Raw genomic sequence first — 50,371 nt, 5'->3', positions numbered from 1 at the left:
ACTTGAGTTGACAATTTACATTTCTATAGAATATTTTGGAATTAAAGTTGCGATCCAACATTTAATCACGGATACGAATAATTCATTATCCTTTTCAAAAAATGAAAGTGGTTCTGACACCTCTTGAAATGAAACGGTGACCATTGTGTGCCTTGTGTCACAAATGAATGCCCAAACATCACTAGTATATTCACCGCTAATCATTCTGCCTGTTCGAACTTCTTCGGATAAAATATCGTTTGCTTCTTGAACCATAGTTTTCGAGTCGAAAAAGAAGTCGTTAAATTCATCAAGTAAAATGCTATCCTTGGTTTGATTTAATGGTGTCATTTGTTATCCGCCTTTCTCAAATCGGGAATTGTAACAAGATGTTTTACACTAGGTATATTACCTATTTCTTTTTTTATATCTTTAAGATCTTGATTGAAAAATGCAGAGACATTCCCCTCTCCAAACTGTTTTACAGCTAGACCAATCAAGTGAATATACGAATATAAATTATTTGATAGTCTTATTTTTTCACCTTGTTTTGTAGTCAATGGGAACTTTGTTTTAAATTCGGTTAATTGTTTATCAAAATCCTCGCTTAATTGAGATAGTGCATAGAAGTGAGATATGACGAATGGACATTTTTCGCAATCTTTAGAAGGGTAGGGGCATTTACTATAAATACACTGATAACCTTCTTTTTTTGCTGGTTGCTGTCCAAGTTTCAAAGTATTTGAAAGTAATTTTCTTTCTTCTACGGAATAACCTTGTAATACTTTTCTTACTGAGTTTTGATCTGCCGTTAACCTCTTTAGATAATTTGCTAGTTGCTCAATTTGATGGATATCTCCAAAAATTTCTTTAATCATCAATGATTGTTCAGTTTTCACTTCTCTTTCACTAGAAGAGTTATCTAAAAGAAGTTCCCCCAAAGCATCGTATGCATAACCGAAATTCCCCATACTAAACAGTTGTTTTGTAATGAAGTCCATTTGTTCTTGTGGAATATCAATGTAAATGTTGGTGGTTTCTATACTTGCGTGACTTCTAATGTATTTTGTAACCTCCAATGGATTCCGGTTTGTCGTCTTCTTTATCACGCTGTAAATGTAGCTGATAAGAGTTCTGTTCATTTGTTTTGATTTGAAATTGAAATCGGAGTTGAAATTTGAAAAGAAATTCTTTTTAATTACTTCTTTGAAATTTCTAGCTCTATTATCAAAATCAATTAACGTATTTGAAAGGGGGTTGGTTAAACGGCAACGCAATTCGCAAAGTATTACTGAATGAACAAATGCACTAATCAATTCCTCAGAACAAAAGAAGTATCGTCTTTTTTTTGTTTTGGAATGAATAAACTTAAGAGCACTAACTTGATTCATTATTTGATGTAATTCATTTTCATTTAAAACATTGTTACCCAACCAATCTAAAGCTAATTCTGGATCTAAATTATTAAACCTAGTTTGTTCTAGATTAATCCGGGGGAACATCGTTATATCGTGGTGCCTCCAAGCATTGTTTAAATGTAATAATACGTAAAGCCAAGAAGAATCATAGTGTTTATCATCTTGAGAATTACGGCAAAGATTGATACTTTCTATAGCTAATGATTTGTGCTTGTTAACATCCTTAATGTAATCAATTAAATTAATAAATTGATTAATCGGATAAATAGTCTTATCATCTGTTTTTTCACCTTTTCTTGCATAAAGATTGGGCAAAGAAGTTGCATTGAATTTTATTACCTCACTAAGAGTCATACGACTTTCTGCTACTACTTTTAAAAATTTATATACTTCAAGTTTTGTAGAAGAGGGTAAATTTGCATTGAAGATAGCGAGATTCAATTCATTCGTTGAGTGCATAAAAATTTCTTTTTGTACGGTTAACTGAATCAATAATTTTGAGGTGTTGAAATCCACCCTTGTTGACTTTCTTTTCGAATCATTCGAAGCTCTACTAGATAACGACTTCTTTTTTAGATACTTTTTCCAATACTCTTCGGTTACTTTGCCGTTAGAATTAAATTGTAAATCCAATTCTTTTAAAATAGTTAATACAGCGGAATAAGAATCAGTTTCCAATGTTGAAAGTAAATTATTGAAAACTTTATCGGGTTCATTTTTATTAATAAAGTCCAGAACGTCTTCTTTAAAGTAAATCTTTGTAAGTCCTTTCTTAAAAGAAATCCCGTTTTTAATAGTGCATATTAAGGGGGGGACGAAAATTGATTTTATATTTTCTCTGTACGGACTTTGAGCAAGTGTACTAGTGAGAACCCCTAAATTTTTACTAGCTTCTTCTTTTGTGAAATATGTATCTTGTATATTTTTCCAAAGCTTATCCTGTTCCTTTTTAAGAAACTCAACATCATCTTTTAAAAAGTACTTGCGCCCTTGACTTTCTCGGTCAAAACTAATGCTGTATTCTAATGCAACTTTTTCCAGACTATCTGTACTAATTTCTAATATATTTGCAGCTTTATACATTGAAACTTTATTCATTGCAATTTCATCAATTCTACTTTTATCTTGCGAAAAATCAATCCAATCTTTTCTAAACAAATATGAAAATTGAACATCATCTTTAAAAAATAGCACAATAGGCTTTTTATAATTCTTTAGCCGGTATTTTAAGCTTGAAATTGACAATCCAGCTTCAGCAGCAACTTTAGGAAAAGAAATGTAATTTTCTCTGAAATTAGCCAATTCTATTTTTGATACAAAATATTCATTATTATTGACTTTATGATTGAGTAAAATAACATTCATAAATCCTTTTTCCTTCATATATAAGAAACGGTCGATATGTGAATAAGGATGATTATTTTTTTTTTGATAACCTAAAATTTTTATTGCTTCAGGCAAGGTAAGATAATGTTCTTTAAATTGCTGGCTAAGATAGTTGTATTCAGCAATAGATTGAAGAGAATATAGAGTTTTGCTGCCCTCTAATTTTCTGACAATAATTCCTTCTTCAGCAATTCTTTTGAAATATTTGAACCCATAAAATTGAAATAGGTCCTTATGGTCTTTAGTTATAGCGGAAAGTGTTTTGAACTGACCTATATAATCAGTGTTTCCAAAAGTTTCCTGGCTAACCTCTGATACCGCTCGTTCTATTGAAATCTTAGTTAATTTCATCGATGTTTACCCCCTAGACCTAAAGTTTTCTAAAGTTGAGCTTTCGATTGTTGCTAGTTTATCTATATAAGCTGTCCTGATATTGTTTATAGCGTCCTTTGTTATATTAATGGCATTCGTTTCTTCAACGTAAGCCATAACCGAATTGATATTTTTATCCCCTCGCGCTATTGCTACCTCGGTAACGTTGGCATTAACTTGGAGTAGAAAGTTAGTAAATACACCGCGTCCTATATGAGTTGACCACCTTTTGTTTGTTAAAAATAAAAATTCTTGAGTACGTCCTTCTTCACTTAACTGTCTCAAGAATTCATCTTTGATTTTATGGAATTTCTCTTTATAAGATTTTCCTGAAATAGGTTCGCCGGTTCTCTTAGATACAAATAATGCATCGTTGTTTTTAAGAAGGCTACGATTATCCATTCTTACAAGCAACGCTTTGTGCTCTTTGTAAACTTTTGAAAGGTCAGGGTTTATTAATAAGGATTGATTTCTTGCAACTTTTACTTGTTCGTGTTGTAAATTTTGCTTTCCGGAAAATAAAATTTTGGTTCTATTTCTTATCTGTAATATGAACTTTTCTTCGCCAAGGTCATTATTGTTCCAGTAATACGGTGATTCTATTGCAGCTTTAGTTAAATTAACTACTTCACCCGCTCTCAACCCTCCAAAGAATTGAAAACAGATTCCCAATGCTATTTCTGGAGCAACATCCTGTGCAACAGCGATAAACTTTCGTACTAATTCATATCTATTTTCCCCAAAGTCTACAAGCTTATCTGATATTTTATCGTCCCTTCCTGGGTAGAAAGTTTCCAAGTCAAGTCTATTAAAAGGTGAACCTTCATTGAAAACAACCGACTCTGAAAGAATTGAGTTCTCTGATAACCACTGATAAAAGTTTATTAAATAACTTTCGACTCTATAAACATAATCGGCTGTGAGGTCCCCAGCTCGTGCTTTTAGGGAAAGACTTGTTATGTAACTAGATCCGTGCTTAAGTTTTAGAGAAAAAAGACCTCGTTCGCTTAAACTAATAAAATCCTCATTTTCATTTTCTATTTGTTTTCTTGAGTAGTTCAGAAATTTTATTAGCTCATACGCCGCATTTCTTTGTGAGCTTAAAGACTTTGTTTTCCTCTTGTATTTGCTCCTAATATAATTTGTTAAAGGGGAGGGGTATATGTTGTTTGATAATAAGTTTTTTATTCCAATACCTATTACTCTCTCCTCAATCAATTCTCCATTAAGAATATGAATAGCGTTATATTCTTTTACTACGAAAGTGTAATTGTTTTCAAACATATTTCTCCTCCTAAATAAATGAAAAATTTTAACTATTTGCTATGTATATAAATATAATACTATAAGAACAGATGTACGGGTCAGGTAATTTATGCCAAATATATTATAAATGGATAAAAAAATAAACCCTTCTTATGAAAGGGTTTAGAGAGAATATTTAGTCATAATTTTGGTTTTCATCCAGACAGCGTTATACAAGGATCTCATCCAAAAATAACAAGACTTTTCCTGTCATGCGCGATTCATTGACTACTTCTTCTATTTCTTTCTTTCCTGAACGAGTAGCATTAAGGGCAATGAACGGAAGATTGCTTGTACCAGCAATGGCGTAGGCGAGAGATGTCTTACCGATTCCTGGTTCGCCGTATAATAACATGGACGGAACATGTCCATTTAAAATCATTTTATATAAAGGAGTATTCACCCCAATAATGTCTTGTTGACCAGCGATTTCGTCCAATTTATGCGGTCTCATTCGATAAGCAAGTGGTTCGTTTTGCAATATGAGTACCTCCTATATTCGTACATTTGTTCTCCATTATACGTGTTCATATGTGAAAAGTCATTTCACAGTCGAATGGTAGGAAATGTGCTATACTATATGAAGAATTTAGAGGATTTATAGAGGTGGATAACGTGAAAATATCAACAAAAGGTCGTTATGGTTTAACGATTATGATTGCTTTAGCCAAACAATTTGGAGAAGGTCCCGTGCCACTCCGTCAAATAGCATCAGACAATGATTTATCAGAGGCCTATTTAGAACAATTGGTCTCTTCACTGCGTAATTCAGGACTAGTTAAAAGTGTCAGAGGAGCGCATGGGGGATATATGCTTTCAAAACCCCCTCATTTAATTTCTTCTGGAGATGTTATACGTGTCTTAGAAGGACCGATTCAACCTGTTGAAGGAATTGAAGATGAAGCGCCTCCTCAAAGAGAATTATGGATGCGTATTCGAGATGCAGTGAAGACCGTTTTAGATACAACAACAATTGAAGATTTAGCCAAATACAGTGAAACGTCTTCAGATGAAGGGTATATGTATTACATTTAAGTATGTGTTCAAAAAGGAGTACGACATGACTAGAATATATTTAGACCACGCAGCCACTTCGCCTGTACATCCACAAGTCATAGCAAAATTGGTTGAAACGATGGGACAAGTTTATGGCAATCCATCTAGTATCCATGCTGCTGGCCGTGAAGCGCGAAAACAACTAGACAAAGCTCGTGAGTATTTAGCGAAAAGTATTGGTGCAAAAGATCAAGAAATTATTTTGACAAGTGGTGGGACGGAAGCAGATAATTTAGCAATTTTCGGAACTGCTAACGCAAGGAAAAGTGAAGGGTCACATATTATCACTTCTCAAATAGAGCACCATGCTGTCTTAAGTGCATGTGAAAAGCTTGAAAAAGAAGGGTATGACGTATCGTATTTACCTGTAAATGAACAGGGACGTATAGCTGTAGAAGATGTCAAAGATGCACTTCGTGATGATACGATATTAGTAACGATAATGCTTGGTAATAATGAAGTCGGTACGATTCAACCAATTAAAGAAATTGGAGAATTGTTAAAAAATCACAAGGCAACATTCCATACAGATGCTGTTCAAGCATACGGATTGCTTCCTATTTCAGTTGCTGATTTAAATGTGGATCTTTTATCTGTATCATCACATAAAATCAATGGACCTAAAGGAATTGGCTTTTTGTATCAACGAAAAGGCACCAAATTAGCAGCTCAACTTTTTGGTGGACAACAAGAACGAAAACGCCGTGCTGGAACTGAAAATGTCCCGGGCATTTTAGCATTCGCTGAAGCAGTTTCTATCGTACAACAAACGATGGAAGAAAAGCGCGAACAATATAATCACTATAAAAATGATATGATTTCAATTTTTGAACAAGCTAACCTTGAATTCAAGATAAATGGTGATGAACAATCAATGCTTCCGCATATCCTGAATGTTAGCTTTGCTGGTACCGATGTTGAATCACTACTCGTTAATTTAGACATGGCGGGGTTGAGTGTTTCGAGTGGTTCAGCATGCACAGCAGGTTCAATAAATCCTTCTCACGTGCTAGTCGCTATGTACGGTGAAGAAGCAAGTGAACTACGTAATTCAATTCGCTTTAGTTATGGCTATGGGATTACGGATGAGGAAGTAAAAGAAGCAGCTATTTTAACAGTTAATATAGTTAAACGACTTGTAAAATAAATTAGAAAAGGTGAGAATCAATGCAACAACTAAAAGATCCTGCAAATACACGTGTCGTTGTTGGCATGTCAGGGGGCGTTGATTCGTCCGTTGCAGCTCATTTACTAAAACAACAAGGTTATGATGTAATCGGAATCTTTATGAAAAACTGGGACGACACTGATGAAAATGGTGTATGTACAGCTACTGAAGATTATGACGATGTTATTAAAGTATGTAACCAAATCGGTATTCCTTATTATTCGGTGAACTTCGAGAAACAGTACTGGGATAAAGTGTTTTCTTACTTTTTAGAAGAATACAAAGCAGGAAGAACACCAAACCCTGATGTGATGTGTAACAAAGAAATTAAGTTTAAAGCTTTCTTAGAACATGCCGTCAGTCTAGGTGCTGATTATTTAGCAACTGGTCATTACGCTCAAGTAAAAGAAGTGGACGGGGAAACTCAACTTCTACGTGGACTTGATAATAATAAAGATCAAACGTACTTTTTAAATCAATTATCTCAAGACCAATTATCAAAGGTTATATTCCCCATTGGCCATCTTGAGAAAAAATTGGTTCGTGAAATCGCAGCAGAAGCGGGACTTGCAACTGCAACTAAAAAAGATTCTACTGGTATCTGCTTTATCGGCGAACGTAATTTCAAGGAATTCTTAAGTCAATATTTGCCGGCTCAACCTGGTGAAATGGTGACAATGGATGGTGTGAAAATGGGCAGTCATGACGGATTAATGTATTACACAATTGGTCAACGTCAAGGTTTAGGCATTGGTGGAGCAGGTGATCCTTGGTTTGTTCTAGGGAAAAACCTTGCAAAAAACGAATTGCTTGTAGGACAAAACATACACCATGAAGCGTTATTTTCTGATCAATTAACGGCAGTAAAAATGAGTTTTACAACAACTGAACCTAAAAATAAGACATTCTCTTGTACGGCTAAATTTAGATACCGTCAAGAAGATGTTCAAGTAGAAGTTGAATTAACTCCTGCTAACGGCGCCATTATATCATTCGCGCAACCTGTTCGGGCTATTACACCTGGTCAAGCAGTTGTTTTATACAATGGGGATGTGTGCTTAGGCGGAGGAACGATCGATGAAGTTATGAAACACGGCAAAAAATTAACTTATGTTGGCTAATGGACTAGGAGTGAGAAAATGAATGAACTAGAACTTGGCATTGCGGCCATTCAGAATAAAGATTACGAACAAGCGGTTGTTCATTTTAATAACGCCATTGAAGAAGAACCAAATAATCCATTAGGTTACATCAATTTCGGCAATTTGTTAGCACGAATGAATGAAACAGATCGTGCAGAACGTTTCTTCCAAAAGGCGATTACGCTGGATGCACAAGCAGCTACTGCATTTTATGGGTTAGCCAATTTATATTACGAACAAGAACGCTTTGAAGAAGCAGTAAAGCTCTATGAAAAAGCAGTTCAATTTGGCATACAAGGTGCGGATGTCTTCTTTATGATGGGGAAATGTTTTGAACGGTTAGGGAACGAAAAACTGGCGCTTCCATATTTACAGCGTGCAGCTGAACTCGATCCAACGGATGTTCAAATTCGCTTATCTTATGGCATTGGATTAGCAGCTCTAGAAATGTTCAAAGAAGCAGAACCAGAATTCATGTATGTCATTCATGAAGACTTGAACAATGCTGATGCGCATTATAATTTAGGTGTGTTATACGCAGTGTCTACAGAGCGTATAGATGATGCCTTGTATCATTTAAAACAAGCATACACATTGCAACCGAAGTTTGATCAAGCGCGTTATGTATACGATATGATCTCATTAAGAAAATAACGATAGAAAAGGTGGCGACAGTTTTGTCAAGTCAAAATGAATTATTTGAACAGCAAGAAATGCATATTACAGGCAAACCTGTCGTCACTATTTTTCATAACTCCACAAATTTATTCTCCATTGTAAAACTTAAAATCAACGAAACGAATATACCTAATGATGATAAAGAAATTATTATTACTGGGTATTTCCCCCAACTAACGAATGAAGAAACGTATCGTTTTACTGGTCAAATTAAACAGCATCCAAAGTACGGAACGCAGTTTCAAGTGGAGACATTTGCAAAAGATGTTCCTGAAACTGAGCAAGGCATCATTCATTATTTATCGAGTGATTTGTTCCATGGAATTGGGCGGAAAACCGCTGAAACCATTGTGAAAAAGTTAGGGAAAGATGCGATTCGAATCATTTTAGATGATCCCGAAGCGTTAAACGTCATTCCGAGACTTGCGCAAGAAAAGAAAGACACGATTCGCTTAGGATTAGAGCAAAATCTTGGTTTAGAACGTGTAATGATTCAATTGAATGGATGGGGCTTCGGTCCTCAGCTTGCTATGCGGATTTACCAAACTTACCGTGAAGAAACCATTGAGATGTTAATGAAAAACCCGTTTCGTCTTATTGAAGATATAGAAGGAATTGGTTTTCATCGCGCGGACGAATTAGGTTCTAAACTTGGAATGACAGGAAAACATCCTGATCGAATTAAAGCGGCCGTTTTTCATTTGTTAAATGCTGCTTCTCTCAGTGAAGGACATGTTTACTTACATGCTGAACAAATATTACCCAATGTCAAGCAACTGTTGGAGTCTAGCCAGTTTGAAGAAGTACCTTTTGAGGCGATTTCAACTGCTTGTATGGAATTAGTCGAAGAAGGGAAACTCGCAGGTGAGATGTCCCGTTTTTACTTGCCTTCCCTTTATTATTCAGAAGTAGGCATCGCGTCGAAACTAGAAACTTTGTTAGCTGAACAACAAGAAAGAACGGGCTTTCCGACGTCTGAAATTCGTAAAGCTCTAGGCGATACGGAAGAACGATTAGATGTGACCTATGCACAGACCCAGATTGAGGCAATAGAACTTGGAATGAATGCATCTGTCATGTTGCTAACGGGTGGTCCTGGTACAGGAAAGACAACGGTAGTCAGAGGACTCGTTGAAGTATACGCAGAATTACATGGCCTAACGCTTGATCCTAAAGACTATGCAAAAAAGCAAGAACCCTTTCCAATTATTTTAGCAGCCCCTACTGGTCGTGCAGCTAAACGATTAAATGAATCAACAGGCCTTCCATCCATGACAATACATCGTTTGCTTGGCTTCACCGGGCAAGATAAAGATGAAGAAACAGAAAGAGATATTAAAGGTAGGCTAATCATAATTGATGAAATGTCAATGGTCGATACATGGTTAGCCCACCAACTATTAAAAGCCATTCCTGAAGGCGCACAGGTCATTTTTGTTGGTGACCAAGATCAATTACCACCTGTTGGACCAGGGCAAGTATTAAAGGATTTACTAGCATCTAAACGAATACCAACTGTAGAACTAACTGATATATATCGTCAATCTGCTGGCTCATCAATTATTCAACTAGCTCATCAAATGAAAAAAGGCCAATTGCCAACGAATATAACTGATAAAACATCTGATCGTTCTTTTATAAAAGCTGGACCGGATCAAATTTCGGAAGTTGTCGAAAAAGTCATCAAAAGTGCTTTGGCAAAAGGCCATACCATTAAAGAATTACAAGTGCTGGCCCCTATGTATAAAGGTCCTGCTGGCATTGATGCATTAAATAAAATGATACAACAAATGGTCAATCCAAATGATACCCAAAAACGCAAGGAACTAGTGTTTGGAGAAACAATCTATCGTATTGGCGATAAAGTGTTACAGCTCATCAATCAACCGGAAAGCCAAGTATATAACGGGGATATGGGCGAAGTAATAAGTATTTCAAAAGCCAATGAAAATATTGAAAAGCAAGACATGATGATCGTTTCATTTGAAGGAATTGAAGTAACCTATCAGCGCAATGATCTAGGTCAATTAACACTTGCCTATTGTTGTTCCATTCATAAATCCCAAGGTAGTGAGTTCCCAATTGTTATCATGCCAGTAGTACGTAGTTACATGAAAATGCTACGACGCAATTTATTATATACAGGGATTACTCGGGCAAAAAATTTCTTAATTCTTTGTGGCGATGTAGATGTCTTTAAATTTGGCATTCAACGCAATGACGATTTAGCAAGATTAACATCATTAAAGGGACGATTAAGTGAGGCAGTTCCAGCGGTAACAGAACCGGTTGTTGCCGAAAATAGTGTGAGTGAAGGTGACCATGACCATGAATTGTCGTTAACTGCGACTAATCATTTAACGATACACCCATTAGTCGGAATGAATGGAACAACACCTTTTGATTTTTTAGAAGAAGTGGCAGAATGACGAATAGATTAATAAAACCACAGGTATGCATACCTGTGGTTTTTCGTCCTTCTTTAACAAGTATATCCTGCTCCTAATAAGAATTCTTAGTCATGAATTTATGGGTATTTATGTTAAAATAATTGGGGTAATTGAACGATCAAGGGAGGTTATTTGAGAAAGTAGTTGTATAGAAGTGATACTTATGAAGCATATTTATGCTTTGAAACGAAAGAAGAATTAGAAGAATATGAAGAAATGAAAGAAAGATTTAAAAAGAGACTAAACGAATATCAAAAAGTGCTTAAAAAAGAGTTCGCATTGACAAGTTCACCAAAAGGAATAATTTGAACGACCGAAGTTTTGGCAACTACTGTTTTTTCTGGAATTCCAATACCGGCTTACATAAATGCGGATTTTATTTATACGTCACCTGATATTAATAATGGGAGAAAGATATGGAGTAAAACAGCGTAGGCTCAAGCGGGAATAGCGAAGTGTCGAAATCCACTCGAACGATTAGTTCGAGTTAGTTCGGCGCAAGACCGCGGAAAGCTAGCAGTTTTGCGGAATATCAACCCTCATGTTGAAGGGTGTTTTATACAAAATTTGACTATAATAGACTAAACTATCAAAAGAGGTGCGATATGATAAAAGCAGTGATTTTTGATTTTGACGGACTCATTATTGATACAGAAACAATTTGGTATGAAGCGTTTAAGGAAGCCTTAATACAGTTTGAGGTAGATTTGACAATTGAACAATTTGCATTAGTCATCGGTACGGATGATGCAGTATTGGATAAATATATTTTGGACAATATAAAAGAATCCTCAACTATTTCTGAAATCAAAGAGTTGGCATCGAAGCTATTTAACGAAATGATTGGTCAGCCAAAATTACGAGATGGTGTGGAAGAGTATTTGATTACTGCAAAAGAAGTGGGATTAAAAATTGGGTTGGCTTCAAGTTCAAAACGGGAATGGGTAGAAAAATATTTGACTCAGCTTCACATTCTTCATTATTTTGAAGTCATCAAAACAAGAAATGATGTAACTACTGTTAAGCCAGACCCCGAACTATACTTGCAAGCCATCAAAGCACTTGATGTGAAACCGGATGAAGCCATTGCTTTTGAAGATTCATTGAATGGCTTAAAAGCAGCGCGAGGAGCAGGCTTGAAATGTGTGATCTTCCCTAATCCGGTTACAACCAATTTAGCTTTTGAAGATCACAGTATGAGATTGTCTTCGATGGCTGAAAGACCTTTGACGTATATTCTTAAAGAATTAAATGGGAAATAGAGCTTACGTTTACGTGGAGAAACGAAAAATACCGGATTAATTCCTTGTACTTTACAAAAGAGAATTGACACACAGACAATTATTTTTTATACTTTTAAACAAATGATTGAAAACGTTGATGGAGAAAGTACATTTGTGAGGCTTGCATAAGAAAGAGGTTCCTTGGCTGAAAGAACCTTCAAGTTTTTAAGATGGAAAGCTACTCCTGAGTGCAGCTAATCCCTGTCGTAAGCCGCGTTAAGGCATAATCGAGAGACAGCAGAGAACTTCTGCTGTAACTAGGGTGGTACCGCGAATTAAAGCCTTCGTCCCTTTTTTAGGGACAAGGGCTTTTTCTATTTTAAGGAGGAATTATTCATGAAAACTGCTGCAGAAATTCGTCGCATGTATTTAGATTTTTTTATTGAAAAAGGGCATGCATTAGAACCTAGTGCACCGCTTGTTCCGATAAACGATAATTCACTATTGTGGATTAATAGTGGTGTCGCAACATTAAAAAAATATTTTGATGGACGTGTAATACCTGATAATCCGCGTATTACTAACGCACAAAAATCTATTCGTACAAATGACATTGAAAATGTTGGGAAAACAGCTCGTCATCATACCTTCTTCGAAATGTTGGGGAATTTCTCCATTGGTGAATACTTTAAAAAAGAAGCGATTCACTGGGCGTGGGAATTTTTAACGGATAAAAAATGGATAGGTTTTGATCCACAGTTATTATCAATTACAATTCACCCAGAGGATGAAGAAGCGTATGCAATATGGCGTGATGAAGTCGGGATCCCTGAAGAGCGTATTATTCGCTTAGAAGGTAACTTCTGGGATATTGGAGAAGGTCCAAGTGGTCCGAACTCAGAAATTTTCTACGATCGAGGAGAGAGTTATGGTCATGATATGACGGATCCAGAACTGTATCCTGGTGGAGAAAATGATCGCTATTTAGAAATTTGGAACTTGGTTTTCTCACAGTTTAACCATAACCCAGATCACACGTATACCCCTCTTCCAAAGCAAAATATTGATACGGGTATGGGTTTAGAGCGTATGGCATGTGTCGTACAAAATGTCCCGACAAACTTTGATACGGATCTATTCTTACCAATCATTCGTAAAACACAAGAACTTTCGGGTAAAACATATGGCGAGGATGGAAATTATGACCTTGCCTTTAAAATAATTGCTGATCACACTCGTACCGTTGCTTTTGCAATTGGAGACGGTGCACTGCCTTCAAATGAGGGAAGAGGGTATGTATTGCGTCGCTTATTACGTCGTGCTGTTCGTTTCGGTAAAAATTTAGGTATGGACCGTCCGTTTATGCACACATTAGTTCCAATTATTGGAGAAATTATGAATGATTTCTACCCTGAAGTCAAAGCAAAACAGGAATTTATCATGCGTGTAATAAAAAATGAAGAAGAACGTTTTCATGAGACACTACAAGATGGTCTTGGTATTTTAGCAACTGTTATTTCAACTCAACAAGATGCTGGTTTGAAGGTCATACCAGGTAGTGATGCATTCCGTTTATATGATACGTTTGGTTTCCCTGTTGAATTGACACAGGAATATGCTGAAGAAGATGGAATGACAGTCGATCTTGAAGGTTTTAAAGCTTCTCTAGAAGCTCAACGCACACGTGCTCGATCTGCACGAAAAGATGTTGATTCCATGCAAATACAATCTGAAGTTTTAGGGAATATTAAAGAGCAAAGTCATTTTATTGGCTACGATACAGTGATAGCTACGGCTAAAGTGATTGTTATGGTAAAAGATGGGGAACACGTTGAAATTGCTCAAGAAGGCGATGTAGTTAAAGTTATTTTGGACCAAACTCCTTTCTACGCTGAAAGTGGCGGACAAATAGCAGATCACGGAATCATTCAAAATGACCTGTTTAAAGCATTTGTAAAAGATGTCCAAAAAGCACCAAATGGCCAAAATCTTCATACGGTTGTTATTGAGTCTGGCGAACTAACAATAAATGACGATGTAACCGCAACAGTAGATCAATCTATGCGAAAATCAACAGTTAAAAACCATACCGCTACCCATTTATTACATCAAGCATTAAAAGACGTCTTAGGCACTCACGTAAACCAAGCAGGTTCTTATGTAGGTCCAGATCGATTACGTTTTGACTTCTCTCATTTTGGTCAAGTGACAAAGCAAGAGCTTGAATTGATTGAGCAACAAGTAAACGAGAAAATCTGGGATGATATTCAAGTAATTACGGGAAATCATAAAATTAGTGAAGCGAAACAAATGGGTGCTATGGCATTATTTGGTGAAAAATATGGGGACATTGTTCGTGTTGTATCAATAGGGCAGTATTCACTAGAACTTTGTGGTGGTTGTCACGTGAGTAATACTTCACAAATTGGTTTCTTTAAACTGTTAAGTGAAAGTGGTATTGGTGCTGGAACTCGCCGAATTGAGGCTGTTACCGGAAAAGGTACATATCAATTTGTTAAAGAGGAAGAAAGCATTTTAGAAGAAGTAGCTGCATCGTTGAAAACAAATCCAAAAGATGTGGTTGCACGCGTTCAAGGATTACAACAAGAACTTCGCCAAGTCCAACGTGAAAATGATTCATTATCTGCAAAAATGGCAAATAATCAAGCTTCTTCTATTTTAGAAAATGCGCAACAAATTGATGGAATTACGGTTTTATCTTCACGCGTACAAGTAAAAGACAATAACCAACTTCGACAAATGATGGATGATTTGAAAACGAAAATGAATCAAGCAGTTATTGTTTTAGGTGCCGCTGAAGGTGACAAAGTCATGTTAATTGCTGGTGTAACAAATGATTTAACTGGCGGAAAATATCATGCAGGTAATATTGTGAAACATGTTGCCGAACAATGTGATGGTAAAGGTGGCGGACGACCAGATATGGCAATGGCTGGAGCAAAAGATTCGTCGAAACTTGAAGAAGCTTTACAATCTGTGTATGATTATGTCAAATGCGTTTAATTAAAACTTGATATCGGTTATACTGAACAAGCAACTTAAATATGCTTGTAAAAGACAAATATATTTTACTCCGAAAGCGAGGTGCTGATCATGAGTTCATTTGACAAGACAATGAAGTTTAATTTTCCTGAAGAGTCTATGGAACAAGAAGTGAAGCAAGTAATGCTTCATGTCCATTCGGCGCTTGAGGAAAAAGGGTACAACCCAATCAACCAAATTGTCGGCTACTTACTTTCGGGTGATCCGGCATACATTCCTCGCCACCAGGAAGCACGAAACCTAATCCGTAAGCTTGAGCGTGATGAAATCTTAGAAGAGCTTGTAAAGTTCTACATCAAAAAGAATAACGAGGCATAAGTTATGAGAGTAATGGGGTTGGATGTAGGCTCGAAAACTATTGGTGTGGCGATTAGTGATGCCTTTGGTTGGACAGCTCAAGGAATTGAGACGATTAAAATTGATGAAGTGAATGAAAAATTCGGTATGGAGCGTATTGCTGAATTAATGAATTTGCATGAGGTATCTTCATTTGTGGTTGGGTACCCCAAAAACATGAACAACTCGATTGGACCACGTGCAATAGCATCGGAACGCTTTGCAGATTTGTTACGACAAACGTTTGAAAAACCAGTATTCTTATGGGATGAACGTTTGACGACAGCTGCGGCAGAAAAAATGCTAATTAGTGCAGATGTCAGTCGGAAAAAGAGAAAACAAGTCATTGATAAAATGGCGGCAATTTTTATTTTACAAGGCTATCTCGATAGTCAATCTATTAAGAGGTGATTATTCATGGAACACGGTCAACAAAACATTACAATTATAGATGATAACGGTACAGAACAATTATGCGAAGTACTTTTTACTTTTGAATCAGAAGAGTTTAACAAATCATATGTACTTTACTATCCAATAGCTGCAGAAGAAGATGAAAACGAAGAAATCGAAATTCATGCTTCTGCTTTCACTCCTTCAGAAGACGGTAAAGACGGCGACCTTCTACCTATCGAGTCTGATGAAGAATGGGACGTAATTGAAGAAATGCTAAACACTTTCTTAGATGAAGAAGAAGAAGAAGAAGAAGAAGAAGAAGAAGAAAACAAATAAAAATTGTCTTCTAAAAAAGGGCGGAATGATGAAAATCATTTTGCCTTTTTCTTTTGGTAAAAAATCTGTATAATAAATTTCAGATAGAGGGGGGTAACCCATGGGAAATGAAACAAAAAAAGACATTATGTTTAATCGTATGAAAGAAAAGAAAAAAGAAGTGAAAATTGTAAGACGCATTGTTCTTGCAATTGTTCTTCTTGTACTAATAGGTGGAGGAATTACTGCTTATAGTGGATACAAATATGTGAAAAGTGCGCTGTTACCAGTAGATGAAAACTCAGAAGAGACTATTGCTATTGATGTCAAAATTGGTTCTAACCTTGATTCGATTGCAACGCTACTTGAAAAAAACGGAATAATTCATGATGCGAAAATTTTTAAGTATTATGCGAAGTTTAATAATGAATCGGAATTCCAAGCAGGTAAATATTTATTAACCAAATCTATGACACTTGATGAGTTAATAGAAAGTTTGAAAACAGGAAAAGTATACCGCGAACCACTCTTTGCAATGACAATTCCTGAAGGGCGAACTCTTGAAGAAATTTCTGTACGAGTGGAAGATAAAACTTCATATAGTAAAAAAGAGTTTATGGATCTCGTAACGAACTCGGAATTTATTGATCAAATGATTGCGAAATATCCATCCTTACTAACTGATGAAATTAAAGGTCCGGATCTTAGACATTCTTTAGAAGGTTATCTATTCCCAGCAACTTATTCGTTTTATGAAGAAAAGCCTGCATTAGAATCTATTGTCGAGCAAATGTTGAGTGTATCTGAAAATAAAATGGCTGCCTATACAGAAAGTCTAGAAGAACAGGAGAGGTCTGTACATTGGTTGTTAACATTCGCTTCCTTGCTTGAAGAAGAAGCGACTGCAAAGAGCGATCGTGAAATGATAGCGAGTGTATTCCAAAACCGTTTAGATAAACCTATGCCATTGCAAACTGACCCAACCGTTCTCTATGCGCTTGGCGAGCATAAAGATCGTGTGTTGTATGATGACTTGAAAATAGATCATCCATATAATACATATGTAATCCCAGGATTGCCTCCTGGACCAATTTCAAATCCTGGAACCGAGTCTATCGAAGCGGTTTTAAACGCGCCTAAGTCTGATAATTTCTTTTTCTTAGCTGATAAGGAAGGTATCAATCATTTTTCCAAGAATTATGATGAACATTTAGCAAAAATTGAAAAGTATTTACGCTAATCGTGACAAGATTGTCAAAAAAAAAGGGAAAGCTGTCGCTTTCCTTCTTTTTTTGTGATAAAATGGGGTGAAATTTTTGTGCATCAAAGGAGTTAGTTTGAACATGAGGACTTCACAATCCTATATTACTTCACAAATCAAAACCAGGTCTAATTTCCTGTCGAATATGGAACAATTTGCAAAGGAAAAACATATTCCCATAATGGAATTAGTTTCAATTGAATCACTTTTACAGTTTCTGCGATTGCAACAACCGAAATCTATATTGGAAGTTGGTTCTGCAATTGGTTATTCAGCCATTCGTATGGCATACACTTTACCTGAAGCTATACTTACTACCATAGAAAAAGATAATGATCGTTTTCAATTAGCTTCGAACTATTTAAAACAAGCTGGACTGACTGACAGGATTCAACTATTGCATGGCGATGCACTTGAAATTGATATCAGTAGTTTCAAACAAAGCCACTATGATGCTGTATTTATAGATGCTGCAAAAGGTCAATATCAACGTTTTTTCGACAAGTACTCACCACTCGTTCCCAGCGGTGGTGTTATTTATTGTGATAACATGCTCATGCACGGTTTTACAGAAATAGATATCCAAGATGTTCCTAGAAGAAAACGAACAATGGTACGAAATTTGCAACAATTTACTAAATGGCTCATGATTCATGAAGAATATGAAACAACATTCCTGCCGATTGGTGATGGAATTACGATTAGTATAAAGAGGTGACTCGCATGAAAAAAACAGAATTACTTGTTACTCCACAATCTGTCGCTCATTTGGAACAATTAATTGAGGCTGGTGCAGATGCTTTTTTAGTTGGTGAACAACAATTTGGTCTGCGTTTAGCAGGTGAGTTTACAATTGATGATATTGAACTATCAGTTACACTTGCGCACGCTGCCAAAAAGAAAGTATATGTGGCCATGAACGCCCTCTATCATAATGATCGTGTAGATTTATTACGTCCTTACATGGAAAAACTCGCGGCTATCGGAGTAGACGGGATTACTTTTGGAGACCCTGCAGTGGTGATGGTTAAACGGGAAGCGGGTCTTGATATTCCACTTCATTGGAACACAGAAATGACTGCAACTAATTGGTTCACTGCTAACTATTGGGGGAAACGTGGTGCAAATCGCGCCGTATTAGCCCGAGAATTAAGCATGGATGAAATCATTGAGATAAAAGAGAATGCTGAAGTTGCCGTCGAAGTACAAGTGCATGGGATGACCTGTATGTTCCAATCAAAACGTTCGTTGCTTGGTAATTACTTTTTGTACCAAGATAAAGCGATGGAAATAGAGAACCGTGCAAACAATAAAAATATGTTCTTGCATGACAAGGAACGTCACAACACCTATCCGATATTTGAGGATTTAAATGGCACTCATATTTTCAGTCCAAACGATATGTGCATCATTGATGAGTTAAATGACTTGTTAGAAGCTGGTATTGACTCATTTAAAATCGATGGAGTCTTGCAAGAAACAACTTATGTAACGAAAGTGACAAAGCTATACCGTAGAGCGATTGATGCGTATATGCAATCACCTGAAGTTTATAACAATATGAAAAATGACTTATTAACGGAAATTGAAGAAATGCAACCGGATCTTCGTCCACTCGATACCGGCTTCTTCTTTAAAGAAACAGTGTATTAAGGAAGGAGAGAATTCAAGGTGGCAATGCTTCAACATGACCAGATTAGCAAAAATATTGATGGCAAACGTGTCATAGTTAAAAAGCCAGAACTTCTCGCTCCTGCGGGAGACTTAGAGAAATTGAAAATTGCCATTCATTATGGAGCAGATGCCGTATTTATTGGTGGTCGCGAATTCGGGTTACGTTCAAATGCCGGGAACTTTTCGATAGATGAAATGCGTGAAGCTGTTGTATTTGCCAATCTCTATAGTGCGAAAATATACGTTACAACAAATATCTTTGCGCACAATGAAAATATGGATGGTTTATCACAATATTTAATGGATATTGAATCAGCGGGTGTTAAAGGGATTATCGTAGCAGATCCATTGATTATCGAAACATGTCGCAGTGTAGCTCCTAATCTAGAAATTCATTTAAGTACACAACAATCATTGTCTAACTGGAAAGCTGTTCAGTACTGGAAAGATGAAGGATTGCAACGAGTTGTACTTGCTCGTGAAACGAGTGGAGACGAAATCCAAGAAATGAAAGAAAAAGTCGACATTGAAATTGAATCTTTTATTCATGGCGCTATGTGTATTGCCTATAGTGGTCGTTGTACGTTATCGAATCATATGACTGCTCGTGACTCAAACCGTGGAGGCTGTTGTCAGTCTTGTCGTTGGGACTACGATTTATATGAGGTGAATGATGGCGAACAAAAAGCTTTGTTCACTGAAGGAGACGCACCATTCGCAATGAGCCCTAAAGATTTGAAATTAATAGAATCAATCCCTCGTATGATTGAACTAGGTATTGACTCGTTGAAAATTGAAGGTAGAATGAAGTCGATTCACTATGTAGCAACAGTAGTAAGTGTTTACCGCAAAGTTATAGATGCATATTGTGCAGATCCAGAAAACTTTATCATTAAACGCGAATGGTTAGAAGAGTTGGAAAAATGCGCGAACCGAGATGCAAATACCGCTTTCTTTGAGGGAGAACCGACTTTCAAAGAACAAATGTTTGGTGTTCATGGGAGAAAAACAACTACTGACTTTATCGGTCTTGTCATGGATTATGATAAAGACACTAAAATGGTCACGCTTCAACAACGAAACTACTTTACATCAGGTCAAGAAGTAGAATTCTTCGGCCCTGATATAGAAAATTTTCGAATGACTATTTCAACCTTATGGGATGAAGATGGCAATGAACTGGATGTTGCACGTCATCCTTTGCAAATCGTGCGTTTTAAATCAGATAACCCAGTTAGTCCTCATAACATGATGAGAAAGGAGCTTGTACGATGACATTTAAGCGCCCCCTTGTTATAGGTATTGCTGGTGGTTCAGGTTCAGGGAAAACAAGCGTGACCAAAGCAATTTATGATGTTTATAAAGAAAAATCAGTTGTAGTAATTGAACAAGATTATTATTATAAGGATCAAAGTCATTTGAAATTTGAGGATCGTCTAGCAACAAACTATGATCACCCATTAGCGTTTGACACAGATTTATTAATTGAACATATTCACCAACTTCTAAATCGTCAATCTATTGAGAAGCCGATCTATGATTACACGCTTCATACCCGTGCTCCACAAAAAATCGTTATCGAGCCTCAAGATGTTATTATTTTAGAAGGAATTTTGGTGTTAGAAGATATGAGATTGCGTGAATTAATGGATATTAAATTATTTGTGGACACAGATTCAGATTTACGTATTATTCGACGCATATTACGAGACATCAATGAGCGAGACCGTTCAATTGAATCGGTAGTCGAACAATACTTATCTGTAGTCCGTCCTATGCATAATCAATTTATCGAACCGACTAAACGTTATGCAGATATCATTATTCCTGAAGGTGGACAAAATCAGGTCGCAATAGATTTAATGGTTACAAAAATTAAAACAATACTTGAATCTGATATCATTGTGTAACATGATTATGATAGACTGACATTATTATCTAAATACTATGACGCATAAATAAAATCATCGCAGCATAGAATTTTTATGAGATAGCAAGTAGTTGAAGGAGTGAAAGAAATTGTCAACAGAAAAGAAATTCCCTATGACAGTTGTAGGAAAAAAGAAATTAACAGACGAACTAGATTTCTTGAAAACGGTTAAACGTAAAGAAATAGTTGAACGTATCAAAGTTGCACGAAGCTTCGGAGACTTATCTGAGAACTCAGAGTATGATTCTGCTAAAGAAGATCAAGCTTTCATTGAAGGACGTATTATTACTTTAGAATCTATGATTCGCAATGCGGTCATTATTGAAGAAGATGCGCAAACTAGCTTAGTTTCTTTAGGGAAGACGGTTTCTTTTATTGAAGTACCTGATGGCGATGAAGAGACATACACAATCGTAGGTTCTGCTGAAGCAGATCCTGTGGAAGGTTTAATTTCAAATGATTCACCAATCGCTAAAAGTTTAATTGGGCGTTCAGTTGGAGATCAAGTAAAAGTACTAACTCCAGGTGGCGAAATGGACGTCAAGATTACGTCAATAAATTAATATGAAATCTCAATCCACTCCCTGTAAAATGGGTGTGGATTTTTTCGGAATTAAGTAAGTATAAGTTTATAATTAGCTACACCTTATAACGCTTTGCGCTTTTCTTAAAAGATAAGAAAGTATATAATTTTAGTTCCATTGTTTCAGGTATTTTGGACAAAAAATTTTTTCATTAATATTGTTGATTTCCGTTTCAACGCCCTTTCATGTTTCGAAGCTAGCGTAGCGATGCAGAAACAGGCGGACGCTTTGCAACGAGTAACCGCAGGAGCACATGTTTTTCCTGCCGCCTTCCACTACAATCCATGAAGTGTGTAGTAACCAACAAGAAAATATATCAATTGCTTATTGCTAAGACACGAATAAATGGTTCTAAGTTAAGCTAGAGATAGAACCAACCTATAATCTTAGTTGCCATCTATATTAGTTGATTGAAGCGCAGGTGGCGACTTCTGCGGGAATAGTAGATGTTTTCTGCACGGAAAGCGTCCACTGTAGAGGAAATCAACAGGGTACTATGATTACTCTTCTTAAAAGGACCGGGCATTTTTCTTATTGCAAAGGGGGATAACAATGACAATTGAAAAGAAACAATCCATCACGCAGTTTGGTCTAACGAACTTACAGGAAGAGTTAGATTATTTGAAATCGATAAAACGTAAAGAAGTGGTAGGGCGCATTAAAGCATCTCGTTGTTTTGGATTAATTGAAAACTCGGAATATGAAACAGCGCGTGAAGATCAAGCGTTCGTAGAAAGTCGCATCTTTGCTATTGAAACAATAATTCGCAATGCCGTGATTATTAATCCGTCTAAACATGACTCCGAGGTTGTCCAGATAGGTTCTACAGTGACTATTCAAGAAATTCCAGATGGGGAATTAGAGACGTACACTATTGTTGGTTCAGCAGAAGCCAACCCACTTGAAGGTCGCATTTCTAATGATTCACCGATTGCTCAAAAAGTTTTAGGAAAACAGGTCGGTGAAGAAGTAAATGTAAAAATACCGAGTGGGAATATAACTATTCAAATTGTATCAATTACTTAGGATGTAGTTGGATGGTTGCAGTGATATTTTGGAAAAGTTGCAACCAAATTCGATTTTAATGAATCCCTATCGTAATATCCCATTCTAATGAACAGATATCGTCTTTCATTGATATGAAACATTTCTTTAATACGTTCGTCTAATTTGTCATGAGCATTTATGGTATCATGCTTAATATAAGGGGGAATACGCAGATGGTAAACAACACGCAGCGTCGATTTACCTCAAGAAGTAATCGACCAAAAAAACCAAATCGCACAAACAAAATATTAAATGCACTTATAGGCCTTGTTGTCGTAATGATTGTCATTACTGCTGGAGTTATCTTCCTCGGTAATGATGATGCAGAAAAAGCTGATGGCAAAAACGATACGGAAGAAACGAAGTCTTCTAGTAATGAGACTGAAACAGCTGATGAGTCTGTTGCATCAAAAGAAGAACCTGAAGTTGGTTCCGAAGAAATTGTCTCAGACGAAGAGAGTGCTAAAGAAACTGAAGAAGAAGCGAAAGAAGAAGAAGCAACAGAAGAAGAAAAGACTCCTGAAGATCCTACAACGGGTGGTACTGTTACTTCAACTCCATCAAATGATCCACTTATTTCCGAAAAAATAGTTAACACTGCATGGAAGCCTGTGGGTACAACGCAAACTGGCGAACATACTTCTGTTTATAGTGAAGGCCATGTTGACTGGGATGAAAAAATAAAAGCTATAGAATATACTACAGGTTTATCTACGGACAACATGATCGTATGGCGTATTGCAAACGGTGGAAGTCCTCAAAAATCCGTTGGGGTTGTATCTTCAAAAAATAAAGAAGAAAAATACCGTGTAAGTTTACAATGGGTAGAAGGCGAAGGCTGGAAACCTGAAAAAATGGAAACTTTAAAAACATTAAACGGCGCCTATTGACTTTCGGCGCCGCTTTTATTATTTTTAGAGAAGTGTTTTTGCACGAATTAAGAAAGTACGAATTTTTCGGATATCAATATAATGAAAAAAAAGTTTGCACCTTTGCGGATGCAAACTGTTTATTTCTAAATAGAAAAGAGGAAGAATAAATGAAAGTAGCAGTAATTGGTGCCATGGAACAAGAAGTAGAAGCGTTGCGATTAGTCATTAATAGTCCACAAACGATTATTATTGCTAATAGTGAATATACAGAAGGTACATATGAAGGTCATGATGTTGTGTTACTGAAAAGTGGAATTGGGAAAGTAAATGCAGCAATGTCAACTGCTATTTTACTTCATCATTTTAAACCAGACGCAGTCATTAATACAGGTTCAGCGGGCGGTTTTGATACATCACTAGAAGTAGGTGCAATCGTTATTTCTGATGAAGTACGTCACCATGATGTAGATGTAACAGCATTCGGCTACGAAATGGGTCAAGTTCCTCAACTTCCAGCAGCTTTCATTTCTGATGGTAAACTACGCAAACTTGCAGAAGAGGCTGTAGAAGAGTTAGGTCAGCATCAATTCGCAACAGGTCTTATTGCTACAGGTGATTCGTTTATGAGCGATCCGGAGCGTGTTGAGAGTGTCCGAAGACATTTCCCTCACATGAAGGCTACTGAGATGGAAGCGGCTGCTGTTGCGCAAGTTTGCCATCAATTTGAAGTGCCATTTGTAGTGATTCGTGCTTTGTCAGATATCGCAGGAAAAGAATCATCAATTAGTTTTGAAGAATTCTTACCAACTGCTGCGAAACATTCGACAGAAATCGTTTTACAAGTAATCAGTAAACTATAATCACATTCCGTGTTAAAATAAAAAGTGAAGATTTTGCGGTATTTTAGTTATCCGGTGAATTGAGAGAGTTTTTTTCATGGGTAAACAATTGATACATCTTTACTAACGCACGCTTTTCAATTCGAGAGACATAGCTCCGAGAAATATTTAATTGCTTGGCGATCTGTTTTTGAGTCATGGGTTCAAATTGATTTAAGCCATAACGGCGTTCAATAATTTCAATTTCTCGTTTTTCTAGTTTGCCTAAAAGTCGATATAATCGTGCCTTTTGTTCTTTTTGTTCAAGAGTTTGTTGTGCGGTATCTTCATCAGTATGGAGTAAATCTGTGATTTGGAGAGAATGGCCATCTTTATCTGTACCAATTGGCTCGAAAAGAGAGACATCTTTTTGAACTTTTTTCTGAGAACGTAAATGCATAAGAATTTCGTTTTCAATGCAGCGAGCTGCGTATGTTGCGAGGCGTGTTTTTTTATCTGGAGTATAACTTGCAACGGCTTTCATTAATCCAATTGTACCAATTGATATGAAATCATCGAGTTGTTCATGTTTGGGATGAAATTTTTTGACAATATGTGCGACAAGTCGCATATTGCGTTCGATTAATTCATGTTTGGCTTCTTCTTCACCTGCTAAGCAACGTTTCACATATATGGCTTCATCTTCTTGGGAAAGAGGTTTTCGAAACGCCTGACCCTTCAAGTAACCGATAAAAACAGGAATTTCAATCCATAATTGAATGACAGCAGACAATAATCCACTCATGATGACGTGCACCTCCATGTCGTCTTTTGTCACTATATGATAGCGATGTTTAAAGCATGAAAAAAACGACCGCAATTTGCGGTCGTTACACTTTTCTTAATGTAAATGTGCTAATCATTAAAATTGCCAAGATTGGCATGAGAAACATATATAAAACAGGTGTGAATAGTGACAACCCAAAATAAGAAAGTGTCAGTAAGGTTCCTGCAGCGGTAATTGGGAGTCCTGTAAAGTAGCCAGTTGTTTCCATCGTATTAAAGCGTGCTAATCGAAAAGCTCCACTTGCGATATAAATGATGGCAAAGGCCATTCCAGCTGTTCCAAATTCAACTAAAACAATCATGTAAACGAGAATCGCAGGAGCAATGCCGAATGAGATGATATCACTCATGGAATCCAGTTGTTTCCCAAGTTCTGATTCTTGACTATATTTACGAGCAACTATTCCGTCGTAACGGTCTAGTAAAGCTGCGATAAATATAAACAAAACACTATAGCTATATGATTCGTTTAATGTAGTCATGATTGAAGCTCCACCAAAAGATAAGTTTCCAATGGTAATCATATTTGCTGCATTAGCTTTCATTTTCTTGATTGTGTGATCCACGCGTTGGAATAAAAACAATGGAAAACACTCCTTCGTGTATACAGTATTTTTTTATTATACTTCTTTTTGCTAAAAAAAGGTAGAGCATATTTAGAATAGGCGGGTTAACATGAAACACAAAGTGTACCAATCACTAATTGAATTAACGAACGGAAAATGGTCCTCATTAGCAATTCAACGCTTTGCAAAATCAAGCTGGAGTCGAAAAATTATTCCATCATATATTCGTACATATAGAATTGAAATGAAGGAAGTTTCCCAGTCTATTGATACATTTCCAACATTGCATGATTTTTTTATTCGGAAAATCCAATCGCAATATCACCCAATCGTAAATGGAGAAATGGTAGCAAGTAGTCCTGTAGATGGAAAAGTAGAGTCAGCAGGTTCTATTACTTCTAATGGTACATTTTTAGTGAAGGAAAAAGCGTATACAGTGACTAATCTTCTAGGTAATGTAGATCAAGCTTCTCTCTATGTAGACGGTACCTATATTGTGTTTTATTTAAGTCCTGCCGATTATCATCGCATTCATAGCCCGGTAAATGGCCATGTTAAAAAACAAGTGACTCTTGGTGAGAAATCATATCCAGTAAATCAAGCAGGTTTAACGTATGGAAAAACCCCGATTAGTGGAAATTATCGTCAAATCACAAATTTAATTTGCTCGAATCTAAAACATTGTGCTGTCATAAGTGTTGGTGCTATGTTCGTCAATTCAATTCAAATGACTAACACATCACGAGACTGGAAAAAAGGCGAAGAAATTGGTTATTTTACTTTTGGTTCTACAGTAGTTTTACTATTCGAAAAAAATGCGTTTCAACTTGATTCATCCATTACTCCTGGTTCTCGAGTACGAGTGGGTGAGAAAATAGGGAGTATGTTATAATCATTACAGAAAAAAGGTTGAACGGAGTGTGTCACGGTGTACAAAAAATTTTTACCAAGCGAATTTGTGAATAATGTATTTGACATTTCACCTGAACGATTACTTGAAAAAGGAATTCGCGGAATCATAACAGATTTAGATAACACACTTGTTGAATGGGATCGTCCTGAGGCAACTCCAAAACTTGTGAACTGGTTAAAAAGCATGAAAGACGCAGGGATTCAAGTGACAATTGTTTCTAATAATAGCGAGCTTCGAGTGAAATCTTTTGCAGATCCACTTGGTATTCCATTCATATATAAAGCACGTAAACCAATGGGCAAAGCGTTTCGTAAAGCACTTAACACGATGGATGTAAAAAAGGAAGAAGTTGTCGTTATTGGAGATCAACTTTTAACGGATGTTGTTGGTGGGAATCGCATTAATTTGCACACAATTTTAGTATTACCAGTAGCAAAATCAGACGGTTTTTTCACGAAATTTAATCGTTTGGTTGAACGACGAATATTTAAAGCTTTAAAAAGAAGAGGTTATGTAACTTGGGAGGAAGAAGTTTGACAACTATACCAACATGTATCGGATGCGGTACACAAATACAAACAAATGATACGAAAGCACCTGGCTTTGCGCCACAGTCTTCGCTAGAAAAAGAAATAATCATATGCCAACGTTGTTTTCGCTTGAAAAATTATAACGAATTACAACCTGTATCATTAACAGACGATGATTTTTTACGCATCTTAAATAGTCTTGGAAATGAGCAGGGGTTAATTGTGAAAATTGTCGATATCTTTGATTTCAATGGCAGTTGGTTACCAGGTTTACACCGCTTTGTAGGAAATAACCCAATATTACTAGTGGCGAACAAAGTAGATTTGCTACCTAAATCAGTCAAAAAACATCGTGTGATTAAATGGCTACAACAAGAAGCAAAAAAACTTGGCTTGAAACCAGTTGAAGTGATGTTAGTTAGTGCTCATAAAGGTACAGGAATGGTTGAAGCTATGGAAGCTATTGATCGCCTTCGAGATGGTAAAAATGCTTATGTGGTTGGTTGTACGAACGTTGGAAAGTCAACGTTCATTAATCGCATTATCAAGCAGGTTACAGGTGAAAAAGAAGTGATTACAACTTCTCACTTCCCAGGTACAACACTTGATTTAATTGAAATACCGTTAGACGATAATCAATCTCTTTATGATACGCCAGGGATTATCAATCATCATCAAATGGCTCATTATTTAGATTCATCTGAACTTAAATCAATTATGCCCAAAAATGAAATCAAGCCAAAAATATTCCAGTTAAATGCGGGACAAACGTTATTTTTAGGCGGTCTAGCTCGATTTGACTTTATTCAAGGCGAGCGCTCATCGTTTACAGTTCATATTTCTAATGAATTAAATATTCACCGAACGAAACTTGAAAATGCTGATACCTTATATGCTGAACATTTAGGCGAAATGCTAGCACCACCATCTACAAAATTTAAGGACAAGTTCCCATCACTTGTACGTCATGAATTTTCGATTAAAGCAGAGAAAACAGATATCGTGTTTTCAGGTTTAGGGTGGATAACTGTCAATCAACCAAACGTGGTCATAGCAGCATATGCTCCTAAAGGTGTAGAAATACAAATTCGTCCATCGCTAATATAGGGGGCTGCTAACTTGAAAAAATGGTACGCGGTTATCGGTGACCCGATCTCTCATTCAATGTCACCAAGCATGCATAGTAAGTGGTTTTCCGATTTAACAATCGACTCCACTTACATTCCTGTGCAAGTCAAAAAAGAAAAACTAGCCGATGCTGTTCACTCATTAAAATCTTTAGGAGCAAGTGGTTGGAATGTAACGATTCCACATAAAGAAGCCATTTTGCCATTTTTAGATCAAATAGATTCTTCAGCAGAACTAATGGGCGCTGTTAATACAGTTGTTGTAGAAGAAGATGGCACATTAACAGGTTACAATACCGATGGCATTGGGTTCGTTAATTCACTAGAAGAAGCAATGGGTTTAAATCTTAAAGAACTGCCTATTTTAATCATTGGTGCTGGTGGAGCAGCAAGAGGAATTGCTTTTGCATTAAAAGAGCAAGGCTATGTAAATCTCTCATGTGCAAACCGCAGTTTTTCAAATGCACAACGTTTAATCGCTGATTTGAAAAGTGGTCGTGCCCTATCGCTAGAGCAAGCAGAAGTTGAACTGGCAGACTTTAAAATCATCATACAAACAACGCCAGCGGGTATGATAACAACTAATGTAGACATGCCGTTGTCACTTAAAAATGTAACATCTTCAGCAATTGTTGCAGATATTGTGTATAATCCATTATTGACGCCATTTTTGGTTGAAGCAAAAGATCGAGGAGCACGTTGTTTAAATGGAGTGGGGATGTTTGTGCACCAAGGAGCATTGTCATTTCAAAAGTGGACAAATCGCAAACCAGATACGAAGCAAACTATAGAGCAAGTCCAACAAATACTAGGAGGTCCACATGTTAACAGGTAAACAAAAACGTTTTTTACGAAGCGAAGCTCATCATTTATCAGCTATTTTCCAAGTTGGAAAAGGCGGAGTAAATGAACATTTAATTAAACATATTGAAGAAGCGATCGAAACTCGTGAATTAATCAAAATCAGCATTTTGCAAAATTGTGAAGATGATAAACAAGAAGTAGCAGAACAATTAGCAAAAGGTACGAAATCAGAACTAGTTCAATTAATTGGTTTAACAATTGTGTTATACAAACCATCAGTAAACAATAGAAAAATTGTGTTACCAACAAGAGGCTAACGATGAAAGAAGTGTGCATTTTTGGAGGAACTTTTAATCCGCCACATATTGGACATTTAATTATGGCGAATGAAGTTTATCATGCATTTCATTTTGATGAGATCCGCTTTATGCCGAATGCAAAACCGCCCCATAAAGAAGCGACTCAGCTAGCCACAGGTGAACAACGACTTCGCATGATTGAACTAGCAGTTGAACCATTCTCATATTTTACTGTGGAAGCGCTTGAAATAAATCGCGGTGGGGTATCCTATACGATTGATACGATGAAGGAATTGCAAACGCGAGAACCACTTACGAAATTTAGTTTTCTAATTGGTGCGGATATGATTGCCTATTTGGATAAATGGTTTGAGATAGATGAGCTTGTAAAGGATGTTCGTTTGATTGGCGTACGTCGTCCAGGATATGACGAAAAATCGAAATATCCGGTCACATTAATCGATGCACCATTAATTGATTTATCATCAACGATGTTACGTAATCGTCTAAAAGAAGGTAAAGACGTTTCCCTACTTATCCCGGAAAGTGTAAAAACTTATATTCGTCAGGAGAAGTTGTATGAATAGAGATGATTTGTTAAATGCTATACGTACAAGAATGCCTGAAAAAAGATATGTGCATACTTTAGGAGTAATGGAAACTGCTATTGAATTAGCGAAAGTGTATGGTGAATCTGAAAAAGCTGCAGAACTTGCTGCTATTTTACATGATGTCGTGAAATTTGCAGATCGAGACTGGATGAAACAAACCATTATCAAACAACAAATGGATCCAACACTTTTAACATTTCACCATGAATTGTGGCATGCTCCTGTGGGGGCATTCGTAGCTCAGCAGGAATTTGGGGTAACCAATCAAGATGTCTTAAATGCAATTTGCTACCATACCACTGGTCGTAAATATATGTCCAAACTTGAGAAAATCATTTATTGTGCTGATATGATTGAACCAAATCGAAAATTTTCAGGTGTCGATGAATTAAGACAGCAAGCTGACCAAGGACTCGAATTATTAATGAAGGCTTGTGTAAAACATTCCATTCAATTTTTAATAAAAAAAAATCAACCGGTATATCCGGATTCCATTCATTGTTACAATGATTTGGTTACACGAAAGGAAAATGACTGAATGACAGTTCCAACATTATTAGAAATAGCGTATAAAGCAGCAGATGACAAACGTGCAGAAGATATCATCGTATTAAATATGCAAGGTGTATCATTAATTGCAGATTATTTTGTGATTTGTCATGCAAACTCTGACCGTCAAGTACAAGCAATAGCAAAAGAAATGGCAGATCAAGCAGGCGAAGCTGGATATGATGTAAAACGTCTAGAAGGCTATGACGCAGCTCGTTGGGTATTAGTCGATATGGGTGACGTTGTTGCTCATGTATTCCACAAAGACGAACGTCAATTTTATAACTTAGAACGTTTATGGGGAGATGCACCAATTATCTCTGTAAACTTAGAAGCGTAATGTCTAGTTACAAAGAGTTTGCGCACATTTATGATGCATTAATGACCGACATACCTTATGACAATTATGTTCATAAGGTTGTTTCGTGTATAGAAAATGTGAAAGGTAAATCTCTATTAGATATTGGTTGTGGAACCGGAGTCCTGTCTGCAAAATTTGCAGAACAGGGTTTTCTTGTTCAAGCTGTAGATTTATCTGAAGAGATGCTTGCAATGGCGTCTGAGCGTTTTCAAACAGAAGGCTATCATATTCCTTTATTTCATATGTCTATGACTGAATTAGAAGGTTTTCAAGATTTAGATGTGGCGATTCTTTCGATAGATTCGTTAAATTATCTGGAAGATGAAGATCAAGTTCTTCAAACATTACACAACATATATCAATTGTTGACTGAAGATGGTCAGCTATTTTTTGACGTTCATTCTATTTTTAAAATGGATGAATTGTTTTTAGATGGACCATTTACATATGAAGATGAAAATGTTGCCTATATTTGGCATACTGAAGAAGGCGAACATCCACATTCTATCTATCATGATTTAACATTTTTTATGAAAAACTCAAATGGCTCATATGATCGTTTTGAAGAAAGTCATTTTCAGCGCTCGTTTGATGTAAGTATGTATCTATCATTTTTACAAAAAGCTGGTTTTACTCGAATTGAAGTAACAGCAGACTGGTCAAATGAATCTCCCAAAAAAGACAGTGAACGTATTTTTTTTCATGCAATTAAATAAACTCTCCGTTTCTTTTACAATAACTTAAAAGAAAACTTTCCAATTTAGAGCAATTCGTTTATAGTATGTTTAACTCCATAAGAATTGCTCTCTGTAGGAAAGGATGACCCAGTCTGAATCCTTCATGGATAAAAAAACATACGAATAAATTAGTACTTGTATGTGCTGTAATAATTTTGGCTATTTTATTATTTCAACCCTTTTCCCACAAACCGGCCCCCCCTCTTGCCGGTACGCTTGAAACCATCCAAAACCCTATCCCAAGTACAATCCCAACTGAGAAACATCCTGAAACAAGTCCAGTCAGTATTAAAGAAAGTGAATCTGTTGTCGTTGATGTAAAAGGACAAGTCCATAATCCTGGTATGTATACATTACCAATGGGCAGTCGTGTGCTTGACGCACTCCAAATTGCAGGAGGGATACTTCCAACTGCAGAAGAAAAAGAGTTAAATTTTGCTGCGAAGTTAGTTGATGAGATGGTGATTTATGTGCCGTTCATTGGAGAAATTGATGTACCTACGACAGTTGTTACAAAGCCAGGTACGACGACAGAATCACAATCCACAATCATCAACATCAATACGGCGGATGAAACGACATTAACGACGCTCTCTGGTATTGGTCCGTCTAAGGCAAATGCTATTGTTACTTACCGTGATGAAAAGGGACTTTTTCAATCCATCGATGAACTAAAAAAAGTAACGGGTATTGGTGATTTAACATTTGAAAAATTAAAAGACTTTATTTCGGTTGAATAAATCATATTCAATTGACGTGTGAAACATATTCCCACTAAACTAGATAAGAGTTTACAATCAGGGGGCGTTTTTATGGAGCGAATAACATGGGATCAATTCTTCTTGGCACAAAGCCATTTACTAGCATTGAGAAGCACGTGTACAAGATTAGCGGTAGGTGCGACAATCGTTCGTGATAAACGAATCATGGCAGGTGGTTATAATGGTTCCATCTCAGGAGGAGACCATTGTATTGATCAAGGATGCTATGTTGTAGATCATCATTGTGTCCGTACGATTCATGCTGAAATGAATGCCTTACTTCAATGCTCAAAATATGGCATTTCAACGAATGAAGCAGATTTATATGTGACTCATTTTCCTTGTTTACCATGCACAAAATCAATTATTCAAGCAGGAATTCGACGTTTATATTATGCGAAGGATTATAAAAACAATGAATATGCGACTCAATTGTTCAAGCAAGCAAGTGTAGAGGTTGTCCATGTGCCTTTTGATGAACGAAAAATCGATTTCCTTAGTGATAAAAAAATAACTTTGTACTTAGAAATGCTTCAAAAATTAAGAGAGAATGGAGTTTCTGCTGAAGAATTGGCTTCATATGAAGCGCAGGTGAATGAATTATTTGGCAAAACTATTGGAACCAACGACTAATCTATTTAGCAATTGCAGCCATTATATCAACGAGTGCTTCAATTGCTTCAATTGAACTTCTTTTTGTACATGCATTCATTTTTATGTTGTTTTTTCGAAAACGCTTACCGAAAACATTTATATTAAGTTATGTCACTATAGCCATTTTTTTCTTTATCCATGCTGAAGCGAAATTGTCTATTGGTGATCAAAAAATCAAACAAGATAGCGTTATTCAACTAACATCTATTCACAGTATAAAAGGGTCTAAATTACGTGGTTTTGCCATTTCAGAAGAAAAACAGAAGTGGTATCTCACATATACTTTTGTATCAGAAGATGAGAAGAACATGTTTCAAGAACAATCATTGACACGTGCAACGTTTGTATTGAATGGACAACTAACAGAAGTACCGATACCAGCTCATGACTATGCGTTTAATATGCAAACCTATTTAACGAGCCACGGGGCATCTGGGATGTTGTCTGTCACTTCATTAGAAAAAATCTCAGAGCCAAGTGGTTTTTTTGGTTGGATTGCAAATAGACGTTTTCAAATGAAAAAGCATATTGAAGTCCATTTTCCACTTTCCCTTCAACCTGAAGCAAAAGCCTTATTGCTCGGATTACGAGATGACGTGGACCAACAACAAACACGTGCCTATCAAATACTTGGTATTACCCATTTGTTTGCCATTTCGGGGTTACATGTAGCATTCTTAACCTTTATTTTTTATCAGTCGATGTTAAGACTATCAATTAGAAAAGAAGTTGCAATTTGGTGTTTGTTAATCTGTTTACCTATTTATGCAATTTTAGTAGGTGGAGCTCCTTCAGTGTGGCGTGCTGTTGGGGTTGTGGAAATACTGTTACTTTCAAAGCAAATGAATAAACGACTGTCGATTGAAGATGCATTTGCTCTAAGCTTACTATTTTCTATTTTTATACAACCGGGTGTGTTATTGCAGATTGGTTTCCAATTATCTTATGCAGCAGCTGCGTCCTTGCTTTATTCTTCGCCTTTTTTAAAGAAGCAAACAAGTGTCTTCAAACAATCATTTTGGATTACATTTCTTTGTCAAATCGGAGTAGCCCCCATACTTCTATTTCATTTTTATGAGATTTCGTTATCCTCCTTTATTGTTAATTTATTTTTTGTCCCTCTTTTTTCAGTTGTTATTTTACCCATCAATTTACTATTATTTCTAGTGTCGTTTATACTACCTTACTTATCAGATCTAATTTTTCTCTTATATGAACCGCTACGTTTAACTCTAACGACGTTTATTTTGAAAATAGCTTCTATTCCGCATCAATTGTGGAATCCAGGCAAACTTTCCAACTGGCAAGTTGTGATTGCATACTTAGGTGTGGTGAGTACTTTTTTTGTTTTAGAAATTCAATATCCACTGAAAAAAATGGCGTTGACACTAGGACTTCCTATCGTATTAATTCAAGCAACACCGTATTTCGATTCATCCATCGAAGTGACATTTTTATCTGTAGGTCAAGGAGATGCTACGCTTATTGAACTCCCTCATCAAAAAGGGGTAATTCTTATTGACTCAGGAGGTTTATTACGATTTGGTCAAGAAGCTTGGAAACAAACAGACGACCCATTTGAAATTGGGCGAGAAGTGGTTGTACCTTTTCTAAAAGGGCGGGGCATTCACTACATTGATAAATTTATTTGGACACATGCAGATAGTGACCATATAGAAGGTGCGGAAGAAATTTTAGAAGAAATAAGTGTGGGAGAAATCCATGTGACACCAGGTGCTACTTCCGAATCAGCTTTGCAACAAGCCGTTCAAACAGCTATGCTCCAGAAGATTACAATCAAAGAAAAACTTGCAGGGGATAGCTTTCAATTGGGAGATACGCAATTTATGTATGTTTCTCCACAAGATACAGAGTATAAAGGAAATGACGATTCACTAGTTTTATATACCAAACATGAACTGTTTACGGTTTTGTTGACAGGAGACTTAGAAAAAGATGGGGAAGAGGAATTGTTAAATGCGTATAAAGGCTTACAAAATATCGCTTTACTAAAAGGTGGGCACCATGGAAGCAAAACTTCGAGTACTTTGCCATTTATTAAAAAACTTAATCCTAAAATAACTGTTTTTTCAGCGGGAAAAAACAATCGTTATGGGCATCCCCATGTTGAAGTAGTTAATAGGTTTAAGGAAAATCAAATGCCGACACTAACAACGGCAGATGTGGGCTCGATCCATGTCCGTTATAATAATAAGGAAATGACCATACGTACGACTTCAGATAAGGGCATAATAAAAAGAGACCTATCACAATGAAAAGTCTCTTTTTTACTATTTTATCTTGTAATCAAGTCAATTACCGTCGGAATGGTAAATATCACTGCAAAGAAAACAAATGATACTACGAAAGCAACACCCGAGTCAATCGCATCGTTACGTGTGGATTGGACATTCTTTTCAAATTCGTGCATAACTATCCCTCCTAATACAACTTTTATTATAAGGGATTCTATAAAAAAAATCCATAAACATCAAGTTTTTTTCCTGTATTTCAAACGAAAGACACATTTTGTTCAAAACCGGAGCATTTTATTTTCATGTATAATAGAAACGAATGTGTGTTATAGGAGGTTTCTCATGTTTTCAAGTACCTGGAAAAAGATTCAACAAGGTGATTTTAGTCCGATTTATCTACTTGTCGGCACTGAGCATTACTTTTTCGACGAAACAATTCGTCGCATGAAAGAATCACTTAATCAAAATGGAGAAACGGATGTATTACTTTTTGATTTAGATGAAGTGCCCGTGCAATACGTAATTGAAGAAGCAGATACGATTCCATTTTTTACAGAACGAAAATTAATCATCGCTAAAAATGCCTCTTTTTTAAAAGCTACTGAAAAAGGAAAAGAGAAAATAGATCACGATTTAAAGAAGTTTGAGAGTTGGGTTCAGAATCCTTCTGAAACTGCGATTACTATTTTTATTGCACCTTATGAAAAACTAGACGAACGCAAAAAAGTAACAAAGTTGATGAAAGAAAAATCTCTTTTATTAGTAGCAAAACCGCTCGAAGGAAATGATTTAGTGGTATGGGTTAAATCCATAGTAGCGCGCGAGAAAAAAACGATGACGAGTGAAGCGATTACACGATTAATTGAAACAGTTGGACAAGACTTAGTTCAATTGCAATCAGAAATACATAAGATGGCAACTTATATCGGAGAAGGCCTAGAAATCACTAAGGATGAAGTAGAGCTGCTGATGACACGAACATTAGAGCAGGATGCATTCCAGCTACTCAATGCGTATTTGCGCGGGGATACGACAACCGCCTTGACGGTCTACCATGATTTGTTGCGGCAAAAACAAGAACCGATTATGTTAACTGCATTGCTAGCTTCTCAAATACGCTTACTATCTAATGTGAAATACTTGCAAAAAAAAGGGTACCACGCACAAGCCATTGCGAAACAACTAAAAGTGAATCCATACCGAGTGAAATTAATTGTAGAAAGTAGACAACAAGTTAAAGAACAACGTTTGTTGCAAGTTTTACATAGACTTGCAAGTGCAGACTATCAATTAAAAACGAGTAGTGGCAGAAGGGAACGTATATTAGAATTATTTTTAATGAATCGATTGTAATAAACAGCCCTGATTCGCTAGTGTATGAAGCGAATCAGGGCTATTTAATGTTCGGTGATAGATTGAGAGTTGCAAAAATAACTACCAAAGTTGCAATAATAACGCCGATCAACAAAGAATTACTCTTAGTAAATCCGATATTCAACTTTTCCAATAAAAAAAGACCAGATTCGAATTTCGAATCTGGTCTTTCATATATTTACGCTTTTTTCATTAACTGAGCTTTTTTACGAGCCGCTGTGTTTTTATGAAGTAATCCTTTAGAAGCTGCTTTATCTACTTGCTTGATAGCAGTTTGTAAAAGTTCTTTTGCGTTTTCTTCATTGTTAAGTGAAGCAGTTTCAGCTTTCTTAACCGCTGTACGCATTTGAGACTTCGTGTGAGAGTTTTGTGCGTTAGCAGAAGCATTCGTTTTTACACGTTTGATTGCAGATTTGATGTTTGGCATATCTTTCACCTCCTAAAAAATAATTCTTTCCGATCACGTCGCATCTCATCGTCAGTTTCGCTCGTTCACATGCTTACTTTCTCGATCTGCTCGTGTCTAGAAAAGAATCCGAGATACATAGATTCTCGAATTAAAAATTTGCGCAATTAAAGGACGCTTTTTGCTTTAAGCATTAAAGTGTAATTCTAAATACAACAAGCATTATTTTATCAAACCAATAGTTAAATTGCAATAGATTCACGCAAAGAATATTTACTTGACACCTTGGGCACACTTTTCTTGAGGTGATAAGAATGAGTAAACGGAATTTAATGCGTACTGATTTGATAGACGAAGCGAACGAAGTAGTACAACATCGAACTAAAAAAGAGAAAGATACCCTATATGATACGCCAGGCATTCAAATGAACGAAGATCGTAATGGGCGCGTTATTATTACGCATATTGAAACAGATGCAAGTGGGGCTGAATCCATAGGCAAAAAGGAAGGGACATATATTACCTTATCCGTACCCACATTAACAGTTGAAGATGAAGACGGATTTAAACAGCTCGAACAACAACTTATTTCATCATTGAATGATATTCATCAACTTCTGAAACTTTCAAAGGAATCAACAATCGCTGTGATCGGTTTAGGGAATAAAACGATTACTCCAGATGCAATTGGGCCATTAGCTATTGATCTGTTCCATGAAGAAATGTTCTCTTTATCTTTTGAACCTGGTAAAGTCGTATTTTTTGCACCTGGTGTAACTGGACAAACAGGACTAGAAACATTTGAATTTGTAAAAGCGATTGCTGAACATGTAAAACCAGATTTAATCCTGGTTATCGATGCGTTAGCAGCTCGTAATCAAGACCGCTTATGTAAAACAGTTCAAATCACAAATACCGGAATTCATCCAGGTTCAGGTGTAGGGAATATGCGCAATGAAATTTCTTTTGAATCATTAGGAGTCCCAGTAACTGCAATTGGTGTTCCTATGGTGGTGGATGCCCCAGTACTAGTTGTGGAGGCGATTGAGACTGTATTTAAAGTTATATCGAGTCAGATAGGAGAAACGACGAAAGCATCTTCAGCGCTATCTGTGGGATCTTGGTTGAGAAGTACAGACGCACCAATTAACATTGAAGCGATTAAGCCTATTTTCGGGGAATGGACTTCCTGGTCATCTGATGAGATACGCGCTCTCTTGCAAGAAGTTTTACCGCCACATCATCAACAATTATTTGTAACACCTAAAGAAACAGATTCTTGGGTGAAGAGACATGCTGAATTGATACAATCTGGTGTGTTGTCCTGGTTACAAGACGATGTTTTTAGTTCTACCTCGCCCTAATCCTACGTAAGTTGTAGGAGGAGGGGTGAAGAATGCGCAAAACATTGCAGAAGGTCTTGAGTTTCTATCTATTTTTATTTTTACTCCCTATTTTGATGATTAAGCTTCCTATGCTAGCTTTTGGAACTAATGTCACCCAACAAGTTGAGAAAAGCCCGATAGCATATGCGGCCAATGTAGTAACAAAGGAAGTTACAAAAGAAGTAACTACGGAAACGGTAGAAGATCCATTTGACATTTTATTATATTTCACGCATTCACATGAAGCGTTTCATCCGATTGTTGAAAAGTCATCCGGTATAAAAGCAGTAAATTATCATCCTTCTAAGAATATAATGAATGTTAGCGCACTTCTCACTCAACATTTTCAATTAAACGGTGCTTCTGTAGACGTGTTACCATATGACAATATGCAAGAAATGAAAGCATCAGGACATAAGTTTCATGAAGCGTATACTAAAATGCGACCGGTATTAAAAAAACAGTTGGAATCAAAAAAATACGATGTAATTATTGATTTGCATCGGGATTCACTTAAGCGTGAAAGAACAACAATTGTATCAAATGGAACGGAATACGCACAAATTATTCTTGTAGTAGGAGCAGAACATAAAAACTATAAATTTAATGAAGCATTTTCCAAAGCGGTCTCCAAGGAAATGAACGGAATGGTACCATCCATTTCCAAGGGCGTCCTTGCAAAAACTCACGATACTGGGAATGGTATTTATAATCAAGATTTATCAGATCGGTCATTATTAGTAGAATTAGGTGGTATTGAAAATACAGAAGAAGAAATAAATCGGACTATTGCCATACTATCGAAGGCAATTTCTGTTGTTTTTGAAAATTCTAAAGGTAACTAACATTGAAGTAACGGGAGTTCACTGCTATAATTTTAAATAGTTTAAGTAGGAGTGGACATCACATGAATCGAGAAGAACGTATTAAACGTCAACAAAATATTCGAAACTTTTCTATTATCGCCCATATCGATCACGGCAAATCAACATTAGCCGATCGGATTTTAGAACAAACAAAAGCATTGACATCTAGAGAAATGAAAGCCCAACTTCTTGATTCAATGGATTTAGAACGTGAACGTGGAATTACCATTAAGTTAAACGCTGTACAATTGAACTATCGTGCAAAAGATGGGGAAGATTATACGTTCCATTTAATTGATACTCCTGGACACGTCGATTTCACATATGAAGTTTCTAGAAGTTTAGCTGCATGTGAAGGGGCAATTCTAGTTGTAGATGCTGCGCAAGGTATTGAGGCTCAAACATTGGCAAATGTTTATTTAGCTTTAGATAACGATTTAGAAATTTTGCCGGTCATTAATAAAATTGATTTACCTGCTGCTGATCCAGAGCGTGTTCGTGCTGAAATAGAAGAAGTGATTGGTTTAGATGCCTCGGAGGCTGTACTAGCTTCTGCAAAAGCAGGTATCGGAATTGAAGAATTACTTGAACAAATTGTCGAAAAAGTCCCTGCTCCAACGGGCGATCCAGAGGCACCTTTAAAAGCACTTATTTTTGATTCGCTTTACGACCCTTATCGCGGTGTAGTCGCGTATATACGTGTAATGGAAGGGACTGTTCGTCCAGGGGATAAAATTCTTATGATGGCGACAGGTAAAGAATTTGAAGTAGTCGAAGCGGGTGTATTTACACCTAAAGCAACACTTCGTGACGAATTAACTGTTGGAGACGTTGGTTTCCTAACGGCAGCAATTAAAAACGTTGGAGATACACGTGTTGGTGATACGATCACTAGTGCGGCGACACCGGCAACTGAATCTCTACCAGGGTATCGACGCTTAAATCCAATGGTTTACTGTGGTTTGTATCCGATTGATACAGCAAGATACAATGATTTGCGTGATGCACTTGAGAAACTTGAGTTAAATGATGCAGCGCTTCAATTTGAACCTGAATCTTCTCAAGCTCTTGGTTTTGGATATCGTTGTGGATTCTTAGGACTACTTCACATGGAAATTATTCAAGAACGCCTTGAGCGTGAATTTAACATCGACTTAATTACTACTGCTCCAAGTGTAATCTATGATGTTCATATGACAGATGGGGAAATTAAAAAAGTGGACAACCCCGCAATGATGCCAGAGTCACAAAAAATTGATAGAATTGAAGAGCCATATGTAAAAGCGACAATTATGGTGCCAAACGATTTTGTAGGTACGGTAATGGAACTGTGTCAAAAGAAACGTGGGAATTTCATGAACATGGATTATATCGATAAAACTCGGGTGAGTATTATTTATGAAGTTCCACTTTCTGAAGTAGTATACGATTTCTTTGATCAATTAAAATCAGGGACAAAAGGTTATGCTTCATTCGATTACGAATTAATTGGGTATAAACCGTCTAAACTTGTGAAAATTGATATTTTATTAAATGCAGAACAAGTTGATGCTTTAAGCTTTATCGTGCATAATGACTTTGCTTATGAACGCGGTAAAATTATTGTTGAGAAGTTAAAGAAATTAATCCCAAGACAACAATTTGAAGTGCCAATTCAAGCAGCTATTGGACAAAAAATTGTCGCTCGTTCGACAATAAGTGCCATTCGTAAAAATGTTCTTGCTAAATGTTACGGTGGAGATATTTCGCGTAAAAGAAAACTTCTAGATAAACAAAAAGAAGGTAAGAAACGTATGAAGCAAGTAGGGTCCGTAGAAGTTCCTCAAGAAGCATTTATGGCTGTACTGAAGATGGATGAAGATTGATAAAAATATAGTTGAGTAAAGGGGGCTACTTGTTAGCCTTTTTTTTCATTAAGAAAGTAGGAAGACCATGATTAAAGGAGTCTACATTCACATTCCTTTTTGTCATCAAATTTGTCATTACTGCGATTTCAATAAAGTTTTCTTTAAAAATCAACCAGTAGACGCATATATTGAAACGCTAGGTTTAGAAATGAAGATGTTTGTTGAACGAAATCGAGATCAATTACATATTGAAACAATTTTTCTTGGCGGGGGAACACCTACTGCTCTTAGCTCTACACAATTACAACGTTTATTTGTACTTATTAAGCAATACATTCCACAAAATTTCTTACAAGAGTTCACTACTGAAGCAAATCCAGATGAATTGACACATGATAAATTGGTGGTAATGAAAAACAATGGAATTAACCGCTTGAGTATAGGAGTACAAAGTTTCAATGAGGACATATTAAGTCGATTAGGACGCACACATTCAAACCAACATGTATACAAAACCATTCAAATGGCAAAAGACATTGGCTTTACGAATATCAGTATTGATTTAATGTATGGTCTGCCTGGGCAAACCATGGAACAGTGGGTAGATACATTAGAAAAGGCTCTGGAACTAGATTTGCCGCATTATTCTGCATATTCACTGATTGTCGAGCCGAAAACGGTGTTTTATAACTTGATGACAAAAGGTAAGTTGATCTTGCCAGGTGAAGATCTAGAGGCTGACATGTATGAAGTATTAATGAATGCGATGGAATCTAAGGGTATTAATCAATATGAAATTAGTAATTTTGCAAAATCTAATTTCCATTCAAAACATAATAACTTATACTGGGACAATGTGTCATATGCTGGCTTTGGTGCAGGTGCACACGGCTATGCTAATGGAATTCGTTATGCAAACATTGGTCCAATAAAAAAGTACATGGATGCAATAGAATTGGGAGAGTTCCCTGTTAATTCAACTCATGAAGTAACAGCAAATGAACGGATGGAAGAAGAAATGTTTTTAGGTTTGAGAAAAGTGTCAGGAGTCAATAAACATCATTTTGAAGAAAAATTCGGTGTTTCCATGGAAGACGTATACGGTCAAGCACTTTCAAAACATATATCCAGGGGTTCCATCGTCATAAAAAGTGATACGGTTGCCTTGACAAAAAAAGGAAGATTTATAGGAAATGAAATTTTTCAATCCTTTTTGATGGAATAACACATATTCGTTGACTTTCGTCATTGAATTTGATAATTTATGTATGAGTATTAGCACTCGCATGAGTTGAGTGCTAACAGAGGTGATAATCTTGTTAACGAACCGACAATTGCTAATTCTACAAGTAACAGTTGATGAATTCATTCTAACTGCTCAACCTGTAGGATCAAGACAACTTTCGAAAAAAGAGGAAGTTCCATTTAGTCCTGCTACAATTCGAAATGAAATGGCTGATCTAGAAGAGTTGGGTTATTTGGAAAAAACGCATACGTCGTCAGGTCGAATTCCTTCTGAAAAAGGGTATCGATTTTATGTTGACCATTTACTTAAGCCTCAACTTGCCTCAACAGCTGACATTAAGCAAATTCAATCTGTCTTTCAAGAGAGAATTATCGAGACGGAACAAGTGATACAGAAAACGGCTATGATTTTGTCTGATTTAACAAGTTATACGTCGATTTTACTTGGACCAGATGTGCGTAAACATCGAGTTAAACGATTTTCAATTGTTCCACTCACGAGTGATTCGGCAGTAGCAATTATTATTACGGATTCTGGTCATGTTGAAAACCGATTGTTCCAATTGCCACAAGGACTTACGGCTTCTGACATTGAGAAAATGGTAAATATTTTAAATGAACAGCTGACCGGTGTTCACTTGCATGAACTTCAACGTGTTCTTGAAAAAGAGACGGCCGCTTTATTAAAACAACATATTGGTCGATACGGTGAACTCATGACTTCGTTTGGGGCAGCAATTTCAAGTCCTCATGAAGAAAAAGTATTCTACGGCGGCAAATCAAAACTGCTTCAACATCCGGAGTTTAACGACTTGCATAAAGCACGTGGTTTAATTACGATGATGGATCAAGCTAATCAAATATCACAATTGTTTTCACCGAATCAAGTGGGTATTCATATCCGCATTGGTTCTGAGAATAACCTTTTGGCAATGGAAGGCTGTAGTGTCATAACGGCATCCTATACCATAGGGGAAGAACAAATGGGTTCAATTGCAATTATTGGACCAACAAGAATGGATTATCAGCGAGTAGTCACTTTGTTAGATGTTATGAGTGGCGATTTGTCTCGTGAATTAACACGAATTTTGCGTGGTTCACGATAAAGAAGGAGGAAATAAATTTGTCGCAAACTGAAGAAAAGCAAACTGTAAAAAATGCGGAGAATCAAGAACCCGATTCACTAATTGAAGAGCAAAATGCTTCTGAACTAGAACAATCAATTCAAGAAGAAAGCAATGAGGAACCAAGTGAGTTCGAACTGCTTCAACAACAATTAACTGAAGAAACGAACCGTCATTTACGGTTGCGTGCAGACTATGAGAACTTTAAACGTAGAACGCATTTAGATCGTGAAGCTGCGGATAAATATAAAGCACAAAGCTTGCTTTCAAACTTGTTACCAGTACTTGATAATTTCGAGCGTGCTATGCAAGTTGAATCAGCTTCTGAAGAATTGAAATCACTTCGTAAAGGGCTAGAAATGGTCTTCAAAACACTCCTCGAAGCTACTGAAAAAGAAGGCTTGCAAGTGATTGAAGCTGTAGGAGTATCGTTTGATCCGAATCTGCATCAAGCAGTTATGACCGAAACTGATGACTCAACAGACGTTGGTACAGTATTACAAGAGTTGCAAAAAGGATACAAATATAAAGACCGTGTACTTCGACCATCCATGGTTAAAGTAAACGAATAAAATTAATTTTTATACAACTAGGAGGAAATAATAAATGAGTAAAATTATCGGTATTGATTTAGGAACAACAAATTCATGTGTATCAGTTCTTGAAGGTGGAGAACCAAAAGTAATTCCAAATCCAGAAGGTAACCGCACAACGCCATCTGTTGTCGCATTTAAAAACGGTGAACGTCAAGTAGGCGAAGTGGCTAAACGCCAATCAATTACAAACCCAAATACAATTCAATCTATTAAGCGCCATATGGGTACTGACCATGTAGTTAAAGCTGAAGATAAAGAATATACACCACAAGAAGTTTCTGCTATGATTCTTCAATATTTAAAAGGCTATGCTGAAGATTACTTAGGTGAAAAGGTAACGAAAGCTGTTATTACAGTTCCTGCTTACTTCAATGATGCACAGCGTCAAGCAACTAAAGATGCTGGTAAAATTGCAGGTCTTGAAGTAGAACGTATCATTAACGAACCAACTGCTGCAGCTTTAGCTTACGGCTTAGATAAAATGGATGTAGATCAAACAATTTTAGTTTTTGACTTAGGTGGCGGTACATTTGACGTATCTATTTTAGAACTTGGTGATGGTGTGTTTGAGGTCCGTTCAACTGCTGGAGACAACAGTCTTGGTGGAGATGATTTCGATCAATTATTAATGGACTATTTAGTAGCTGAATTCAAAAAAGAAAACGGCATAGACTTATCTAAAGATAAAATGGCTACACAACGTTTGAAAGATGCTGCTGAAAAAGCGAAAAAAGATCTATCAGGCGTTACGTCAACACAAATTTCATTGCCATTTATTACAGCTGGCGAAGCAGGACCACTTCATTTAGAAATTACATTAAGTCGTGCGAAATTTGACGAATTAACGTCAGCACTTGTTGAGCGTACAATGGTACCTACTCGCCAAGCCCTAAAAGATGCAAATCTTTCACCTGCACAAATCGACAAAGTTATTTTAGTTGGTGGATCAACACGTATTCCATCTGTACAAGATGCAATCAAAAAAGAAACTGGTAAAGAACCACATCGTGGTGTTAACCCAGATGAAGTTGTTGCAATGGGAGCTGCAGTACAAGGTGGCGTATTAACAGGAGACATAAAAGACGTAGTACTTCTTGATGTAACACCACTATCACTTGGTATCGAAACAATGGGAAGTGTGTTTACGAAGTTAATTGAACGCAACACGACAATTCCAACGTCTAAATCTCAAACATTCTCAACAGCTGCAGATAATCAACCAGCAGTAGACATTCATGTGCTTCAAGGTGAACGTCCAATGTCTTCAGATAACAAAACTTTAGGTCGTTTCCAATTATCGGACATTCCACCAGCACAACGTGGAATCCCTCAAATCGAAGTAACATTTGATATTGATAAAAACGGGATTGTAACAGTTAAAGCGAAAGATTTGGGAACTCAAAAGGAACAAAATATTACGATCCAATCTAATACAGCATTAACAGACGAAGAAATTGAACGTATGGTTAAAGAAGCTGAAACTAATGCAGATGCAGATAAAGTGCGTAAAGAAGAAGCTGAATTGAAAAACGAAGCAGATCAAATGGTATTTATGACTGAGAAGACATTAAAAGATCTTGAAGGTAAAGTTACTGATGAAGAAAAGAAACAAGCTGAAGATGCGAGAGATGAGTTAAAAGTTGCACTTGAAGCAGGTATCTTAGAAGACATCCGCACGAAAAAAGATGCATTAAACGAAATTGTTCAAGCCTTGACAATGAAAATGTACGAGCAAGCAGCAGCTGAAGCTCAGGCAGCAGAAGGTGCTGAAGGTTCAACAACAGATGATGGAGTCGTAGACGCAGAATTTGAAGAAGTAAACGACGACGACAAAGTTAAGAAAGACTAAGTAAGACAAGTAAAAAGTCAAAGCCTGGACTTCCAGCTTTGGCTTTTTTAATGTCTTTGGCATTGGAGATAAGCTCGTGTTACAATAAGCTTTATCGTGCAAAAGTGTGTCACAAGTTACCTATATTAATTAAAGACAATAATGACAACTAACTTCAGGGTGGCTCGACTAATTTATTGGGGAATAACCATTGAAAGAGTCCATTTAATTTAAAAGTATAAGCAGGAGTGTGACGAATGAATAAACGAGATTACTATGAGGTACTTGGTTTAACCAAAGGTGCTTCCAAAGAAGAAATAAAAAAAGCGTATCGAACATTATCAAAACAATTTCATCCTGATATTAACAAAGCAGAGGATGCTGTTGATAAATTTAAAGAAATCACAGAAGCATATGAAATTTTAAGTGATGACCAAAAGAAAGCACAATATGATCAATTTGGCCATGCTAATCCAAACCAAGGCTTTGGTGGCGGAGGAGCAGATGGTTTCGGATTTGACGATATCTTTAGTTCATTCTTTGGTGGTGGGGGATCACGTCGTCGTGACCCAAATGCACCACGTAAAGGAGAAGACCTTCAATATTCAATGACTATTGATTTTGAAGAAGCTGTGTTTGGTAAAGAAACTGAAATAGAAATCCCAAGAGACGAAACATGCGAAACGTGTCATGGAAATGGAGCTAAACCTGGTACTACTCCAGAAACGTGTCACCATTGTAAAGGAACTGGTCAACTAAATGTTACGCAAGATACGCCATTTGGTCGTATGGTTAATCGTCGTGCTTGTCATCACTGTCAAGGGTCAGGAAAACTAATTAAAGACAAATGTTCGACTTGTCATGGCAAAGGTAATGTGACAAAACGCAAAAAAATTAAAGTTTCAATTCCAGCAGGTGTTGACGATGGTCAACAGTTACGAGTGACAGGTCAAGGTGAACCAGGTAAAAACGGTGGCCCTTCAGGCGATTTATATGTTGTATTCCGTGTAAGACCACATGCGCGATTTGAACGTGACGGAGATGACATTTATTTTGAACTTAAATTAACATTCCCACAAGCATCATTAGGGGATGAAATTGAAGTTCCTACGGTACATGGAAAAGTGAAATTAAAAATTCCAGTTGGCACTCAATCTGGAACGACTTTCCGTTTAAAAGGAAAAGGCGTGAAAAATGTACATGGTTACGGAATGGGTGACCAACATGTAGTAGCGAAAGTGATTACACCTTCTAAACTAACTGAAAAACAAAAACAACTTCTTCGTGATTTTGCTGAAATAAGTGGCGATATTCTTGAAGAGCAAAGTAGTTCATTGTTTGATAAAATCAAACGTACGATAAAAGGTGATTAAGGAGTTGACGTAGGTGAAGTGGTCAGAGCTATCTATTCATACAACACATGAAGCAGAAGAAGCAGTTTCGAATATTTTACACGAAGCAGGAGCGAGTGGCGTTGTCATTGAGGATTCAAAAGAATTTGGACGTGAACGCCAAGATATGTTCGGTGAGATATATGCTTTAGATCCAAATGATTTCCCTTCAGAAGGCGTTATTTTAAAAGCTTATTTACCCACTACAAGTTTTCTTGGGGAAACAGTGGAAGAAGTGAAGCTCGCGATCAACAACCTTATCAACTATGATATTAAATTAGGTAAAAACGAACTAATCATAAGTGAAGTAAATGAAGAAGACTGGGCGACTGCTTGGAAAAAGTACTATCATCCTGTGAAAATTTCGGAACGTTTTACCATAGTACCTACATGGGAAACATATGAGCCAGTTTCAACGGATGAACTTATTATTGAACTAGATCCTGGTATGGCATTTGGGACAGGTACTCATCCAACTACTGTGATGTGTTTACAAGCACTCGAAAAGACGGTTAAACCAGGAGACTACGTAACTGATATTGGTACAGGTTCTGGCGTATTAGCCATTGGGGCAGCTTTACTTGGTGCTAAACACGTCCATGCAATTGATTTAGATGAGGTTGCAGTACGGTCTGCTGAAATAAATGTTAAATTAAATAAAGTCGAGCAAACTACGGATGTCGTTCTTGGCAATTTAGTGGATACAGTAAAAGAACCATCAGATGTTGTAGTCGCAAACATTTTAGCTGAAATTATTATGTCATTTACAAGTGATGCATTCAATGTCGTGAAAGATGGCGGAATGTATATCACTTCTGGAATAATCGGATCGAAAAAAGAAATTGTAAAAAACTCACTAGAAATAGCCGGATTTATCATTGTAGAAGTAATGATGATGGAAGACTGGGTTACAATTATTTCGACGAAACCCTTAAAGGAATAAATTAGCGATGCAAAGATATTTTATTCCACAACCATTTGTAGATGGGACTTCAGTCATTTCAGGCGAAGATGCTAAACATATTCAAAAAGTCATGCGAATGCAAGAAGGACAATCCGTAATTGTCGTATCAGAAGGTCAAGCGTTTGAAGCGATTATTGAAGTCTTTGATGGCTTTGATGTTCGCATCAAAAAAAAATCTAAATCTTTGCTTTCGAATGAACTACCGAAAAATGTCACTATTTGTTGTGGTTTGCCTAAAGGTGAGAAATTAGATTTAATTACGCAAAAATCAACTGAGCTCGGCATGCACGAATTAATTCTCTTTGAAGCAGAACGGTCAATCGTGAAATGGGATGCAAGTAAAGGGAAGAAAAAACAACAGCGTTTACAAAAAATCGCCAAAGAAGCTGCTGAACAATCCCATCGAAATGTAATTCCTGAAATTCATGACATCGTTACTTTTAAAGGGCTCCTGCAACAGTCCAAACAATATGATGTATTACTCGTCGCTGATGAGGAAAACGCAAAGCAAGAAGATAGAACTCGTTTTGTTGAAATATTATCAAAAACGCATGATAAAAAGTCTATTTGTGTAGTGTTTGGACCTGAAGGCGGGTTATCAAGAAATGAAATACAACTACTATTGAATCATGGTTTTCAAACTATTTCATTAGGCCCCCGTATACTAAGAGCTGAAACAGCGCCACTTTACGTGCTCTCAGCTATGTCTTATGAATTTGAATAAGAATTAATATTGTTAACTATCAATCCAGTGCATCAAGATGTACTGGGTTTTTTAATGATAAGAATCTTTAATAGTGGTAAAATAAAGAGGTACGGACAACTTCTGAAAGGGTGAAATCATTTGACAACAAATATGGCATTAATGATTGATCATACATTATTAAAATCTGAAGCGACAAAAAAGCAAGTTGAAAAACTATGTGCAGAAGCAAAAGAATTCACTTTTGCATCGGTTTGTGTCAATCCAACATGGGTAAAAACATCAGCTGAACTGTTAACGGGTAGTCTTGTAAAAGTATGTACAGTTATTGGCTTTCCATTAGGAGCGTCTACACCTGAAACGAAGGCATATGAAACAACTGATGCAATAAACAACGGAGCAAGTGAAATCGACATGGTAATGAATGTTGGTGCATTAAAATCACAAGACCTTGAATTGGTGAAACGTGACATCGAAGCTGTAGTAAATGCAGCAAAAGGGAAAGCAATTGTGAAAGTTATTTTAGAAACTTGTTTGTTATCAAAAGAAGAAATTATTGTAGCAAGTCAACTTTCTAAAGATGCTGGAGCAGATTTTGTCAAAACTTCAACTGGCTTTTCGACTGGTGGAGCAACAATTGAAGTTGTTGCTTTAATGCGAGACGTAGTTGGTCCAGACATGGGTGTAAAAGCATCTGGAGGCGTTCGTAGTTTGGAAGATGTTCAAAAAATGATTGAAGCTGGAGCTACAAGGATTGGTGCAAGTTCAGGCGTTCAAATTATGCAAGGTCTAACTTCTAAATCAGACTATTAATTACAACAACGTATTGACCAAAATGATATGGTACGATATAATCTTGGAGTACGTAACACTAGGTTATGTATTGACGTGTGTTCGGAGGGGGGGAAAGAGAGATGTCAAAAACTGTCGTTCGTAAAAACGAATCGCTTGAAGATGCTCTTCGCCGCTTCAAACGTACTGTTTCTAAAAGTGGAACAATACAAGAGATTAGAAAGCGCGAATTTTATGAAAAACCAAGTGTGAAGCGTAAAAAGAAATCAGAAGCTGCGCGTAAACGTAAATTCTAATTAGATAATAATTCGCTATTTTCATGAATGTTAGCGTATAAAACGTAAAAAGTATTCAATTAATACGC

General features: G+C 36.7%; 52 protein-coding genes, 1 pseudogene and 1 other annotated feature. Of the genes and pseudogenes, 45 read left to right on the top strand and 8 right to left on the bottom strand.

The window, feature by feature from the left end:
- Nucleotides 1–15 precede the first annotated feature (15 nt).
- The 4 genes and pseudogenes from C406_RS0108575 to C406_RS0108560 all read right to left on the bottom strand — a co-directional run.
- The gene (locus C406_RS0108575; protein WP_017380197.1) at nucleotides 16–330 is read right to left on the bottom strand and encodes a hypothetical protein; all 315 of its coding nucleotides are present in this window, start codon (nucleotides 328–330) and stop codon (nucleotides 16–18) included.
- Nucleotides 327–3,134 (bottom strand): hypothetical protein, encoded by a 2,808-nt coding sequence (locus C406_RS0108570; protein ID WP_017380196.1) that lies wholly within the window; start codon nucleotides 3,132–3,134, stop codon nucleotides 327–329. Before C406_RS0108570 ends, C406_RS0108575 begins: the two co-directional genes overlap by 4 nt.
- A gap of 6 nt (nucleotides 3,135–3,140) precedes the next feature.
- Nucleotides 3,141–4,439 (bottom strand): hypothetical protein, encoded by a 1,299-nt coding sequence (locus C406_RS0108565; protein WP_017380195.1) that lies wholly within the window; start codon nucleotides 4,437–4,439, stop codon nucleotides 3,141–3,143.
- A 199-nt stretch (nucleotides 4,440–4,638) separates the two neighbouring features.
- Nucleotides 4,639–4,941: pseudogene (locus tag C406_RS0108560) on the bottom strand (AAA family ATPase); the annotation flags it as partial.
- Nucleotides 4,942–5,075: 134 nt separating this feature from the next.
- Between C406_RS0108560 and cymR the strand changes: the two are divergent.
- The 20 genes from cymR (at nucleotide 5,076) to mtnN (ending at nucleotide 24,515) form a co-directional block, all read left to right on the top strand.
- Nucleotides 5,076–5,495 (top strand): cysteine metabolism transcriptional regulator CymR, encoded by a 420-nt coding sequence (gene cymR / locus C406_RS0108555; RefSeq protein ID WP_017380193.1) that lies wholly within the window; start codon nucleotides 5,076–5,078, stop codon nucleotides 5,493–5,495.
- 25 nt (nucleotides 5,496–5,520) lie between these two features.
- Nucleotides 5,521–6,663 (top strand): cysteine desulfurase family protein, encoded by a 1,143-nt coding sequence (locus C406_RS0108550; protein ID WP_017380192.1) that lies wholly within the window; start codon nucleotides 5,521–5,523, stop codon nucleotides 6,661–6,663.
- A gap of 20 nt (nucleotides 6,664–6,683) precedes the next feature.
- Entirely contained in the window at nucleotides 6,684–7,805 is a 1,122-nt protein-coding gene (mnmA, locus tag C406_RS0108545; RefSeq protein ID WP_017380191.1) for a tRNA 2-thiouridine(34) synthase MnmA, read from the top strand.
- Between the two features lie 18 nt (nucleotides 7,806–7,823).
- Nucleotides 7,824–8,480 carry a tetratricopeptide repeat protein gene (locus C406_RS0108540; RefSeq protein WP_017380190.1) on the top strand — a complete coding sequence of 219 codons (657 nt, stop codon included), beginning with the start codon at nucleotides 7,824–7,826 and terminating at the stop codon, nucleotides 8,478–8,480.
- 23 nt (nucleotides 8,481–8,503) lie between these two features.
- Entirely contained in the window at nucleotides 8,504–10,933 is a 2,430-nt protein-coding gene (gene recD2 / locus C406_RS0108535) for an SF1B family DNA helicase RecD2 (RefSeq protein ID WP_017380189.1), read from the top strand.
- Nucleotides 10,934–11,098: 165 nt separating this feature from the next.
- Nucleotides 11,099–11,263, top strand: a complete 165-nt coding sequence (locus C406_RS20515; RefSeq protein ID WP_017380188.1) for a hypothetical protein — start codon at nucleotides 11,099–11,101, stop codon at nucleotides 11,261–11,263.
- 296 nt (nucleotides 11,264–11,559) lie between these two features.
- Nucleotides 11,560–12,216, top strand: a complete 657-nt coding sequence (locus tag C406_RS0108525) for an HAD family hydrolase (protein ID WP_017380187.1) — start codon at nucleotides 11,560–11,562, stop codon at nucleotides 12,214–12,216.
- Nucleotides 12,217–12,322: 106 nt separating this feature from the next.
- Nucleotides 12,323–12,532 (top strand) — a binding site (T-box leader).
- Nucleotides 12,533–12,573: 41 nt separating this feature from the next.
- Nucleotides 12,574–15,201 (top strand): alanine--tRNA ligase, encoded by a 2,628-nt coding sequence (gene alaS, locus C406_RS0108520; protein WP_017380186.1) that lies wholly within the window; start codon nucleotides 12,574–12,576, stop codon nucleotides 15,199–15,201.
- Nucleotides 15,202–15,291: 90 nt separating this feature from the next.
- Complete coding sequence (locus tag C406_RS0108515; RefSeq protein WP_017380185.1) at nucleotides 15,292–15,558, top strand: IreB family regulatory phosphoprotein; 267 nt, start codon at nucleotides 15,292–15,294, stop codon at nucleotides 15,556–15,558.
- A 3-nt stretch (nucleotides 15,559–15,561) separates the two neighbouring features.
- Entirely contained in the window at nucleotides 15,562–15,987 is a 426-nt protein-coding gene (gene ruvX, locus C406_RS0108510; RefSeq protein ID WP_017380184.1) for a Holliday junction resolvase RuvX, read from the top strand.
- A gap of 6 nt (nucleotides 15,988–15,993) precedes the next feature.
- Nucleotides 15,994–16,308, top strand: a complete 315-nt coding sequence (locus tag C406_RS0108505; protein ID WP_017380183.1) for a DUF1292 domain-containing protein — start codon at nucleotides 15,994–15,996, stop codon at nucleotides 16,306–16,308.
- Nucleotides 16,309–16,408: 100 nt separating this feature from the next.
- Entirely contained in the window at nucleotides 16,409–17,527 is a 1,119-nt protein-coding gene (mltG, locus tag C406_RS0108500) for an endolytic transglycosylase MltG (protein ID WP_017380182.1), read from the top strand.
- A 103-nt stretch (nucleotides 17,528–17,630) separates the two neighbouring features.
- Nucleotides 17,631–18,266: an O-methyltransferase gene (locus C406_RS0108495; RefSeq protein ID WP_017380181.1), complete on the top strand. Its 636-nt coding sequence runs from the start codon at nucleotides 17,631–17,633 to the stop codon at nucleotides 18,264–18,266.
- Between the two features lie 5 nt (nucleotides 18,267–18,271).
- The gene (locus tag C406_RS0108490) at nucleotides 18,272–19,201 is read left to right on the top strand and encodes a peptidase U32 family protein (RefSeq protein WP_017380180.1); all 930 of its coding nucleotides are present in this window, start codon (nucleotides 18,272–18,274) and stop codon (nucleotides 19,199–19,201) included.
- Between the two features lie 24 nt (nucleotides 19,202–19,225).
- Nucleotides 19,226–20,497, top strand: coding sequence for a peptidase U32 family protein (locus C406_RS0108485; protein WP_036654344.1), 1,272 nt, complete (start codon nucleotides 19,226–19,228; stop codon nucleotides 20,495–20,497).
- The gene (gene udk, locus C406_RS0108480) at nucleotides 20,494–21,132 is read left to right on the top strand and encodes a uridine kinase (RefSeq protein ID WP_017380178.1); all 639 of its coding nucleotides are present in this window, start codon (nucleotides 20,494–20,496) and stop codon (nucleotides 21,130–21,132) included. Before C406_RS0108485 ends, udk begins: the two co-directional genes overlap by 4 nt.
- Before the next feature lie 109 nt (nucleotides 21,133–21,241).
- The gene (gene greA / locus C406_RS0108475; protein WP_017380177.1) at nucleotides 21,242–21,715 is read left to right on the top strand and encodes a transcription elongation factor GreA; all 474 of its coding nucleotides are present in this window, start codon (nucleotides 21,242–21,244) and stop codon (nucleotides 21,713–21,715) included.
- A 573-nt stretch (nucleotides 21,716–22,288) separates the two neighbouring features.
- Nucleotides 22,289–22,762, top strand: coding sequence for a transcription elongation factor GreA (gene greA, locus C406_RS0108470; RefSeq protein ID WP_017380176.1), 474 nt, complete (start codon nucleotides 22,289–22,291; stop codon nucleotides 22,760–22,762).
- A gap of 194 nt (nucleotides 22,763–22,956) precedes the next feature.
- A complete protein-coding gene (locus tag C406_RS0108465; RefSeq protein ID WP_017380175.1) occupies nucleotides 22,957–23,673 on the top strand; it encodes a YrrS family protein in 717 nt (238 codons plus the stop codon).
- Nucleotides 23,674–23,822: 149 nt separating this feature from the next.
- Entirely contained in the window at nucleotides 23,823–24,515 is a 693-nt protein-coding gene (gene mtnN / locus C406_RS0108460) for a 5'-methylthioadenosine/S-adenosylhomocysteine nucleosidase (RefSeq protein WP_017380174.1), read from the top strand.
- Nucleotides 24,516–24,558: 43 nt separating this feature from the next.
- On the opposite strand, the gene sigK is transcribed toward mtnN, so the two are convergent.
- Nucleotides 24,559–25,278 carry an RNA polymerase sporulation sigma factor SigK gene (gene sigK, locus C406_RS0108455; RefSeq protein WP_017380173.1) on the bottom strand — a complete coding sequence of 240 codons (720 nt, stop codon included), beginning with the start codon at nucleotides 25,276–25,278 and terminating at the stop codon, nucleotides 24,559–24,561.
- A gap of 85 nt (nucleotides 25,279–25,363) precedes the next feature.
- On the bottom strand, nucleotides 25,364–25,903 hold the full coding sequence (pssA, locus tag C406_RS0108450) for a CDP-diacylglycerol--serine O-phosphatidyltransferase (protein ID WP_017380172.1): 540 nt from the start codon (nucleotides 25,901–25,903) through the stop codon (nucleotides 25,364–25,366).
- 91 nt (nucleotides 25,904–25,994) lie between these two features.
- On the opposite strand from pssA, the gene C406_RS0108445 reads away from it, so the two are divergent.
- The 12 genes from C406_RS0108445 (at nucleotide 25,995) to C406_RS0108390 (ending at nucleotide 35,507) form a co-directional block, all read left to right on the top strand.
- Complete coding sequence (locus C406_RS0108445; protein ID WP_017380171.1) at nucleotides 25,995–26,777, top strand: phosphatidylserine decarboxylase; 783 nt, start codon at nucleotides 25,995–25,997, stop codon at nucleotides 26,775–26,777.
- A gap of 36 nt (nucleotides 26,778–26,813) precedes the next feature.
- Nucleotides 26,814–27,335, top strand: coding sequence for a YqeG family HAD IIIA-type phosphatase (locus C406_RS0108440; RefSeq protein ID WP_017380170.1), 522 nt, complete (start codon nucleotides 26,814–26,816; stop codon nucleotides 27,333–27,335).
- Nucleotides 27,332–28,435, top strand: a complete 1,104-nt coding sequence (yqeH, locus tag C406_RS0108435; RefSeq protein ID WP_017380169.1) for a ribosome biogenesis GTPase YqeH — start codon at nucleotides 27,332–27,334, stop codon at nucleotides 28,433–28,435. The genes C406_RS0108440 and yqeH overlap by 4 nt, the downstream gene beginning before the upstream one ends.
- 12 nt (nucleotides 28,436–28,447) lie before the next feature.
- A complete protein-coding gene (aroE, locus tag C406_RS0108430; protein ID WP_017380168.1) occupies nucleotides 28,448–29,290 on the top strand; it encodes a shikimate dehydrogenase in 843 nt (280 codons plus the stop codon).
- Nucleotides 29,277–29,576 (top strand): ribosome assembly RNA-binding protein YhbY, encoded by a 300-nt coding sequence (gene yhbY, locus C406_RS0108425; protein WP_017380167.1) that lies wholly within the window; start codon nucleotides 29,277–29,279, stop codon nucleotides 29,574–29,576. The genes aroE and yhbY overlap by 14 nt, the downstream gene beginning before the upstream one ends.
- A gap of 2 nt (nucleotides 29,577–29,578) precedes the next feature.
- On the top strand, nucleotides 29,579–30,145 hold the full coding sequence (locus tag C406_RS0108420; RefSeq protein WP_017380166.1) for a nicotinate-nucleotide adenylyltransferase: 567 nt from the start codon (nucleotides 29,579–29,581) through the stop codon (nucleotides 30,143–30,145).
- On the top strand, nucleotides 30,138–30,707 hold the full coding sequence (gene yqeK / locus C406_RS0108415; protein ID WP_017380165.1) for a bis(5'-nucleosyl)-tetraphosphatase (symmetrical) YqeK: 570 nt from the start codon (nucleotides 30,138–30,140) through the stop codon (nucleotides 30,705–30,707). The genes C406_RS0108420 and yqeK overlap by 8 nt, the downstream gene beginning before the upstream one ends.
- Entirely contained in the window at nucleotides 30,708–31,058 is a 351-nt protein-coding gene (gene rsfS / locus C406_RS0108410; protein ID WP_017380164.1) for a ribosome silencing factor, read from the top strand.
- The gene (locus C406_RS0108405) at nucleotides 31,058–31,795 is read left to right on the top strand and encodes a class I SAM-dependent DNA methyltransferase (RefSeq protein ID WP_017380163.1); all 738 of its coding nucleotides are present in this window, start codon (nucleotides 31,058–31,060) and stop codon (nucleotides 31,793–31,795) included. Before rsfS ends, C406_RS0108405 begins: the two co-directional genes overlap by 1 nt.
- Before the next feature lie 176 nt (nucleotides 31,796–31,971).
- Nucleotides 31,972–32,556: a helix-hairpin-helix domain-containing protein gene (locus tag C406_RS0108400; RefSeq protein WP_017380162.1), complete on the top strand. Its 585-nt coding sequence runs from the start codon at nucleotides 31,972–31,974 to the stop codon at nucleotides 32,554–32,556.
- 72 nt (nucleotides 32,557–32,628) lie between these two features.
- A complete protein-coding gene (locus C406_RS0108395) occupies nucleotides 32,629–33,210 on the top strand; it encodes a ComE operon protein 2 (protein ID WP_017380161.1) in 582 nt (193 codons plus the stop codon).
- 83 nt (nucleotides 33,211–33,293) lie between these two features.
- Entirely contained in the window at nucleotides 33,294–35,507 is a 2,214-nt protein-coding gene (locus C406_RS0108390; protein WP_017380160.1) for a DNA internalization-related competence protein ComEC/Rec2, read from the top strand.
- Nucleotides 35,508–35,527: 20 nt separating this feature from the next.
- Here the strand turns inward: C406_RS0108390 and C406_RS20170 are convergent, their stop codons facing one another.
- Nucleotides 35,528–35,662, bottom strand: coding sequence for a YqzM family protein (locus tag C406_RS20170; protein WP_017380159.1), 135 nt, complete (start codon nucleotides 35,660–35,662; stop codon nucleotides 35,528–35,530).
- 166 nt (nucleotides 35,663–35,828) lie between these two features.
- Between C406_RS20170 and holA the strand changes: the two genes are divergently transcribed.
- Nucleotides 35,829–36,839, top strand: a complete 1,011-nt coding sequence (gene holA / locus C406_RS0108380; protein ID WP_017380158.1) for a DNA polymerase III subunit delta — start codon at nucleotides 35,829–35,831, stop codon at nucleotides 36,837–36,839.
- 199 nt (nucleotides 36,840–37,038) lie between these two features.
- On the opposite strand, the gene rpsT is transcribed toward holA, so the two are convergent.
- Entirely contained in the window at nucleotides 37,039–37,287 is a 249-nt protein-coding gene (gene rpsT, locus C406_RS0108375) for a 30S ribosomal protein S20 (protein ID WP_017380157.1), read from the bottom strand.
- Nucleotides 37,288–37,580: 293 nt separating this feature from the next.
- On the opposite strand from rpsT, the gene gpr reads away from it, so the two are divergent.
- From gpr to rpsU, 12 genes are all read left to right on the top strand, one after another.
- Nucleotides 37,581–38,630 carry a GPR endopeptidase gene (gene gpr, locus C406_RS0108370; RefSeq protein ID WP_017380156.1) on the top strand — a complete coding sequence of 350 codons (1,050 nt, stop codon included), beginning with the start codon at nucleotides 37,581–37,583 and terminating at the stop codon, nucleotides 38,628–38,630.
- 32 nt (nucleotides 38,631–38,662) lie between these two features.
- Nucleotides 38,663–39,496 (top strand): stage II sporulation protein P, encoded by an 834-nt coding sequence (gene spoIIP, locus C406_RS0108365; RefSeq protein ID WP_017380155.1) that lies wholly within the window; start codon nucleotides 38,663–38,665, stop codon nucleotides 39,494–39,496.
- Nucleotides 39,497–39,558: 62 nt separating this feature from the next.
- Entirely contained in the window at nucleotides 39,559–41,382 is a 1,824-nt protein-coding gene (gene lepA / locus C406_RS0108360; RefSeq protein ID WP_017380154.1) for a translation elongation factor 4, read from the top strand.
- Nucleotides 41,383–41,449: 67 nt separating this feature from the next.
- Nucleotides 41,450–42,589, top strand: coding sequence for a radical SAM family heme chaperone HemW (gene hemW, locus C406_RS0108355; RefSeq protein WP_017380153.1), 1,140 nt, complete (start codon nucleotides 41,450–41,452; stop codon nucleotides 42,587–42,589).
- 91 nt (nucleotides 42,590–42,680) lie between these two features.
- A complete protein-coding gene (gene hrcA, locus C406_RS0108350; protein WP_017380152.1) occupies nucleotides 42,681–43,715 on the top strand; it encodes a heat-inducible transcriptional repressor HrcA in 1,035 nt (344 codons plus the stop codon).
- Nucleotides 43,716–43,732: 17 nt separating this feature from the next.
- Nucleotides 43,733–44,305, top strand: a complete 573-nt coding sequence (grpE, locus tag C406_RS0108345; RefSeq protein ID WP_017380151.1) for a nucleotide exchange factor GrpE — start codon at nucleotides 43,733–43,735, stop codon at nucleotides 44,303–44,305.
- Between the two features lie 34 nt (nucleotides 44,306–44,339).
- Nucleotides 44,340–46,178 carry a molecular chaperone DnaK gene (dnaK, locus tag C406_RS0108340; protein WP_017380150.1) on the top strand — a complete coding sequence of 613 codons (1,839 nt, stop codon included), beginning with the start codon at nucleotides 44,340–44,342 and terminating at the stop codon, nucleotides 46,176–46,178.
- A 236-nt stretch (nucleotides 46,179–46,414) separates the two neighbouring features.
- Nucleotides 46,415–47,530, top strand: a complete 1,116-nt coding sequence (gene dnaJ, locus C406_RS0108335) for a molecular chaperone DnaJ (protein ID WP_017380149.1) — start codon at nucleotides 46,415–46,417, stop codon at nucleotides 47,528–47,530.
- Between the two features lie 13 nt (nucleotides 47,531–47,543).
- On the top strand, nucleotides 47,544–48,491 hold the full coding sequence (gene prmA, locus C406_RS0108330; protein ID WP_017380148.1) for a 50S ribosomal protein L11 methyltransferase: 948 nt from the start codon (nucleotides 47,544–47,546) through the stop codon (nucleotides 48,489–48,491).
- A 7-nt stretch (nucleotides 48,492–48,498) separates the two neighbouring features.
- On the top strand, nucleotides 48,499–49,236 hold the full coding sequence (locus C406_RS0108325) for a 16S rRNA (uracil(1498)-N(3))-methyltransferase (protein ID WP_017380147.1): 738 nt from the start codon (nucleotides 48,499–48,501) through the stop codon (nucleotides 49,234–49,236).
- A 120-nt stretch (nucleotides 49,237–49,356) separates the two neighbouring features.
- On the top strand, nucleotides 49,357–50,028 hold the full coding sequence (gene deoC, locus C406_RS0108320) for a deoxyribose-phosphate aldolase (protein ID WP_017380146.1): 672 nt from the start codon (nucleotides 49,357–49,359) through the stop codon (nucleotides 50,026–50,028).
- A gap of 101 nt (nucleotides 50,029–50,129) precedes the next feature.
- Nucleotides 50,130–50,303, top strand: coding sequence for a 30S ribosomal protein S21 (gene rpsU / locus C406_RS0108315; protein ID WP_017380145.1), 174 nt, complete (start codon nucleotides 50,130–50,132; stop codon nucleotides 50,301–50,303).
- Nucleotides 50,304–50,371 lie beyond the last annotated feature (68 nt).

The sequence above is a fragment of the Paenisporosarcina sp. TG-14 genome (assembly GCF_000297555.1).
GTDB lineage: Bacteria > Bacillota > Bacilli > Bacillales_A > Planococcaceae > Paenisporosarcina > Paenisporosarcina antarctica.
This window is presented reverse-complemented; position numbering and strand designations above follow the sequence as displayed.

Bases quoted from the DNA above. Each gene is read 5' to 3' on its own strand.
- C406_RS0108575 (WP_017380197.1), bottom strand. From the start codon at position 330: ATGACACCATTAAATCAAACCAAGGATAGCATTTTACTTGATGAATTT.
- C406_RS0108570 (WP_017380196.1), bottom strand. From the start codon at position 3,134: ATGAAATTAACTAAGATTTCAATAGAACGAGCGGTATCAGAGGTTAGC.
- C406_RS0108565 (WP_017380195.1), bottom strand. From the start codon at position 4,439: ATGTTTGAAAACAATTACACTTTCGTAGTAAAAGAATATAACGCTATT.
- C406_RS0108550 (WP_017380192.1), top strand. From the start codon at position 5,521: ATGACTAGAATATATTTAGACCACGCAGCCACTTCGCCTGTACATCCA.
- mnmA (WP_017380191.1), top strand. From the start codon at position 6,684: ATGCAACAACTAAAAGATCCTGCAAATACACGTGTCGTTGTTGGCATG.
- C406_RS0108540 (WP_017380190.1), top strand. From the start codon at position 7,824: ATGAATGAACTAGAACTTGGCATTGCGGCCATTCAGAATAAAGATTAC.
- C406_RS0108525 (WP_017380187.1), top strand. From the start codon at position 11,560: ATGATAAAAGCAGTGATTTTTGATTTTGACGGACTCATTATTGATACA.
- alaS (WP_017380186.1), top strand. From the start codon at position 12,574: ATGAAAACTGCTGCAGAAATTCGTCGCATGTATTTAGATTTTTTTATT.
- C406_RS0108515 (WP_017380185.1), top strand. From the start codon at position 15,292: ATGAGTTCATTTGACAAGACAATGAAGTTTAATTTTCCTGAAGAGTCT.
- ruvX (WP_017380184.1), top strand. From the start codon at position 15,562: ATGAGAGTAATGGGGTTGGATGTAGGCTCGAAAACTATTGGTGTGGCG.
- C406_RS0108505 (WP_017380183.1), top strand. From the start codon at position 15,994: ATGGAACACGGTCAACAAAACATTACAATTATAGATGATAACGGTACA.
- mltG (WP_017380182.1), top strand. From the start codon at position 16,409: ATGGGAAATGAAACAAAAAAAGACATTATGTTTAATCGTATGAAAGAA.
- C406_RS0108495 (WP_017380181.1), top strand. From the start codon at position 17,631: ATGAGGACTTCACAATCCTATATTACTTCACAAATCAAAACCAGGTCT.
- C406_RS0108490 (WP_017380180.1), top strand. From the start codon at position 18,272: ATGAAAAAAACAGAATTACTTGTTACTCCACAATCTGTCGCTCATTTG.
- C406_RS0108485 (WP_036654344.1), top strand. From the start codon at position 19,226: ATGCTTCAACATGACCAGATTAGCAAAAATATTGATGGCAAACGTGTC.
- udk (WP_017380178.1), top strand. From the start codon at position 20,494: ATGACATTTAAGCGCCCCCTTGTTATAGGTATTGCTGGTGGTTCAGGT.
- greA (WP_017380176.1), top strand. From the start codon at position 22,289: ATGACAATTGAAAAGAAACAATCCATCACGCAGTTTGGTCTAACGAAC.
- C406_RS0108465 (WP_017380175.1), top strand. From the start codon at position 22,957: ATGGTAAACAACACGCAGCGTCGATTTACCTCAAGAAGTAATCGACCA.
- mtnN (WP_017380174.1), top strand. From the start codon at position 23,823: ATGAAAGTAGCAGTAATTGGTGCCATGGAACAAGAAGTAGAAGCGTTG.
- sigK (WP_017380173.1), bottom strand. From the start codon at position 25,278: ATGAGTGGATTATTGTCTGCTGTCATTCAATTATGGATTGAAATTCCT.
- C406_RS0108445 (WP_017380171.1), top strand. From the start codon at position 25,995: ATGAAACACAAAGTGTACCAATCACTAATTGAATTAACGAACGGAAAA.
- yhbY (WP_017380167.1), top strand. From the start codon at position 29,277: ATGTTAACAGGTAAACAAAAACGTTTTTTACGAAGCGAAGCTCATCAT.
- C406_RS0108420 (WP_017380166.1), top strand. From the start codon at position 29,579: ATGAAAGAAGTGTGCATTTTTGGAGGAACTTTTAATCCGCCACATATT.
- yqeK (WP_017380165.1), top strand. From the start codon at position 30,138: ATGAATAGAGATGATTTGTTAAATGCTATACGTACAAGAATGCCTGAA.
- rsfS (WP_017380164.1), top strand. From the start codon at position 30,708: ATGACAGTTCCAACATTATTAGAAATAGCGTATAAAGCAGCAGATGAC.
- C406_RS0108405 (WP_017380163.1), top strand. From the start codon at position 31,058: ATGTCTAGTTACAAAGAGTTTGCGCACATTTATGATGCATTAATGACC.
- C406_RS0108395 (WP_017380161.1), top strand. From the start codon at position 32,629: ATGGAGCGAATAACATGGGATCAATTCTTCTTGGCACAAAGCCATTTA.
- C406_RS0108390 (WP_017380160.1), top strand. From the start codon at position 33,294: ATGTTGTTTTTTCGAAAACGCTTACCGAAAACATTTATATTAAGTTAT.
- C406_RS20170 (WP_017380159.1), bottom strand. From the start codon at position 35,662: ATGCACGAATTTGAAAAGAATGTCCAATCCACACGTAACGATGCGATT.
- holA (WP_017380158.1), top strand. From the start codon at position 35,829: ATGTTTTCAAGTACCTGGAAAAAGATTCAACAAGGTGATTTTAGTCCG.
- rpsT (WP_017380157.1), bottom strand. From the start codon at position 37,287: ATGCCAAACATCAAATCTGCAATCAAACGTGTAAAAACGAATGCTTCT.
- gpr (WP_017380156.1), top strand. From the start codon at position 37,581: ATGAGTAAACGGAATTTAATGCGTACTGATTTGATAGACGAAGCGAAC.
- spoIIP (WP_017380155.1), top strand. From the start codon at position 38,663: ATGCGCAAAACATTGCAGAAGGTCTTGAGTTTCTATCTATTTTTATTT.
- lepA (WP_017380154.1), top strand. From the start codon at position 39,559: ATGAATCGAGAAGAACGTATTAAACGTCAACAAAATATTCGAAACTTT.
- hemW (WP_017380153.1), top strand. From the start codon at position 41,450: ATGATTAAAGGAGTCTACATTCACATTCCTTTTTGTCATCAAATTTGT.
- dnaK (WP_017380150.1), top strand. From the start codon at position 44,340: ATGAGTAAAATTATCGGTATTGATTTAGGAACAACAAATTCATGTGTA.
- dnaJ (WP_017380149.1), top strand. From the start codon at position 46,415: ATGAATAAACGAGATTACTATGAGGTACTTGGTTTAACCAAAGGTGCT.
- C406_RS0108325 (WP_017380147.1), top strand. From the start codon at position 48,499: ATGCAAAGATATTTTATTCCACAACCATTTGTAGATGGGACTTCAGTC.
- rpsU (WP_017380145.1), top strand. From the start codon at position 50,130: ATGTCAAAAACTGTCGTTCGTAAAAACGAATCGCTTGAAGATGCTCTT.